The sequence below is a fragment of the Streptomyces sp. NPDC020742 genome, from assembly GCF_040641675.1.
GTDB lineage: Bacteria > Actinomycetota > Actinomycetes > Streptomycetales > Streptomycetaceae > Streptomyces.
Window position 1 is genome coordinate 1 of the sequence record NZ_JBFAEA010000030.1, and the last position, 54,608, is coordinate 54,608.

At 71.7% G+C, this 54,608-nt stretch carries 56 protein-coding genes, 1 tRNA gene, 1 pseudogene and 1 riboswitch (1 of these 59 running past the window's edge); of the genes and pseudogenes, 38 read left to right on the plus strand and 20 right to left on the minus strand.

Features of this window, described 5'->3' with window-relative positions; all coding sequences use genetic code 11:
• Window positions 1–137 precede the first annotated feature (137 nt).
• The 3 genes from AB0G84_RS31795 to AB0G84_RS31805 all read left to right on the plus strand — a co-directional run bounded on the left by AB0G84_RS31795 (window position 138) and on the right by AB0G84_RS31805 (window position 3,835).
• Window positions 138–1,934 carry a DEAD/DEAH box helicase gene (locus AB0G84_RS31795; protein ID WP_361328550.1) on the plus strand — a complete coding sequence of 599 codons (1,797 nt, stop codon included), beginning with the start codon at window positions 138–140 and terminating at the stop codon, window positions 1,932–1,934.
• A gap of 370 nt (window positions 1,935–2,304) precedes the next feature.
• Complete coding sequence (locus tag AB0G84_RS31800) at window positions 2,305–2,946, plus strand: helix-turn-helix domain-containing protein (protein WP_361328553.1); 642 nt, start codon at window positions 2,305–2,307, stop codon at window positions 2,944–2,946.
• A gap of 109 nt (window positions 2,947–3,055) precedes the next feature.
• Window positions 3,056–3,835, plus strand: coding sequence for a S16 family serine protease (locus AB0G84_RS31805; RefSeq protein WP_361328556.1), 780 nt, complete (start codon window positions 3,056–3,058; stop codon window positions 3,833–3,835).
• Between the two features lie 27 nt (window positions 3,836–3,862).
• Here the strand turns inward: AB0G84_RS31805 and AB0G84_RS31810 are convergent, their stop codons facing one another.
• From AB0G84_RS31810 to AB0G84_RS31830, 5 genes are all read right to left on the minus strand, one after another.
• Window positions 3,863–4,858: a glycine betaine ABC transporter substrate-binding protein gene (locus tag AB0G84_RS31810; protein ID WP_361328559.1), complete on the minus strand. Its 996-nt coding sequence runs from the start codon at window positions 4,856–4,858 to the stop codon at window positions 3,863–3,865.
• On the minus strand, window positions 4,855–5,652 hold the full coding sequence (locus tag AB0G84_RS31815) for an ABC transporter permease (protein WP_361328730.1): 798 nt from the start codon (window positions 5,650–5,652) through the stop codon (window positions 4,855–4,857). Before AB0G84_RS31815 ends, AB0G84_RS31810 begins: the two co-directional genes overlap by 4 nt.
• 122 nt (window positions 5,653–5,774) lie before the next feature.
• Complete coding sequence (locus AB0G84_RS31820; RefSeq protein WP_361328562.1) at window positions 5,775–7,046, minus strand: betaine/proline/choline family ABC transporter ATP-binding protein; 1,272 nt, start codon at window positions 7,044–7,046, stop codon at window positions 5,775–5,777.
• Window positions 7,039–7,686: an ABC transporter permease gene (locus tag AB0G84_RS31825; RefSeq protein WP_361328565.1), complete on the minus strand. Its 648-nt coding sequence runs from the start codon at window positions 7,684–7,686 to the stop codon at window positions 7,039–7,041. Before AB0G84_RS31825 ends, AB0G84_RS31820 begins: the two co-directional genes overlap by 8 nt.
• 20 nt (window positions 7,687–7,706) lie before the next feature.
• On the minus strand, window positions 7,707–8,174 hold the full coding sequence (locus AB0G84_RS31830; protein ID WP_361328568.1) for an Lrp/AsnC family transcriptional regulator: 468 nt from the start codon (window positions 8,172–8,174) through the stop codon (window positions 7,707–7,709).
• Window positions 8,175–8,303: 129 nt separating this feature from the next.
• Between AB0G84_RS31830 and hppD the strand changes: the two genes are divergently transcribed.
• The 5 genes from hppD (at window position 8,304) to AB0G84_RS31855 (ending at window position 13,422) form a co-directional block, all read left to right on the plus strand.
• Window positions 8,304–9,467: a 4-hydroxyphenylpyruvate dioxygenase gene (gene hppD / locus AB0G84_RS31835; protein ID WP_361328571.1), complete on the plus strand. Its 1,164-nt coding sequence runs from the start codon at window positions 8,304–8,306 to the stop codon at window positions 9,465–9,467.
• Between the two features lie 277 nt (window positions 9,468–9,744).
• Window positions 9,745–11,109, plus strand: a complete 1,365-nt coding sequence (locus AB0G84_RS31840; RefSeq protein WP_361328573.1) for an FAD-linked oxidase C-terminal domain-containing protein — start codon at window positions 9,745–9,747, stop codon at window positions 11,107–11,109.
• A 74-nt stretch (window positions 11,110–11,183) separates the two neighbouring features.
• Window positions 11,184–11,507 (plus strand): hypothetical protein, encoded by a 324-nt coding sequence (locus AB0G84_RS31845; RefSeq protein WP_361328575.1) that lies wholly within the window; start codon window positions 11,184–11,186, stop codon window positions 11,505–11,507.
• 9 nt (window positions 11,508–11,516) lie between these two features.
• Window positions 11,517–11,807, plus strand: a complete 291-nt coding sequence (locus AB0G84_RS31850; protein WP_361328577.1) for a ribosomal protein L7/L12 — start codon at window positions 11,517–11,519, stop codon at window positions 11,805–11,807.
• 148 nt (window positions 11,808–11,955) lie between these two features.
• Window positions 11,956–13,422, plus strand: a complete 1,467-nt coding sequence (locus AB0G84_RS31855; RefSeq protein WP_361328580.1) for an NAD(P)/FAD-dependent oxidoreductase — start codon at window positions 11,956–11,958, stop codon at window positions 13,420–13,422.
• 19 nt (window positions 13,423–13,441) lie between these two features.
• Here the strand turns inward: AB0G84_RS31855 and AB0G84_RS31860 are convergent, their stop codons facing one another.
• Both AB0G84_RS31860 and AB0G84_RS31865 read right to left on the minus strand, forming a co-directional pair.
• A complete protein-coding gene (locus tag AB0G84_RS31860; protein WP_361328583.1) occupies window positions 13,442–13,843 on the minus strand; it encodes a tetratricopeptide repeat protein in 402 nt (133 codons plus the stop codon).
• Window positions 13,844–14,081: 238 nt separating this feature from the next.
• Complete coding sequence (locus AB0G84_RS31865) at window positions 14,082–14,558, minus strand: SsgA family sporulation/cell division regulator (RefSeq protein WP_361328586.1); 477 nt, start codon at window positions 14,556–14,558, stop codon at window positions 14,082–14,084.
• A 237-nt stretch (window positions 14,559–14,795) separates the two neighbouring features.
• Here AB0G84_RS31865 and AB0G84_RS31870 point away from each other — a divergent pair, with 237 nt between their 5' ends.
• The gene (locus tag AB0G84_RS31870) at window positions 14,796–16,334 is read left to right on the plus strand and encodes an RDD family protein (protein WP_361328589.1); all 1,539 of its coding nucleotides are present in this window, start codon (window positions 14,796–14,798) and stop codon (window positions 16,332–16,334) included.
• Between the two features lie 402 nt (window positions 16,335–16,736).
• Window positions 16,737–17,192 (plus strand): RDD family protein, encoded by a 456-nt coding sequence (locus AB0G84_RS31875; RefSeq protein ID WP_361328591.1) that lies wholly within the window; start codon window positions 16,737–16,739, stop codon window positions 17,190–17,192.
• 57 nt (window positions 17,193–17,249) lie between these two features.
• Here the strand turns inward: AB0G84_RS31875 and AB0G84_RS31880 are convergent, their stop codons facing one another.
• Entirely contained in the window at window positions 17,250–17,606 is a 357-nt protein-coding gene (locus AB0G84_RS31880; protein ID WP_361328594.1) for a hypothetical protein, read from the minus strand.
• A 386-nt stretch (window positions 17,607–17,992) separates the two neighbouring features.
• On the opposite strand from AB0G84_RS31880, the gene AB0G84_RS31885 reads away from it, so the two are divergent.
• Window positions 17,993–20,383 carry an immune inhibitor A domain-containing protein gene (locus AB0G84_RS31885; protein ID WP_361328597.1) on the plus strand — a complete coding sequence of 797 codons (2,391 nt, stop codon included), beginning with the start codon at window positions 17,993–17,995 and terminating at the stop codon, window positions 20,381–20,383.
• A gap of 123 nt (window positions 20,384–20,506) precedes the next feature.
• Window positions 20,507–20,920, plus strand: a complete 414-nt coding sequence (locus AB0G84_RS31890) for a hypothetical protein (protein ID WP_361328733.1) — start codon at window positions 20,507–20,509, stop codon at window positions 20,918–20,920.
• A gap of 91 nt (window positions 20,921–21,011) precedes the next feature.
• Here AB0G84_RS31890 and AB0G84_RS31895 read toward each other — a convergent pair whose 3' ends face one another.
• Together AB0G84_RS31895 and AB0G84_RS31900 are read right to left on the minus strand one after the other, a co-directional pair.
• Entirely contained in the window at window positions 21,012–21,608 is a 597-nt protein-coding gene (locus tag AB0G84_RS31895) for an isochorismatase family protein (protein ID WP_361328600.1), read from the minus strand.
• A 172-nt stretch (window positions 21,609–21,780) separates the two neighbouring features.
• A complete protein-coding gene (locus AB0G84_RS31900) occupies window positions 21,781–23,109 on the minus strand; it encodes a nicotinate phosphoribosyltransferase (protein ID WP_361328603.1) in 1,329 nt (442 codons plus the stop codon).
• A 176-nt stretch (window positions 23,110–23,285) separates the two neighbouring features.
• Between AB0G84_RS31900 and clpS the strand changes: the two genes are divergently transcribed.
• The 8 genes from clpS to AB0G84_RS31940 all read left to right on the plus strand — a co-directional run bounded on the left by clpS (window position 23,286) and on the right by AB0G84_RS31940 (window position 29,430).
• Window positions 23,286–23,615: an ATP-dependent Clp protease adapter ClpS gene (gene clpS / locus AB0G84_RS31905; protein WP_361328736.1), complete on the plus strand. Its 330-nt coding sequence runs from the start codon at window positions 23,286–23,288 to the stop codon at window positions 23,613–23,615.
• On the plus strand, window positions 23,612–24,205 hold the full coding sequence (locus AB0G84_RS31910; protein WP_361328606.1) for a DUF2017 domain-containing protein: 594 nt from the start codon (window positions 23,612–23,614) through the stop codon (window positions 24,203–24,205). Before clpS ends, AB0G84_RS31910 begins: the two co-directional genes overlap by 4 nt.
• A 355-nt stretch (window positions 24,206–24,560) precedes the next feature.
• Window positions 24,561–25,994 (plus strand): amino acid permease, encoded by a 1,434-nt coding sequence (locus tag AB0G84_RS31915; protein ID WP_361328609.1) that lies wholly within the window; start codon window positions 24,561–24,563, stop codon window positions 25,992–25,994.
• A 76-nt stretch (window positions 25,995–26,070) separates the two neighbouring features.
• Window positions 26,071–26,496, plus strand: coding sequence for a M67 family metallopeptidase (locus tag AB0G84_RS31920; protein WP_361328612.1), 426 nt, complete (start codon window positions 26,071–26,073; stop codon window positions 26,494–26,496).
• A gap of 131 nt (window positions 26,497–26,627) precedes the next feature.
• The gene (locus tag AB0G84_RS31925; protein WP_361328615.1) at window positions 26,628–26,807 is read left to right on the plus strand and encodes a putative leader peptide; all 180 of its coding nucleotides are present in this window, start codon (window positions 26,628–26,630) and stop codon (window positions 26,805–26,807) included.
• Between the two features lie 140 nt (window positions 26,808–26,947).
• Window positions 26,948–27,256, plus strand: a complete 309-nt coding sequence (locus tag AB0G84_RS31930; protein ID WP_361328618.1) for a MoaD/ThiS family protein — start codon at window positions 26,948–26,950, stop codon at window positions 27,254–27,256.
• Window position 27,257: 1 nt separating this feature from the next.
• Entirely contained in the window at window positions 27,258–28,208 is a 951-nt protein-coding gene (locus AB0G84_RS31935; protein ID WP_361328621.1) for a cysteine synthase, read from the plus strand.
• Window positions 28,209–28,677: 469 nt separating this feature from the next.
• A complete protein-coding gene (locus AB0G84_RS31940) occupies window positions 28,678–29,430 on the plus strand; it encodes an MBL fold metallo-hydrolase (RefSeq protein WP_361328624.1) in 753 nt (250 codons plus the stop codon).
• 100 nt (window positions 29,431–29,530) lie between these two features.
• Here AB0G84_RS31940 and AB0G84_RS31945 read toward each other — a convergent pair whose 3' ends face one another.
• Window positions 29,531–30,784 (minus strand): PTS transporter subunit EIIC, encoded by a 1,254-nt coding sequence (locus AB0G84_RS31945; RefSeq protein ID WP_361328627.1) that lies wholly within the window; start codon window positions 30,782–30,784, stop codon window positions 29,531–29,533.
• Window positions 30,785–30,992: 208 nt separating this feature from the next.
• Complete coding sequence (locus tag AB0G84_RS31950; protein WP_361328630.1) at window positions 30,993–32,303, minus strand: PTS transporter subunit EIIC; 1,311 nt, start codon at window positions 32,301–32,303, stop codon at window positions 30,993–30,995.
• 207 nt (window positions 32,304–32,510) lie between these two features.
• Here AB0G84_RS31950 and AB0G84_RS31955 point away from each other — a divergent pair, with 207 nt between their 5' ends.
• The 5 genes from AB0G84_RS31955 (at window position 32,511) to rdgB (ending at window position 35,252) form a co-directional block, all read left to right on the plus strand.
• Window positions 32,511–32,744, plus strand: a complete 234-nt coding sequence (locus AB0G84_RS31955; RefSeq protein ID WP_018542266.1) for a PTS glucose/sucrose transporter subunit IIB — start codon at window positions 32,511–32,513, stop codon at window positions 32,742–32,744.
• Between the two features lie 111 nt (window positions 32,745–32,855).
• The gene (gene rph / locus AB0G84_RS31960; protein WP_361328633.1) at window positions 32,856–33,587 is read left to right on the plus strand and encodes a ribonuclease PH; all 732 of its coding nucleotides are present in this window, start codon (window positions 32,856–32,858) and stop codon (window positions 33,585–33,587) included.
• Between the two features lie 228 nt (window positions 33,588–33,815).
• Window positions 33,816–33,974, plus strand: coding sequence for an SCO1431 family membrane protein (locus AB0G84_RS31965; protein WP_361328636.1), 159 nt, complete (start codon window positions 33,816–33,818; stop codon window positions 33,972–33,974).
• Window positions 33,975–34,167: 193 nt separating this feature from the next.
• Window positions 34,168–34,575 carry a hypothetical protein gene (locus AB0G84_RS31970; protein ID WP_361328639.1) on the plus strand — a complete coding sequence of 136 codons (408 nt, stop codon included), beginning with the start codon at window positions 34,168–34,170 and terminating at the stop codon, window positions 34,573–34,575.
• Window positions 34,576–34,616: 41 nt separating this feature from the next.
• Window positions 34,617–35,252, plus strand: a complete 636-nt coding sequence (gene rdgB / locus AB0G84_RS31975; protein WP_361328642.1) for an RdgB/HAM1 family non-canonical purine NTP pyrophosphatase — start codon at window positions 34,617–34,619, stop codon at window positions 35,250–35,252.
• A 69-nt stretch (window positions 35,253–35,321) separates the two neighbouring features.
• Here rdgB and AB0G84_RS31980 read toward each other — a convergent pair.
• The 4 genes from AB0G84_RS31980 to AB0G84_RS31995 form a co-directional block, all read right to left on the minus strand.
• Window positions 35,322–35,408, minus strand: a tRNA-Leu gene (locus AB0G84_RS31980).
• A gap of 49 nt (window positions 35,409–35,457) precedes the next feature.
• A complete protein-coding gene (locus AB0G84_RS31985; protein WP_361328645.1) occupies window positions 35,458–36,141 on the minus strand; it encodes an HNH endonuclease in 684 nt (227 codons plus the stop codon).
• Window positions 36,138–36,791: an HNH endonuclease signature motif containing protein gene (locus tag AB0G84_RS31990; RefSeq protein ID WP_361328648.1), complete on the minus strand. Its 654-nt coding sequence runs from the start codon at window positions 36,789–36,791 to the stop codon at window positions 36,138–36,140. The genes AB0G84_RS31985 and AB0G84_RS31990 overlap by 4 nt, the downstream gene beginning before the upstream one ends.
• Before the next feature lie 162 nt (window positions 36,792–36,953).
• Window positions 36,954–38,492: an MFS transporter gene (locus tag AB0G84_RS31995; protein WP_361328651.1), complete on the minus strand. Its 1,539-nt coding sequence runs from the start codon at window positions 38,490–38,492 to the stop codon at window positions 36,954–36,956.
• A 346-nt stretch (window positions 38,493–38,838) separates the two neighbouring features.
• On the opposite strand from AB0G84_RS31995, the gene AB0G84_RS32000 reads away from it, so the two are divergent.
• Window positions 38,839–39,345 (plus strand): hypothetical protein, encoded by a 507-nt coding sequence (locus AB0G84_RS32000; protein WP_361328654.1) that lies wholly within the window; start codon window positions 38,839–38,841, stop codon window positions 39,343–39,345.
• On the plus strand, window positions 39,345–40,628 hold the full coding sequence (locus tag AB0G84_RS32005) for a HAMP domain-containing sensor histidine kinase (protein WP_361328657.1): 1,284 nt from the start codon (window positions 39,345–39,347) through the stop codon (window positions 40,626–40,628). The genes AB0G84_RS32000 and AB0G84_RS32005 overlap by 1 nt, the downstream gene beginning before the upstream one ends.
• Here the strand turns inward: AB0G84_RS32005 and bcp are convergent.
• A complete protein-coding gene (gene bcp, locus AB0G84_RS32010) occupies window positions 40,609–41,076 on the minus strand; it encodes a thioredoxin-dependent thiol peroxidase (protein ID WP_361328660.1) in 468 nt (155 codons plus the stop codon). The genes AB0G84_RS32005 and bcp overlap by 20 nt on opposite strands.
• Window positions 41,077–41,252: 176 nt before the next feature.
• Here bcp and AB0G84_RS32015 point away from each other — a divergent pair, with 176 nt between their 5' ends.
• The 3 genes from AB0G84_RS32015 to sugE all read left to right on the plus strand — a co-directional run bounded on the left by AB0G84_RS32015 (window position 41,253) and on the right by sugE (window position 42,528).
• Window positions 41,253–41,570 (plus strand): DUF3618 domain-containing protein, encoded by a 318-nt coding sequence (locus AB0G84_RS32015; RefSeq protein ID WP_361328739.1) that lies wholly within the window; start codon window positions 41,253–41,255, stop codon window positions 41,568–41,570.
• Between the two features lie 142 nt (window positions 41,571–41,712).
• Complete coding sequence (locus tag AB0G84_RS32020) at window positions 41,713–42,015, plus strand: co-chaperone GroES (protein ID WP_361328741.1); 303 nt, start codon at window positions 41,713–41,715, stop codon at window positions 42,013–42,015.
• Between the two features lie 82 nt (window positions 42,016–42,097).
• A riboswitch (guanidine-III (ykkC-III) riboswitch) is annotated at window positions 42,098–42,167 on the plus strand.
• Window positions 42,168–42,207: 40 nt separating this feature from the next.
• Window positions 42,208–42,528, plus strand: a complete 321-nt coding sequence (gene sugE, locus AB0G84_RS32025) for a quaternary ammonium compound efflux SMR transporter SugE (protein ID WP_361328663.1) — start codon at window positions 42,208–42,210, stop codon at window positions 42,526–42,528.
• 212 nt (window positions 42,529–42,740) lie between these two features.
• Here the strand turns inward: sugE and AB0G84_RS32030 are convergent.
• Window positions 42,741–43,604: pseudogene (locus tag AB0G84_RS32030) on the minus strand (winged helix-turn-helix transcriptional regulator); the annotation flags it as partial.
• A 90-nt stretch (window positions 43,605–43,694) separates the two neighbouring features.
• On the opposite strand from AB0G84_RS32030, the gene AB0G84_RS32035 reads away from it, so the two are divergent.
• The gene (locus AB0G84_RS32035) at window positions 43,695–43,823 is read left to right on the plus strand and encodes a hypothetical protein (protein WP_361328666.1); all 129 of its coding nucleotides are present in this window, start codon (window positions 43,695–43,697) and stop codon (window positions 43,821–43,823) included.
• A 19-nt stretch (window positions 43,824–43,842) separates the two neighbouring features.
• Window positions 43,843–44,697, plus strand: a complete 855-nt coding sequence (locus tag AB0G84_RS32040; RefSeq protein WP_361328669.1) for an MOSC N-terminal beta barrel domain-containing protein — start codon at window positions 43,843–43,845, stop codon at window positions 44,695–44,697.
• A gap of 110 nt (window positions 44,698–44,807) precedes the next feature.
• Here AB0G84_RS32040 and AB0G84_RS32045 read toward each other — a convergent pair whose 3' ends face one another.
• Window positions 44,808–47,009: a transglycosylase domain-containing protein gene (locus tag AB0G84_RS32045; RefSeq protein ID WP_361328672.1), complete on the minus strand. Its 2,202-nt coding sequence runs from the start codon at window positions 47,007–47,009 to the stop codon at window positions 44,808–44,810.
• A gap of 318 nt (window positions 47,010–47,327) precedes the next feature.
• Here AB0G84_RS32045 and AB0G84_RS32050 point away from each other — a divergent pair, with 318 nt between their 5' ends.
• From AB0G84_RS32050 to AB0G84_RS32065, 4 genes are all read left to right on the plus strand, one after another.
• Window positions 47,328–48,125, plus strand: a complete 798-nt coding sequence (locus tag AB0G84_RS32050; protein ID WP_361328744.1) for an ABC-2 family transporter protein — start codon at window positions 47,328–47,330, stop codon at window positions 48,123–48,125.
• Between the two features lie 61 nt (window positions 48,126–48,186).
• Entirely contained in the window at window positions 48,187–48,951 is a 765-nt protein-coding gene (locus tag AB0G84_RS32055) for an ABC transporter permease (protein WP_361328747.1), read from the plus strand.
• A 38-nt stretch (window positions 48,952–48,989) separates the two neighbouring features.
• Window positions 48,990–49,994: an ATP-binding cassette domain-containing protein gene (locus AB0G84_RS32060; RefSeq protein ID WP_361328675.1), complete on the plus strand. Its 1,005-nt coding sequence runs from the start codon at window positions 48,990–48,992 to the stop codon at window positions 49,992–49,994.
• Between the two features lie 39 nt (window positions 49,995–50,033).
• Window positions 50,034–50,732 (plus strand): DUF1707 domain-containing protein, encoded by a 699-nt coding sequence (locus AB0G84_RS32065; protein WP_361328678.1) that lies wholly within the window; start codon window positions 50,034–50,036, stop codon window positions 50,730–50,732.
• Between the two features lie 81 nt (window positions 50,733–50,813).
• On the opposite strand, the gene AB0G84_RS32070 is transcribed toward AB0G84_RS32065, so the two are convergent.
• Complete coding sequence (locus AB0G84_RS32070) at window positions 50,814–52,124, minus strand: SGNH/GDSL hydrolase family protein (protein WP_361328681.1); 1,311 nt, start codon at window positions 52,122–52,124, stop codon at window positions 50,814–50,816.
• 295 nt (window positions 52,125–52,419) lie between these two features.
• Here AB0G84_RS32070 and AB0G84_RS32075 point away from each other — a divergent pair, with 295 nt between their 5' ends.
• Window positions 52,420–53,814: a DUF445 domain-containing protein gene (locus tag AB0G84_RS32075; RefSeq protein ID WP_361328750.1), complete on the plus strand. Its 1,395-nt coding sequence runs from the start codon at window positions 52,420–52,422 to the stop codon at window positions 53,812–53,814.
• Between the two features lie 72 nt (window positions 53,815–53,886).
• Window positions 53,887–54,608 carry the 5' portion of a class E sortase gene (locus AB0G84_RS32080; protein ID WP_361328684.1) on the plus strand. Its footprint extends 58 nt past the window's final position, so the window shows 722 of its 780 coding nt (coding positions 1–722); its start codon is at window positions 53,887–53,889; its stop codon lies off the right edge, out of view.

A 54,608-nucleotide genomic window follows, 5' to 3' on the forward strand; every position in this document is an offset into this window, starting at 1 on the left:
CAGGCCGAACACGTACGGGCCCGCCGGCCGCGCGCAAGGCCAGGCCACGGTGGGAAAGCCGAACACGTGGGAAGCCGGCCAAGCGCAGCGGATAGGCTGACGCGGTTGCCGATCGCCGACCCCAGCCGACGGAGACCGTGACTACCACCACCAGCGCCACCAACAACCATCACCTGTCCCCGGCCTTTCCTGGGCGGGCCCCCTGGGGTACCGCGAACAAGCTGCGTGCCTGGCAGCAGGGGGCCATGGACCGCTACATCCAGGCCCAGCCCAGAGACTTCCTCGCCGTGGCGACGCCCGGAGCCGGTAAGACCACGTTCGCGCTCACGCTCGCCTCGTGGCTGCTGCACCACCACGTCGTACAGCAGGTCACGGTCGTCGCGCCGACCGAGCACCTGAAGAAGCAGTGGGCGGAGGCGGCGGCCCGGCTGGGCATCAAGCTCGACCCGGAGTACAGCGCGGGACCGCTCGGCCGTGAGTACCACGGTGTCGCGCTGACCTATGCGGGCGTGGGGGTGCGGCCGATGCTGCACCGCAACCGGATCGAGCAGCGCAAGACCCTGGTCATCCTCGACGAGATCCACCACGCCGGCGACTCCAAGTCGTGGGGCGAGGCGTGCCTGGAGGCGTTCGAGCCGGCCACCCGGCGGCTGGCGCTGACCGGCACGCCGTTCCGGTCCGACACCAACCCGATTCCGTTCGTGACCTACGAGGAGGGCAACGACGGGATCCGGCGCTCGGCCGCCGACTACACCTACGGCTACGGCAATGCGCTGGGCGACGGGGTCGTCCGGCCGGTGATCTTCCTCTCGTACAGCGGCAACATGCGCTGGCGGACCAAGGCCGGCGACGAGATCGCCGCCCGGCTCGGCGAGCCGATGACCAAGGACGCCGTCTCGCAGGCCTGGCGCACCGCGCTGGACCCGCGCGGTGAGTGGATGCCGAACGTGCTGCGGGCCGCCGACCAGCGGCTGACCGAGGTCAGGAAGGCGATCCCGGACGCGGGGGCGCTGGTGATCGCCACCGACCAGGAGCAGGCGCGGGCGTACGCCAAGCTGATCCGGGAGATCACCGGCGAGGGCGCCACGCTGGTGCTGTCCGACGACTCCGGTGCCTCACAGCGCATCGACGACTTCTCGGCTTCGCAGGACCGCTGGATGGTGGCGGTGCGGATGGTGTCCGAGGGGGTTGACGTGCCGCGGCTGGCGGTGGGGGTGTACGCCACCACGATCTCCACGCCGCTGTTCTTCGCGCAGGCCGTGGGGCGCTTCGTGCGGTCCCGCAAGCGCGGTGAGACCGCCTCGGTGTTCCTGCCGACCGTGCCGTCGCTGCTGGGCTTCGCCAATGAGATGGAGGTCGAGCGCGACCACGTCCTGGACAAGCCCAAGAAGGACGCGGAGGAGGATCCGTACGCCGAGTCCGAGAAGGAGATGGACGAGGCGAACAAGGAGCAGGACGAGGACACCGGCGAACAGGACCAACTCCCCTTCGAGGCGCTGGAGTCCGACGCGGTCTTCGACCGGGTGCTCTTCAACAGCGCCGAGTTCGGTATGCAGGCGCACCCGGGCAGCGAGGAGGAGCAGGACTACCTCGGCATCCCCGGGCTGCTGGAGCCCGACCAGGTGCAGCTGCTGCTGCAGAAGCGGCAGGCCCGGCAGATCGCCCACAGCAAGAAGAAGCCGGACGCCGAGGCGGACCTGCTGGAGATGCCGGCCGAGCGGCGCCCGGTGGTCACGCACAAGGAGCTGCTGGAGCTGCGCAAGCAGCTGAACACGCTGGTGGGGGCGTACGTCCACCAGAGCGGCAAACCGCACGGCGTGATCCACACCGAGCTGCGGCGGGTCTGCGGCGGGCCGCCGAGCGCGGAGGCCACCGCCGGTCAGCTGACCGAGCGGATCACCAAGGTGCGGGAGTGGGCCACGCGGATGCGCTGAGCCGTCCGGCCGTCGTGAGGGTGGTGTCCCGGTCCGGGGCGCCACCCTTGTGCGTGGCGCGGGGTGTTGCCTCTGGGGACCCCGGGGGGCGCGCCGGCGTACCGGGGGCGTGTTGTGGCTCTCTTGGAAACACCGCATGCCCAGTTGAGCGGGGCAAAAGCGGAAATTGCGGGCGGGGGAGACCGGATTCTGGACGGACTCTTCCGCTGACCGGACTGGCTCGCTACTGTCCCGGTCACGCACACGCCCCGTGGCAGCGCCGCCGCGGAGCGCAGCCGGTGCCACGCGGCCGGCGGCCTCTAGCGCGCGCTGCTCCGGGACCCGCAGCGCGTCGCGCCGGAGCGCCGCCACTCACACCAGGAGGGGCGTCGTGACCGCAGAGACCTCCCAGACACTCGACCGAGGACTGCGCGTCCTGAAGCTTCTCGCCGACACCGATCACGGGCTGACCGTCACCGAGTTGTCCCACAAGCTCGGCGTCAACCGCACCGTCGTCTACCGCCTGCTGGCCACCCTGGAGCAGCACGCCCTGGTACGCCGCGACATCGGGGGCCGGGCCCGGGTGGGCCTGGGCGTGCTGCGCCTGGGCCGTCAGGTGCATCCGCTGGTCCGGGAGGCGGCGCTGCCCGCGCTGCGGTCGCTCGCCGAGGACGTGGGGGCCACCGCGCACCTCACCCTGGTCGACGGTACGGAGGCGCTGGCCGTCGCCGTCGTCGAGCCGACCTGGACCGACTACCACGTCGCCTACCGGGCCGGATTCCGTCACCCGCTGGACCGCGGGGCGGCCGGCCGGGCGATCCTCAAGGCCCGCCAGGGCCGCATCCAGGACGCCGGACTCGCCCTGACGCACGGGGAGTTGGAGGCCGGCGCGAGCGGTGCGGCGGCCCCGCTGCTCGGGGTGAGCGGCATCGAGGGCAGCGTGGGGGTGGTCATGCTCACCGACAACGTCTCCGAGCGGGTCGGGCCGCGGGTGATCGACGCGGCCCGGGAGGTGTCCGAGGCGCTGCGCTGAGCGCCCCCGCGGGGGCGGGCGACCGCGGAGTGTGAAGGGGCGGTGGCCGTGTGGTGAGCTCGTAGCGCCTGACGGCCCTGGTGGGACGGGGGTCAATTAGGGTGGCGGGGTGTCCTCACGCGTTCGTGCCCTGGCGGCCTGCACCGCACTCGTCCTCGCCCTCCTCGTCACCGCGGCCCTCGCCCCGTTGCCGTACTCGGTGGCGTATCCGGGCATGACGGCGAACGTGCTGGGTCAGGACAAGGGCAAGCCGGTGATCACCCTCACCGGCGCCACGCCCCGGAAGACCAGCGGCCAGCTGCGGATGACCTCGATCGTCGCCACCGGCCCGGACGCCTCGGTGCACCTGTCGGACATCGTCAAGGGCTGGTTCCGCACCAACGAGGCCGTGATGCCCAAGGAGGCGGTCTACCCGGTGGGCAACAACACCGAGGAGATCGCCGAGCACAACGCCCAGGAAATGAAGCAGTCGCAGGACACCGCCACCGCCGCGGCCCTGAACCAGCTCGGCAAGTCGCCCAAGGACATCAAGGTCTCCCTGAGCCTCGCGGACGTCGGCGGGCCCAGCGCCGGGCTGATGTTCGCCCTCGGCATCGTCGACAAGCTGGACGGCGACGGCGCCGGGCACGACCTGACCGGCGGCCGGACCGTCGCCGGCACCGGCACGATCACCGCGCACGGCGCGGTCGGCGCGGTCGGCGGCGTCCCGCTGAAGACCCAGGCCGCGGCCCGCGACGGCGCCTCGGTCTTCCTGGTGCCCCGCAAGGAGTGTGCGGACGCGGCCGCGGAGCTGCCGAAGGGGCTGCGGCTGATCCCGGTGTCGACCCTGGACGGCGCGGTGGACGCGCTCAAGGCGCTCCGGTCCGGGGGGCCGGTCCCCAGCTGCTGAACCAGGGACCGGCCCGGCGGACGGCGGCTACCCCGTCTTGATGAAGCCCTCCTGCAGCAGCCAGTTCTTGGCGACCTCGTGCGGGTCCTGGCCCTCCACGTCGACCTTGCGGTTGAGGTCCTGGGCGACGGTGTTGTTCAGCGCCCGGGTCACCGGGGCCAGCACCTCGGCCATGGCGGGGTACTTCTTCAGCGACGCGGCGTTGATCTCGGGGGCCGCGTTGTAGTTGGGGAAGAAGTGCTTGTCGTCGGCGAGCACCTTCAGGTTCATCGCCTTGATCCGGCCGTCGGTGGTGAACACCTCACCCAGGGCGCAGGTGCCCTTCTTGGTCTCGGTGTAGACGACGCCGCCGGTCATCTTGCGGATGTTGGACGACGGGATCTGCATGCCGTACGCCCGGGCCATGCCCGGCAGGCCGTCGTTGCGGGTGGCGAACTCGTTCTCCACGCACAGCGTGACCGCGCCGGGGTTCTTGTGGGACAGCGCCGCGACGTCGGAGAGGGTGTGCACGCCCAGCTTCTTCTGGTTGGCGGGGTTCAGAGCGAGCGCGTAGGTGTTGTTGAGCTTCGATGGCGGCAGCCAGACGATGCCGTTCTTGCGGTCCTCGTCGCGGACCACCCGCCACTGCTCCTGCGGGTCGATGACCGGTTTGGTGTGGCCGAGGTAGGTGATCCAGCCGGTGCCGGTGTACTCGTACGCGGCGTCCGCGGTGCCGGACTTCACCGCCTCCCGGGCACCGATCGACCCCTGGATGCTGGTCTTGTCGATGACGTGGGCGCCGGCCGCCTTGAAGACCAGGCCCATGATCTGGCCGAGGACGATCTGCTCGGTGAACTCCTTCGAGGTCACGGTCAGCTGCGCCCCGGTGAGCGGCCGGCCCGGATAGCCCGCGTGCGGTCCCGGCAGGACGTTGTCGGTCATCTCACTGCCGCTGACCAGGCCGCAGCCGCCGAGGGTGAGCAGCACCAGCAGGGCGAGCGCGGTGACCGGGCGGCGGGCGCGCGTACGGCGGCGGATGCTCATGTGGCCACCTCCAGTCCGCGCGGGCGCAGCAGCAGCTCGGCGAGCGAGGCCAGCCACTCCACCAGCAGCGCCAGCGCCACGGTCAGCACGGAGCCCAGGATCAGCACCGGCATCCGCTGGGTGACGATGCCCGCGGAGATCAGGTCGCCCAGGCCGCCGCCCCCGCCGAAGGTGGCCAGCGTCGCGGTGCCGACGTTCAGCACCAGCGCGGTGCGGACGCCCGCCAGGATCAGCGGGACCGCCAGCGGCAGCTCGACCCGGGTCAGCACGCCGATGGGGGACATGCCGATCCCGCGGGCGGCCTCGGTCAGCGTCGGGTCGATCCCGCGCAGGCCGGCGATGGTGTTGGCCAGGACCGGCAGCACGGCGTACAGGACCATGCCGACGATCGCCGAACGGGGGCCGATGCCCAGCCAGATGACCAGCAGGATCAGCAGACCCAGGGCCGGCACCGCCTGGCCGAGGTTGGCGATGGCCATCGCCAACGGCGTCGCCCGGCGCAGCTTGGCCCGGGTCAGCGCGATGCCCAGCGGGATCGCGATGATCAGCACGAAGAAGGTGGAGATCGCGGTGAGCTGGATCTGCTGGCGCAGCGCCAGCCACACCTTGCCGTTGTCCACCGCCTGCCGGGCGATGGAGTCCAGCTGCAGACTGTTGAACCACACCCAGGTGGCCAGCAGCGCCAGTACCAGGAAGGCCGGCATGAAGGTCCACTTCTGCCAGCTGATCCGGCGCCGCCCGGGTGGTGCGGACGGCACGGGCGCCTCACCGGACGCCAGCTCCCGCTGCTCCATCTCCACGCCGTCGCGGAAGGCGAGCGCCTCGTGGTCGCTGGGGCGCTGCCCGCCGCCCCATGGGGTCTTCTCCCCGGGCCGGCCGGCCTCCTCCGGCTGGGGGCCGTGCTCGTCGCCGGCGCTCATGCCGTGACCCCGCCGGCGTCGGGCCCGCCCACGGTGTCCACGCCCTCCTGCTCCAGGTGGGTGCGGCGGGCGCGCTGCTCCTGGAGCTGGTGCTGGTGCTCCAGGGCCTCCAGCCGGTCCTCCTCCAGCAGTTCGTGGACGTTGTTCATCAGCGTCTCCATGTCGACCACGCCGGTGTACTCGCCGCGCCGCCCGGTGACCGCCACCCGGCCCGCGCTGTCGGTGAGCACCGCCTCCAGCGCGTCGCGCAGCGTCGCGTCCCGGGTCACGGTGTGCTGCACCAGCGCCCCGGCCCGCGCCAGCGTCCCGGTGGCGCGGGAGAGGTCGCCCCGGCGCAGCCACTTGTACGGGCGGCGGTTGCGGTCCAGCAGCAGCAGTTCGTTGTGGCCGCCGGAGCGCAGCTGGTCGACGATGGACTCCAGCGGGTCGTCGAGGGTGGCGGTGGGGAAGTCGACCACCCCGACGTCCCGTACGCGGGTGAGGTTGAGCCGCTTGAGGGCCGCGCCCGCGCCGACGAAGCCGGAGACGAAGTCGTCGGTGGGGTTGGTGAGGATCGCCTCGGGGGTGTCGAACTGGGCGATGTGGCTGCGCTCGCGGAGCACCGCGATGCGGTCGCCGAGCTTGATCGCCTCGTCGAAGTCGTGGGTGACGAAGCAGATGGTCTTGTGCAGCTCGTGCTGGAGCCGGATCAGCTCGTCCTGGAGGTGGTCGCGGGTGATCGGGTCGACCGCACCGAACGGCTCGTCCATCAGCAGCACCGGCGGGTCCGCGGCGAGCGCCCGGGCCACCCCGACGCGCTGCTGCTGGCCGCCGGAGAGCTGGCGCGGATAGCGGTCGTGGAACTCGGCCGGATCCAGGCCCACCAGGTCGAGCATCTCCTCGACCCGGTTCTTGGTCTTGCTCCGGGACCAGCCGATCATCTTGGGGACCAGGGCGATGTTCTGTGCGACCGTCATGTGCGGGAAGAGGCCGGAGGCCTGGATGGCGTAGCCGACCTTGCGGCGCAGCCGGACCGGGTCGATGCCGGTGACGTCCTCGTCGCCGATCCGGATCCGCCCGGAGGACGGCTCGATCAGCCGGTTGATCATCTTCAGGGTGGTGGACTTCCCGCACCCCGAAGGCCCCACGAAGATCACCGTCTCGCCGGCCTTGATCTCCATGCTGACGTTGTCCACCGCCGGGGTGGGGTTCCCCGGATAGATCTTCGTCAGGTTCTCCAGCTCGATGTTCGCGCCGGAGGGGGCGGCGTTCTCGGGCGTCTCAGGCACGGATCCCCCTGGAGATGGTCAGGCGTCCGATCAGGACGTAGGCGGCGTCGAAGAGCAGGGCGAGGACGGCGATGCCGAGGGTGCCGGAGAGCACCTGGTTGAGGGAGTTGGCGCTGCCCAGCGAGGCGATCCCGCGGAAGATCTCGTTGCCCAGGCCGGGGCCGGAGGCGAAGGCGGCGATCGCGGCGATGCCCATCAGCATCTGGGTGGCGACCCGGATGCCGGTGAGGATCGGCGGCCAGGCCAGCGGCAGTTCGACTTTGAAGAGTCGGGCAGTGCGCGACATCCCGATGCCCTTGGCCGCGTCGACCAGCGCCGGATCCACCCCGCGCAACCCCACGATGGCGTTCCGCACCACCGGCAGCAGTCCGTACAGGGTCAGGGCGATCACCGTCGGGGCGACGCCGAGGCCGACGATCGGGATCAGCAGACCGATCAGGGCCAGCGACGGGATGGTGAGGACGGTGGCGGTCGCGGTGGTGGCGAGGCCGCCGGCCCACTCGCTCTGATAAGTGACCACGCCGATGAAGACCCCCAGCAGGGTGGCGATCACCATGCACTGGAAGACCGCGCTGGCGTGTTGATACGTGTCCGTCAGCAGCTGGGCGTGCCGGGTGCTGACGTACTCCCAGAAGCTCACCGTCACTCTCCTCGGTTCGGTCAGTCTCCTGACGCCTGCTGCACCAGCGGGATGATCCGCAACGGAACCGGATTTTCCATGACAATCGCCGTTGAGGCCCGCACGATGCCATCAAAGCCCACAACCCGGTCGATCACCCGCTGTAGATCGGCGTTCGAACGGGCCACGAGCCTGCAGAGCATGTCCCCGTGTCCCGTCGTTGTATGCAGCTCCAGCACCTCGGGAACGGTGGTCAAGTGGGCCCGTACGTCATTCCCTTGGCCCTGTTTGATCTCCAGGGTCGCGAAGGCGGTGACGGGGTAGCCGAGCGCCGCGGGGTCCACCTCGGGCCCGAAGCCCCTGATCACTCCATTCGACTGAAGCCGGTCGAGCCGGGCCTGGACCGTGCCGCGCGCCACGCCCAGCCGCCGGGAGGCCTCCAGGACGCCGATCCGCGGCTCCTGTGCGAGCAGCTCCAGCAGCGCCCCGTCCAAATGATCGATCGCCATCGCTCGCTCCCTCGATTGGGATGGTCATCATGTACAGATAGCTCGGTGTGGTCCGTCGCTTGCTATGCATATTGCCCAGTCGATTCACAAACTATTGCGCACCTTGTGGATCGGAGGGACTCTGCGGCCATGGCAGACACCACGATGCACACCCAGCCCACCACCCCCGGCCCGGCTCGGCAGCGGCAGGCGGACCCCTTCCCGGTCAAGGGGATGGACGCGGTCGTCTTCGCCGTCGGCAACGCCAAGCAGGCCGCGCACTACTACTCCACCGCCTTCGGCATGAAGCGGGTCGCCTACTCCGGGCCGGAGAACGGCAGCCGGGAGACCGCGAGTTATGTGCTCGAATCCGGTGGCGCCCGGTTCGTCTTCACCTCCGTCGTCAAGCCCACCACCGAGTGGGGCCGCTTCCTGGCCGACCACGTCGCCGCGCACGGCGACGGCGTCATCGACCTCGCCATCGAGGTCCCCGACGCCCGTGCCGCCTACGAGTACGCCGTCGCGCACGGCGCCACCGGCCTCCAGGAGCCCTACGACCTCAAGGACGAGCACGGCACCGTGGTGCTGGCTGCCATCGCCACCTACGGCGAGACCCGGCACACCCTCGTCGAGCGGTCCGGCTACGACGGCCCCTACCTGCCCGGATACGTCGCCGCCGGGCCGGTCGTCGAGCCGCCGGCGAAGCGCTTCTTCCAGGCCGTCGACCACTGCGTCGGCAATGTCGAGCTCGGCCGGATGAACGAGTGGGTCGGCTTCTACAACAAGGTCATGGGCTTCACCAACATGAAGGAGTTCGTCGGCGACGACATCGCCACCGAGTACTCCGCCCTGATGTCCAAGGTCGTCGCGGACGGCACCAAGAAGGTCAAGTTCCCGATCAACGAGCCGGCGATCGCCAAGAAGAAGTCGCAGATCGACGAGTACCTGGAGTTCTACGGTGGCCCCGGCGTCCAGCACATCGCGCTGGCCACCAACGACATCGTGTCGACGGTCCGTCAGATGCGGGCCGCCGGCGTGGAGTTCCTCGATGTGCCCGGCTCCTACTACGACACCCTCGGAGAGTGGGTGGGCGACACCCGCGTCCCCATTGAGGAGCTGCGCGAGCTGAAGATCCTGGCCGACCGCGACGAGGACGGCTACCTGCTGCAGATCTTCACCAAGCCGGTCCAGGACCGCCCGACCGTCTTCTTCGAGATGATCGAACGGCACGGCTCCCTGGGCTTCGGCAAGGGCAACTTCAAGGCGCTCTTCGAGGCGATCGAGCGCGAGCAGGAGCGCCGCGGCAACCTCTGACGCCTTCGGCGTCGCTTCGGGTGTCGCTCGCTCCCGGTGGTCGGTGCCGGGTGCGGGCCGCCGGTCGGCCGGGTGCGGTACTGCTCCGCTCGGCGCTCCGCTTTTGCTCCTTGACCGAGCCTTCGGAAGCAGAGCTCCCGCACCCGGCCCCTCCGGTCCGCGCCCTCCGGCCGGTCGGCGGGCGCCCGTCTCGTCGCGGTGCTGCTTCCGGCGTCGGTCCGAGGCGTCCCGTTCGGTGATCTTCCGTGTACGACCCATGGATGCGAGGCTGGGTGTTATGGACCTCATCGCACGGCTGCGTGCCGGCCTCCCGGATGGAGCGATCCTCACCGACCCGGACGTCACCGGCTCCTACGCCAACGACATGGCGAGCTTCTGCGAGGCGGGCGCCCCCGCCGTCGTCGTGCTGCCCCACACCGTCGAACAGGTCCAGCACGTCATGCGGACCGCCACCGAACTCCGCGTCCCGGTTGTCCCCCAGGGGGCCCGTACGGGGCTGTCCGGCGCGGCCAACGCCTCCGACGGCTGCATCGTGCTCTCGCTGGTCAAGATGGACCGGATCCTCGAGATCAACCCCGTCGACCGGATCGCGGTGGTCGAGCCCGGCGTCATCAACGCCGTGCTCTCCCGCGCCGTCAACGAGCACGGCCTCTACTACCCGCCGGACCCCTCCAGTTGGGAGCAGTGTTCCATCGGCGGCAACATCGGCACCGCCTCCGGCGGCCTGTGCTGCGTCAAGTACGGCGTGACCGCCGAGTACGTCCTCGGCCTCGACGTCGTCCTCGCCGACGGCCGGCTGCTGACCTGCGGCCGCCGCACCGCCAAGGGCGTGGCCGGCTACGACCTCACCCGCCTGTTCGTCGGCTCCGAGGGGAGCCTGGGCATCGTCGTCCGCGCCGTCCTCGCGCTCCGGCCGGAGCCGCCCCAACAGCTCGCGCTGGCCGCCGAGTTCCCCTCCACCGCCGCCGCCTGCGAGGCGGTCTGCGAGATCATGGCCCGCGGCCACGCCCCGTCCCTGCTGGAGCTGATGGACAACACCAGCATCCGCGCGGTCAACGACATGGCGCAGATGGGCCTCCCCGACACCACCGAGGCCCTGCTCCTGGCTGCCTTCGACACCCCCGACCCGGCCGCCGACCTCGCCGCCGTTGGCGCGCTGTGCACCGCAGCGGGCGCCACCGAGGTCGTCCCCGCGGAGACCGCCGCCGAGTCCGACCTGCTGCTCCAGGCCCGCCGGCTGACCCTGACCGCACTCGAACGGGTCAAGTCCGCGACGATGATCGACGACGTCTGCGTCCCGCGGTCCCGGCTCGCCGAGCTGCTCGACGGCACCGCCGCCATCGCCGAGAAGTACGGACTGACCATCGGCGTCTGCGCACACGCCGGCGACGGCAACACCCACCCCACCGTCTGCTTCGACGCCGCCGACCCCGACGAGTCCCGGCGCGCCCGCGAGTCCTTCGACGCCATCATGGCGCTCGGCCTGCAGCTGGGCGGCACCATCACCGGCGAACACGGCGTCGGTGTGCTGAAGAAGGAGTGGCTCGCGCGCGAACTCGGCCCGGTGGGAGTGGAGTTGCAGCGCGGCATCAAGCAGGTCTTCGACCCCCTGGGGATCCTCAACCCCGGCAAGCTGTTCTGACCCCGGTCGCGCGGAACGTCCCTGATCAGGGGGGCGGATGCACACGCGCGGGGGAGGGAAGGTTGACTTCCCCCATGACGATCAACGATCCGCACCGACCGGGCGAGGGCATGGTCACCTTCCGGGTGACCGGCCGGGGCGTCGACGAGCTCACCTATGCCGTCCAGGCGCCCGGCGACTCCGGGGCCGAACACCAGGTCAGCCGGCCCGAGTTGCCGTGGTTCGTGGTGACCGACGCCCGTGGGGTGGGCGCCATGCCGCTGCTCACCCTCACCCTGGAAGGGCCCGACGCCTACGCCGAGTGCGAGATCCTCACCGACGGCGCCCCGGCGCTCCGCGGCACCGTCCAAGGCCCCGCCGCAACCGCGGTGTTCATGGCACGGGCCGCCGCCTCATAGGGTGAGATCATGGAATCCCTGCTTCCCGTCATAGGCCTGCTCGTGCTCGCCGTCGGCATGATCGCCTCGGCCACCGACCGCCGCGCCAAGACCCTCGACCGCCGGCTCCGCCGACTGGAGGGCAAGATCGACCTGCTGCTGGCCGACGCGGGCATCGAGAACCCCGACGAACCCGGGATGGCCCGGATCGACGACCTGCTGGCGCAGGACAAGAAGATCGAGGCGATCAAGGCGCACCGCGAGCTGACCGGCTCCGGGCTCGCCGAGGCCAAGGAAGCAGTCGAGCGCCGGATGCGCTGACGGCCCCATGGGCAGAGGATGGCCACAAGGACCCGCCGGGACCCGGCGGGGCCCCGCCACCGCGGGCGCCGTTCCGCGGCCCGCCCGCGGTCCCTCCTGTTCTACGGCCCACCGTGGCCGCCCGTGTGCACCCAGGGAGCGAGAGCCGATGGCAGCGACCGAAGCGACCGGAGACACCGACGAGGCGTATGACGTCATCGTGCTGGGAGCCGGCCCCACCGGCGAGAACGTCGCCGACCGGGCGCACGCCGCCGGCCTGAGCGCGGTCATCGTGGAGAGCGAGCTGGTCGGCGGCGAGTGCTCCTACTGGGCCTGTATGCCCAGCAAGGCGCTGCTGCGCCCGGTCACCGCCCGGTCCGAGGCCCGCACGGTGCCCGGCCTGAAGGACGCGGTGGCCGGCCCGCTGGACGCCCCGGCCGTGCTCGACCACCGCGACGCCTTCGCCTCCTACTGGAAGGACGACGGCCAGGTCCGCTGGCTGGACTCGGCCGGGATCGACCTCGTCCGCGGCGAGGGCCGGCTGGCCGGGCCCCGCCGGGTCGTCGTCGACGGCGGCCGGGTGCTCACCGCACGGCACGCGGTCGCGGTGTGCACCGGCAGCCGCGCGGTGCTGCCGCCCGTTCCCGGCCTCGCCCAGGCCCAGCCCTGGACCAGCCGCGATGCGACCAGCGCCAAGGCCGTACCCGGCCGGCTGGTGGTGGTCGGCGGCGGCGTGGTGGGCGTCGAGATGGCCACCGCCTGGCGGGCCCTGGGCGCCTCCGTGACGCTGCTGGTGCGTGGCGACGGACTGCTGCCCCGGATGGAGCCGTTCGCCGGCCGCCTGGTCGCCGAATCGCTCGCCGAGGCGGGCGCCTTCCTGCGCACCGGCGTGGAGGTGCGCGAGGTGCGCCGGGAGGCCCCCGGCGGCCCGGTCACCGTCGTCCTGGACTCCGCTCCCGGAGGAGGCGCCCCCGGCGACGAGATCGTCGCCGACGAGCTGTTGATCGCCACCGGACGGGCCCCGCGCACCGAGAACATCGGCCTGGAGACGGTCGGCCTGGAACCCGGCTCCTGGCTGGAGGTCGACGACAGCTGCCGGGTGACCGGGGTCCCCGGCGGCTGGCTCTACGGCGTCGGCGACGTCAACCACCGCGCCCTCCTCACCCACCAGGGCAAGTACCAGGCCCGGATCGCCGGGGCGGCGATCGCCGCGCGCGCCCGGGGCGTGCCGATCCTGGAGTCCGACCCCTGGGGCGCACACGCCGCCACCGCGGACCTGCGGGCCGTCCCGCAGGTCGTCTTCAGCGACCCCGAGGCCGCCTCGGTGGGGCTGACCGCCGCGGCGGCCGAGCGGGCCGGCTACCGGACCCGGGTGGTGGACCAGGACCTGGCGGCGGTGGCCGGGGCGTCCCTGTACGGGGACGGCTACCGCGGCCGCGCCCGGATGGTCGTCGACCTGGACCGCGAGGTGCTGCTCGGTGCGACCTTCGTCGGCCACGGGGTCGGCGAACTGCTGCACTCCGCGACCGTCGCGGTGGCCGGCGAGGTCCCCGTCGAGCGGCTGTGGCACGCGGTGCCGGCCTATCCGACGATCAGCGAGGTCTGGCTGCGGCTGCTGGAGGCCTACCGCGGCTGAAGCCGGCGGGCTCTCGCGGTCAGGCGCCGTCCGCGCCCAGCGCCGCGGCCATCCGCAGCTCCCCGGCGGCCTCGGCGGCGCGGCCCTGGCGCTGGAGGGTGCGGCCCAGCATCAGCCGGGCATACGCCTCGACCGGGTCGCGCTCCAGCACGGCCCGCAGCTCGGCCTCCGCGCGCCCCAGTTGGGCGGAGTGGTAGTAGGCGCGGGCGAGCAGCAGCCGCGGTGCGACCGGGCGCGGGTCCTCGTCCACCAGACCACGCAGGATCCGGGCCGCCGCGGTGTAGTCCTTCGCCTCGAAGAACAGCCCGGCCCGCGCCCAGCGGTCGGCGGCGGTGCCGTGCGCGTAGTACGCGGAGTCCGCGTCGTACGCCGTGGAGGCGGGAAGGTGCGGTGCGGTGCGGGGGCGCTGGGTCTCGGTCATGCCGGACCCAACACCCCACGCCGACGGCACATTCCACGGGGCCCCTGGGAGCTGCGGGTCGCGTGGGGCCCGTAGGCCCCAAAGGCCCCACGGGCCCCATGGCTTGCACGGGTTACACGGGTTGTACGAGGTGTGCGGGGTGTGCGGGTCCGGCCGGCGGCGGCGCGGCGACCTGCCGCGCCGGCCGCCGGGTCCACGCCCCGCGGCCACCCCTCGGCGTTCTCCTCGGGGGGCACCCCTACGCCCCGGGCTCCGGGGCGTCGTCCGACGGCCAGGCGTCGCCCGCCCCCAGATCGTCCCGGGAAGCCAGGGCGAGCAGCGCGCTCAGCCCTGTGTCCAGGCCCAGGTGCCGGTGTTCCGTGCCCGGCGGCACCACCCGCAGGGTGCGCTCCAGCCACGCCGAGACCGCCGCCGCCGGCGCCTCCACCAGGGCCTCGCCCTCCGGGGAGTCCAGCGCCAGGCAGACCAGGCTCCGGCCGTCCACCTTGGTCGGCCACACCCGCACATCGCCCTCACCGCACGGCCGGAACACCCCCTCGACCAGCAGTTCCCGCGCGAAGGTCCACTCCACGGGCGTGTCGGACCCGATGTGGAAGGTGACATGGACGGCGTAGGGGTCGTCCGACCGGTACGTCAGCCGGGCCGGCACCGGGATGCTCCGGTCCGGCGCCAGCACCAGACACAGCTCCAGCTCTCGTTCCACCACGGTGTGCATGAAGTCCGCCTCTCGTCATCGTCCGCGCGGACCTGGGACCGGTCCCGCACGAACTGGAGAGTCGCCGGACGCCGGACTCTTACACGACTTCGTACAACTTTTTTCCCGGGCCTCTTCCAGGTGGTCGTCCGCGGGCAGGGCACCGATGTGCCCCGGGGTCTGATAGATGTGGACGCCGCCTTGCGGCAGACTGCACCCCACACCCACCAGGCCGAGTACAGATACGGGACTTCGGACATGAGCGCCCCTACCTCAGGATCCGCCGGCGGTAGCCCCACGCCAGGCTTCTACCCGGACCCGTCCATCCCCGGCTACATCCGGTACTGGAACGGCGCCGCATGGGTGCCGGGCACCAGCCGGCCCGCCCCGCCCGAGGGCGAGGCGATGCCCGCAGCCCCGCCCGGTGCGGCCGCGTCGCCTGCCCCCGCCACGCCCGCCGTGGAGGAGACCGGGCCGGTCTTCCTCGACGAGGAGCCGGCCGCCGGCGGGGGACTCCCCGCGGTGCGCGGCAGCGCCGAGGTCGAGGCCCGGCAGGCACCGGCGAGCTGGGACGACCCGGCCCGGCTGCACGGCGGCAGCCCGGAACCGGCCTCCGCCTGGCAGGCCGACGCCTCCCGGCAGAGCGGGTTCGAGGGCGCCGACCACCGGGTCTCCTGGGGCTCTCCCGACCAGGCGCCGCCGGGCACCCCGGGCGGCGCCGCCTCGTGGGGCGCGGTACCGCCGCAGCGCGAGCAGCAGCCCGGTGCGGTGCCCGCAACGCCCTCGCAGGCCACGCCGCACCCGCACGCGCCCGGGGCGCCCGGCGGCGACGGGACGGTCACCATCCGCGCGGTCAACCCGGCCCGCCGCGGCCCGAACTCCGGCGACCAGGGCACGACCGCGATCCGTGCGGTACGGCCGGACTCCGGGGGCGCGGCCCCGGCCACGCCCGCCAAGGGCGGCGAGACGATGGCGATCCGGGTCGCCGGCGGCGCGAAGCCCGCCCCGTCCGGCGGCGCCGCCCCGCAGTCCCTGCCGTCCACCGGCGACCGGCAGGCTCCGCAAGCCCCGTCCCCGCAGGCCCAGGCGCCGCAGAGCCCCGCCCCCGCCGAGCGGCCGGCCCCGCAGTCCCCGGCGCCACAGGCCCCGCAGGCCTCCGGCCGCCCCGCCGCCGCGCCCGCGGCGCCCTTCCCCGCACAGGGCGGTGCCGCCCCGGCCGCGTCCGGAGCGCAGGGCGCCGGCTCCGAGGGCGTCATCCCCTGGAAGCCGCCGAGCGCCGCCGACCCCTTCTTCGCTGCTGCGCAGGCCGCCCAGGGCACCCCGGCCGGGCTCGGCCGCCGGCTGGCGGCCCGGCTGATCGACACCCTGGTGCTGGGCGCGGTCACCGCCGCGGCGGCCCTGCCCCTGTGGAGCACCGTCACCGACCACCTCGACGCCAAGGTCGAGGCGGCCAAGCAGTCCGGCCGTCAGGTGACCGTCTATCTGATCGACGGCACCACCGCCCCGGTGTTCGGCGCGATCCTGGCCGTCCTGCTGATCGGCGGGGCGCTCTACGAGGCGCTGCCGACCGTCAAGTGGGGCCGCACCCTGGGCAAGAAGCTGTGCGGGGTACGGGTCCTGGACATCGAGAGCCATGACACCCCCACGCTGGCCGCCGCGCTCAAGCGCTGGTTCCTCTACGGCGTGCTCGGTGTGCTGGTCGTCGGTGTGGTCAATGCGCTCTGGTGCGTCTTCGACAAGCCGTGGCGGCAGTGCTGGCACGACAAGCTGGCGCGCACCTTCGTGGCGTCCGGCTGAGCGGTTTCCGGTCGGCCGGCGTCCGGCCGACCGGGCGGCGGCCGGTCCCCCGAACGGCCTTCGCCGGATGCGCCCGGCCGCGAGTGGCGGTCGACTCGGGCCATGAGCACCGAGCAGCCCGGCAATGGCTCCCCTCGTAACAACGCACCGCAGGGCGGCGCCGCGGGCGGTGGCGAAGGCACGCCGCCGCCGGGAGGCACACCGCCGCCGCCCCCGGGCGGAACCCCGCCGCCGGGAGGCACACCGCCACCGCCCCCGGGCGGAACCCCGCCTCCCGGAGACGGGACCCCGCCCCCCGGAGGCGGAGCCCCACCGCCCCCCTCAGGAGAGCCGTACGGCGCCGGCCCGTACGCCGGGGACCCCTACGGCGGGCAGTATGGGGCGGCCGATCCGTTGGCCGGAATGCCGCCGCTGGCGAACCGCGGCCGGCGCCTGGTGGCGCGGATCATCGACGCGATCATCATCGGGGTGCCGGTTTCCGTGATCATGACCCTGATCGTCGGCGGAGTGGACTACTTCAGCACCAGCAACGTCGAGGCCGGCAAGCAGTCGACGGTCTCCGGCGTCACGATGCTGGCGTACCTCATCTACGAGGGGCTGATGCTCGCCAACCGTGGCCAGACCCTCGGCAAGATGGCCATGAAGATCCGGGTGGCGATGCTCGCGAACGGCTCGATCCCCACCGCACAGGCGGCCTGGATCAGGGCCGCGGTCTATACGCTGCCGGAGATCGTGCCGTGCTGCGGGTTCATCTTCTGGCTGGTCAACGTCCTGTGGTGCACCTGGGACCAGCCGTATCACCAGTGTCTGCACGACAAGGCCGCGAAGACCGTGGTGGTGTCCACGGAGACCCCCTAGTGAGGCCGTGAACGGGGACCCGCTACGGGCGCTGTCCCGAGCCGGCCGGTGCCCCGCTCAGCGGGAGTGCTCGCCTACCCGGGCCTCGGTGGCGCCGGCCGCCTCGGTGAGCCGGCGCCGCGGCACGCCGTCACAGGCGCCGGGCGGGGGCACCGGTGCGGTGGGGGAGGGTACGGCCTGGAGTGGCGCCGGCCCGGCGGGCGGCGCGGACCGTACGACGTGCCGGCGGACCACCCGCGACACCCCGGGGATCGAGGCCGTCATGGCGACCAGCAGCCCGAGCCCGAGCCCGGCGATGGCGATGACCGCGACCCCGATCCCCGTCTGCGTCTGCGAGAGCAACAGCATCGCGAGGGTGGCGAGAAAGACGGTGGCCGAACCGTAGACGAGCTGGGTGGCAGTCGGACGAGGCATGGCGGAATCCGTCCTCAAAGGGTCGGGCAGGGGGAGTCGGTCAGGGTCGCGCCATCACACGAGCCTACGGTCCTTGGTGCCCGGGCGGAACGCCAGGTAAGCGTGACCTAACCCACGGGGCGGAAGCATAAGGGGCGCACAACGCCCGCGCATGCGAACTGACGCTGGTGTCATGGCTGTTCGGGCGGGGGCGCATGCGCGTGGGGCATATACGCCCGGGGTCTGCGGGGCGTGGGGAGGCCGCCGCTCGGTGTCCGATAGCCGCGACAAGCGGACCGAGTAACGTACTGGCCTGTCGTGAGCAAGTCAAGATCTGTCTTTTTCCCCGTACTTCCGGTCGAATGCCCTCGAACAGTGACCGCGTTCGAAGGGGAGGACAGCGCCAAGTGAGAGACCACAGACGGGTGTTCAGATCGGCCGCCCTGGCCACGGCAATCGCCGCGATCGGGGCGGCCGCTTTGTCTTCGGGGGTGGCCACGGCCGACCCGCAGGGGTCGTCGCAGGCGGCCCGGCGCCATGACCCGGCGCCCGAGCGGAGCGTGAACCACGACCTCAAGGGCCCGTTCACCGACCGGGAGACCGCCGAGCGCAAGGAAGCGCTCCAGCAGGTCATCTCCGGCAAGGCGGCGGCGACCGAGCGCGGTGGTTCGAAGGTCGTCAAGCTGGGCCGTAGCAAGTACGTCGAGCTGGCCCGGCAGAAGACCGACAAGATCTTCACCATCCTGGTGGACTTCGGCGACAAGGTCGACAACACCACGATGTTCGACCCCGACGGCGACGGCCCCAAGCCCCCGGTCAAGAAGTACGGCGGCGACCCGGGACCGGCGCACAACCAGATAGCCCAGCCGGACCGTGCCAAGGACAACAGCACGGCCTGGCAGAAGGACTTCAACCAGCAGCACTTCCAGGACCTCTACTTCTCGCACGACAAGAAGAAGCAGTCGCTGGCCAAGTACTACGAGAAGCAGTCCTCGGGCCGCTACTCGGTCCAGGGCGAGGTCTCCGACTGGGTCAAGGTCGACTGGAACGAGGCCCGTTACGGCTCCAACTACTGCGGCCAGACCAACTGCGCCAACGCCTGGGACCTGATCCGCGACGGCGTCAACCAGTGGGCCAAGGACCAGAAGGCCAAGGGCCGCACCGACGCCCAGATCAAGGCCGACCTCGCCAAGTACGACCAGTGGGACCGCTACGACCACGACGGCGACGGCAACTTCAACGAGCCCGACGGCTACATCGACCACTTCCAGATCGTGCACGCCGGTGAGGACGAGTCCGCCGGCGGCGGCGTCCAGAAGACCAACGCCATCTGGGCGCACCGCTGGTACGCGTACGGCTCCGACGCCGGCAAGACCGGCCCCGCGGCCAACAAGGCGGGCGGCACCCAGATCGGCGACACCGGCATCTGGGTCGGTGACTACACCATGCAGCCGGAGAACGGCGGCCTCGGTGTCTTCGCCCACGAGTACGGCCACGACCTGGGCCTGCCGGACGAGTACGACACCACCGGCACCGGCGAGTCCTCGGTGGACTTCTGGTCGCTGATGTCGGGCGGCTCCTGGCTGGGCCGGGGCAAGGACTCCATCGGTGACCTGCCCGGCGACATGAGCGCCTGGGACAAGCTGCAGCTGGGCTGGCTCAACTACGGCAAGGCCAAGGCCGCGACGAAGTCCACCCACAAGCTGGGGGTGGCCGAGTACAACACCAAGGACAAGCAGGCGGTGGTCGTCACGCTGCCGTCCAAGGCCGTCAAGACCGAGGTCGTCCAGCCCGCGCAGGGCTCCCACCAGTGGTGGAGCGGCATGGGTGACGACCTCAAGAACACCCTGTCCCGGCCCGTCGACCTCACCGGCAAGTCCAAGGCGGCGCTGACGCTCAAGGGCTGGTGGGACATCGAGAAGGACTACGACTTCCTCTACGCCGAGGTCTCCACCGACGGTGGGAAGGACTGGACGCCGCTGGACGGCACCGCGGGCGGCAAGGCCATCCCGCGCGACGGCAGCGACAAGCCGGCGCTGACCGGCACCGTCGCCGCCTACCAGGACCTCGTCTACCCGCTGGACGCCTACGCGGGCAAGAAGATCGACCTGCGCTTCCGCTACCAGACCGACGGCGGCGCCGCCCAGAAGGGCTTCGCGGCCGACACCCTGAGCGTGGTCGCCGACGGCAAGCCGCTGTTCAGCGATGACGCCGAGGGCGACGACAACGGCTGGACCAGCAAGGGCTTCTCGCGCATCGGCGGGTCCTTCACCAAGGACTACCCGCAGTACTACATCGCCGAGAACCGCCAGTACGTGTCGTACGACAAGACCCTCAAGGTCGGCCCGTACAACTTCGGCTGGACCACGGACAAGCCGGGCTGGGTGGAGCACTTCCCGTACCAGAACGGCGTGCTGATCTGGCTGTGGGACACCTCGCAGCCGGACAACAACGTCGGCAAGCACCCCGGCTACGGGCAGATCCTCCCGGTCGACGCGCACCCCAAGGCCGAGCACTGGGCGGACGGCAAGCTGATGCGCAACCGCTTCCAGAGCTACGACTCGACCTTCACCCGCTTCCGGACGGACGCGCTCACGCTGCACCGGGACGGCAAGCCGGTCACCATCGCCGCGAAGAAGGGCGTGACGCTCTTCGACGACCGGCACGGGGTCTACTACGACAAGACGAACCCGACCGGTGGTGTGATCGTCCCTGACACCAACACCCAGATCAAGATCACCAAGGAGGCCGGGGACGGCTCCACGGTGACCCTGAAGATCGGCCCCGCCGGTAAATAAAAGATAAAAGTCGCAGGTCAAGAGCGAATCGGCCGTTGCCCACTAGCGGGCGGCGGCCGATTGGCGTTTAGATGCGACCGACAGATCCTTGTTGACGCCAAGTCTCACGGGGGAGATATGACGATGACCCGTGGCGGCTTCATCAGGCTTCCGGACGGAAGCGTGGTGGTCGCCCTCTCGCTGCCCAGGCCGCCCCACGGCCCGCGGTCCGGACCGTACGAGTGCGGCTGCCGGGTCCGGATCCTGGTGCACGCCGTGAACCGCCAGCGCGCCCTGACCAGGCTGCGCAACCTCGGCCTGCGCTCGGTGTACCTCCGCGGCAACAGCGAGCCGCCCACGCCGGACGAGGTCACGGCGGTGCTGCACCATCCCGACGGCCTGGTCTGGCGGGAGGCACCGGACGACGACACCGAGTCCTGGCACCCGATACGGGCGCTGTGGCGGGTCGGTCCGGCCGGCGGTCGTACGGCGTCCGCCCGGGCGGAGTACCCGGGCGGGCCGGACGACGGCCGCGAACGCCCCGCGTCGGCGGCCTGAGGGCCCTGGCGGCACCCTGGGCCCTTCGGCGCCCGGGGTCCGGGCCCGCCCCTCCGGGGGCGGGCCCGAGCCGCCCCTCCGGAGGGGCGGCTCAGCCGCCCCCGACCACCGCCTTGCCGGTCAGCTCGGCCCCGGCGGCCCGCAGCTCCTCGACCGCCCGCTCGGTGGTCCCGGCGGCCACCCCGGCCGTCAGATCCAGCAGGACATGGGTGCGCAGCCCCGCGGCGAGCGCGTCCAGAGCGGTGGCCCGTACGCAGTGGTCGGTGGCGATGCCGACCACATCGACCTCGGTGACGCCGTGGTCGCGCAGCCAGTCCGCGAGCCCGGTGCCGTTCTCGTCCGTGCCCTCGAAGCCGCTGTAGGCGGCGGTGTGGGCGCCCTTGTCGAAGACCGCGTCCACCGCCCCCGAGGCGAGCGCCGGGGCGAAGTTGGGGTGGAACCCGCTGCCCTCCGTGCCGGCCACGCAGTGCACCGGCCAGGAGTGCGCGTAGTCGGGCGTGTCGGAGAAGTGGTCGCCCGGGTCGATGTGGTGGTCCCGGGTGGCCACGACATGGCGGTAGCAGCCGCCGGCCGCCTGGCCGATCAGGTCGGTGATGGCCGCCGCGACATCCGCACCCCCCGCCACCGCGAGGCTGCCGCCCTCGCAGAAGTCGTTCTGCACATCAACGACGATCAATGCCCGGTGCATGGTGCGTGCCTTCCGGCTGGGAATCGGGGAGGGGCGCGGGAGTGGTGGTGTGACCGAGGGTAGCCACTGGCGGGGGATTGCGGGAGTGGTCCGGACCCGGTCCGCCCCTCCCCGTCCTCCTCAGCGGTCCGCCCGCACCGCCCGGTGCCCGGCGAGCGCGGGGCGGGGCGGCTCAGACGTACTCGGTGGGCAGCACCGGCTCGCCGCGCGAGAGCTGGGTCGCCGACAGCGGCAGCCCGGCGCGCGCCGAGAGGTGCCGGTCGCGGGCGGCCTCCAGCGGCTCACGGGCCACCACCGTGCCGTCCTTCACCAGCGGCACCTGGAGCAGATGGTCGGCCAGCTCCGCCGGCACCGGCCCGGTGCCGATGACCTCGGCCTCCGCCACGCCGTGCGCGTCCGGCCTGCGGGCCGCCCACTTGCGGCCGCCGACCGAGGACTTGGCGCCCATCGACCTCTTCGCGACCGACCGCAGCGGGGCGCCCGGCTCGTCGCCGTCGGCGCGGGCGACCAGCTTGTAGACCATCGAGCAGGTCGGGTGCCCGCTGCCGGTCACCAGGCGGGTGCCCACCCCGTACGCGTCCACCGGCGCGGCGGCCAGCGAGGCGATGGCGTACTCGTCGAGGTCGCTGGTCACCACGATCCGGGTCTTGGTCGCGCCCAGCGCGTCGAGCTGCTGGCGCACCCGGTGGGCGATCAGCAGCAGGTCGCCGGAGTCGATCCGTACGGCGCCCAGGTCCGGGCCGGCCACCTCCACCGCGGCGCGCACCGCCTCGGTGACGTCGAAGGTGTCCACCAGCAGGGTCGTACCGCTGCCGAGGGTCTCGACCTGGGCGGTGAAGGCCTCCCGCTCGGAGTCGTGGAGCAGGGTGAAGGCGTGCGCGCTGGTGCCGACGGTGGGGATGTTGTAGCGGAAGCCGGCCGCCAGGTCGGAGGTGGTGTGGAAGCCGCCGACGTACGCGGCGCGGGACGCGGCCACCGCCGCCAGCTCGTGGGTGCGGCGGGCGCCCATCTCCATCAGCGGGCGGTCGCCGGCGGCCACCGCCATCCGGGAGGCCGCCGCGGCCACCGCCGAGTCGTGGTTGAGGATGGAGAGGATCACCGTCTCCAGCAGGACCGCCTCGGCGAAGGTGCCCTCGACCCGCATCACCGGCGAGCCGGGGAAGTAGACCTCGCCCTCCGGGTAGCCCCAGATGTCGCCGCGGAAACGGAAGTCGGCCAGCCACTGGAGCGTGGGCTCGTCGAGGATGCCGCGCTCGCGCAGGAAACCCAGGATCGTCGCGTCGAACCGGAAGTTCTCCACCGCGTCCAGCACCCGTCCGGTGCCGCCCACCACGCCGTAGCGGCGGCCCTCGGGCAGCCGGCGGGTGAAGACCTCGAAGACCGAGCGCCGGTCCGCGGTGCCGGACCGCAACGCGGCCTGCAGCATGGTGAGTTCGTACTGGTCGGTGAAGAGCGCAGTCGACGGCACGGCCACCGGCAGCCCCAGGTCTGCTGTGTTCATGGAGGAGATGCTACCCCCATTACTCGTCACTTTGACGATAGTGGGTGGGGTGGCTCCGCGGGCCCCGTCCGGACCGGGTGTGCGGCGCGCCGACGCGGCCTGCCCGAGGGGCATTTGTGCACCACGGGGCCCCGGGTGGCAGCATGGGGCCTGTGAGCGCCCACCCGACACCCACGATCACGCTCCGACCGCACCACTGCACGCTCAGTGTCCCGGTCGAGATCGAGCGTCCCGAGTCGAGCGAGGCACCCTTCGCGGTCCCCGAACCCGACCTCCCGTGGGTCACGATCGTTCACAACGACCCCGTCAATCTCATGAGCTACGTCTCGTATGTCTTCCAGACGTACTTCGGCTACTCCAGGGACAAGGCACACCAACTGATGCTCGACGTCCACCACAAGGGCCGCGCGGTGGTCTCCAGCGGTAGCCGCGAGGAAATGGAGCGGGACGTACAGGCCATGCACGGCTACGGCCTGTGGGCGACCCTCCAGCAGGACCGCCGATGACCGGTCACTTCGAGCCACTGCCGGAGGGCGGCGCCGCGGTACCGCTCGACGAGGTCGAGATCTCCATCCTGCGCAGCCTCGCCGTCCAGCTGATGGAGCTGATCGGGCCGGGCGACGAGCCCGCCGACGACGAGGGGGAGGACCTGCTGGCGTCGGTCTTCAGCGACGGCCCCAGCGAGCCGCCCGCCGACCCGGTCCTGGCCCGGCTCTTCCCCGACGCCTACGGCGGCCCCGACCTCGTCCCCGATGACGACGTACGCGCCGCCTCCGCCGAGTTCCGCCGCTACACCGAGAACGACCTGCGCGCCCGCAAGCGCGCGGACGCGCTGGCGTTGATCCGCGCGCTGGACACCCTCGCACCGACCGGCGGGGACGCCGTGCTGCGGCTGCGGCCCGAGGAGTGCCACCAGTGGCTGGGGGCCCTCAATGACCTCCGGCTGGCCATCGGCACGCGCCTGGAGGTCACCGACGAGGACGACGGCGGGGAGTTGCTGCGGCTGCCGGACAGTGATCCGCGCAAGCCGATGGTGATGGCCTACCTCTGGCTGGGCGGGCTCCAGGAGACCCTGGTCGAGTCGCTGATGTCCTGACATCCCGCCCGGCGGCGGCCCGGCCGGGGCCGTGCGTCGGGGGTGTCGGCGCGAATGCGGAGGTAGCGTCCGCTCAGCGGATGTTCAAATCCGGATAACGATCGCGTCACATGCGGCCATGCGTCTTGCTGCTCTTTGCGCCTTTCGTCCCGTTTTGGCGCCGGTGTGACACAGATCATCTCTAGGCGATCAAGGAAGGGCCGTGATACATCTTCACGACCTGCCGTGAGCGACACCACCCCTGTCGCTCGCGGGAGCGCTTAGCCGGCCGACCGTCGGCGTGCAGGACTCCATCCGGGGGGATCGGGACCCGATCCGGACAGACCGGATCGGTATGGAGAAAGGCGCACCACACATGACCTCTGTGCAGGTCGACAAGCAGCACGACGGCAACGAGGCAGCTGATCAGGCCCCCGAAGAGGGCTATCAGCGTGGTCTGGGAAACCGTCAGATCCAGATGATCGCCATCGGTGGCGCCATCGGTACCGGCCTTTTCCTCGGAGCCGGTAAGGCGATCTCGATGGCCGGGCCGAGCATCATCCTCGCCTACGCCATCGTCGGTCTGGTCATCTTCTTCATCATGCGGGCGCTGGGCGAACTGCTCATGTACCGGCCCGTCTCCGGCTCCTTCTCGGAGTACGGCCGGGAGTTCCTCGGCCCGTTCATCGGCTTTGTGACCGGCTGGACGTACTGGCTCTTCTGGGTCGTCACCGGGATCACCGAAGTGACCGCCGCCGCCACCTACGTCCAGTACTGGAACAAGGGCATACCGCAATGGGTGTCGGCCCTGGTCTTCACCGTCGCGCTCTTCGGCATCAACCTGATCTCCGTGAAGATCTTCGGTGAGCTGGAATTCTGGTTCTCGATGGTCAAGGTCACCGCGATCGTCGGCATGATCCTGATCGGCCTCGGCGTGATCACCCTCGGCTTCTCCAACGCCGGTGACACCGCCTCCTTCTCCCTCCTGTGGTCCCACGGCGGCTTCTTCCCCAAGGGCATCGGCGGGACGCTGATGACGCTGCAGATCGTGATGTTCGCCTTCCTCGCCGTCGAACTCGTCGGCGTCACCGCGGGCGAGGCGGACAACCCCAAGAAGGTCCTGCCCAAGGCGATCAACACCGTGCCGTGGCGGATCGGCCTCTTCTACATCGGTGCGCTGATCATCATCCTGTCCGTCGTCAGCTGGACGGCCTTCAAGCCGGGCGTCAGCCCCTTCGTCGCCGCCTTCCAGCAGATCGGCCTGCCGGCCGGCGCGGGCATCGTCAACTTCGTCGTGCTGACGGCCGCGCTCTCCTCGGCCAACTCCGGCATGTACTCCACCGGCCGGATGCTGCGCGACCTCGCGCTCAACGGCCAGGGCCCGAAGTTCTTCACCAAGCTCAGCAAGAACGGCCTGCCCACCTGGGGCACCGGCGTCTCGGTCGCGATGATGCTGTTCGGCGTCTACATCAACTACCAGTGGCCCGGTGAGGCGTTCAACTACGTCGTCTCCTTCGCCACCATCTCCGGTATGTGGGCCTGGATCGTCATCCTGCTCTCGCAGCTGCGCTACCGCGCCAAGGCCAACCGCGGTGAGCTGCCGCAGTCCGAGTTCAAGGCCCCCGGCAGCCCCTACACCTCGGGCTTCGCGCTGGCCTTCATCGGCATGGTGATCGTGATGATGGGGGTCGACCCGGACGCCCGGATCTCGCTCTACGCCGCTCCCGTCTGGGCGCTCATCCTGGGCGTCGGCTACCTGTGCATCAAGCGCAAGGATGCGGCGCAGGCCGCCCTGGCGAAGCAGGACTGAGGACACCTCGTCCAGCATGCGGGCCCGCCCGTACCACTCTTCGGTACGGGCGGGCCCGCTGTCTATTCTTGGCGCCATGCTGACCCTCACCAAGGCCCTGTTCGACCAGATCGTCGAGCACGCCCGCCAGGACCACCCCGACGAGGCCTGCGGCGTGGTCGCGGGCCCGGCCGGCAGCGGCCGCCCCGAGCGGTTCATCCCGATGCTCAACGCCGCCCGGTCGCCCACGTTCTACGAGTTCGACTCCTCGGACCTGCTCCGGCTCTACCGCGAGATGGACGACCGGGACGAGGAGCCGGTGATCATCTACCACTCGCACACCGCCACCGAGGCCTACCCCTCGCGCACCGACATCTCCTACGCGAACGAGCCCGGCGCCCACTACGTCCTGGTCTCCACCGCGGACACCGACGACGCCGGGCCCTTTGAGTTCCGCTCCTTCCGTATCGTCGAGGGCGCGGTCACCGAGGAAGAGGTCGAGATCGTGGCGGAGTACTCCTGACCGGCCCCCGACCGCGGTTTCCCTGGTCGCGGGGGACCCGCCGAAGAGCGCGTCCCACCTGGTGTGCAGAGACCGTCCGCATCATGGGACGAGGTTCCAATACCCGGACCGGGAATCGCTACGATGACCGCATGGTTGACCACGACGTGAGCGAGAGCAAGAAGGGACCGGGCATGCTGCTGCTCGCTCCGCTCGCCACGCGTCGCTCCGCATCCGCCCTGCTGGGCGCGTTCGGCTGCGGAGCCGCACGGCTGCACGTGGATCTGTGCCGCCTCTCCAGCGCCATCTGTCCGCGCTGCGCCGCCGCCTGACCCAGGCCGCACTCGGCGCGCGGCGCCGCCGCCGGCACCGCACCCTTCCGCGTCACCCGACGCCCGCCCGGCACGCGCCTGCGCCGTGCCACGGGACGCACCGCCCCGCCACCGTTCTCACTCCCACAGGAGCACTCCCCATGGCCATCGAGGTCCGAATCCCGACCATCCTGCGCACCTACACCGACGGTCAGAAGGCCGTCGAGGGCAGCGGAGAGACCCTCGCCGACCTCTTCGCCGACCTCGAGCGCCGGCACACCGGCATCCGCGAGCGCCTGGTCGACGGCGAGCAGCTGCGCCGCTTCGTGAACGTCTACCTCAACGACGAGGACGTGCGCTTCCTGGAGGGCATCTCCACCAAGCTGGCCGACGGCGACAGCGTGACCATCCTTCCGGCCGTGGCCGGTGGCTCCGGTGCCACCGCCGGGCGAATGGCCCGGGCGGCCTGACGTGCGGTACGACTCCCCGCTGGCGGCGGTCGGGAACACCCCTCTCGTCCGCCTCCCGCGCCTCTCGCCCTCCGAGGACGTCCGCATCTGGGCGAAGCTGGAGGACCGCAACCCCACGGGCTCCGTCAAGGACCGGCCGGCGCTGCACATGATCGAGCAGGCCGAGAAGGACGGCCGGCTCACCCCCGGCTGCACCATCCTGGAGCCGACCAGCGGCAACACCGGTATCTCGCTGGCCATGGCGGCCAAGCTCAAGGGCTACCGCATGGTGTGCGTGATGCCGGAGAACACCTCCTCCGAGCGGCGCGAGCTGCTGGCCATGTGGGGTGCCGAGATCATCTCCTCGCCGGCGGCCGGCGGCTCCAACACGGCCGTCAAGGTCGCCAAGGAGCTGTCCGCCGAGCACCCCGACTGGGTGATGCTCTACCAGTACGGCAACCCCGACAACGCCGGTGCGCACTACGCCACCACCGGCCCGGAGATCCTCGCCGACCTGCCCTCGATCACCCACTTCGTGGCCGGCCTGGGCACCACCGGCACGCTGATGGGCGTCGGCCGCTACCTGCGCGAGCAGGTCCCCGGCGTCCAGATCGTCGCCGCCGAACCGCGCTACGACGACGTGGTCTACGGCCTGCGGAACCTCGACGAGGGCTTCATCCCCGAGCTCTACGACGCGTCCCAGCTCACCGCCCGCTTCTCGGTCGGCTCCGAGGACGCCGTCCGCCGCACCCGCGAACTCCTCGCCGAGGAAGGCATCTTCGCGGGCATCTCGACCGGCGCGGCGCTGCACGCGGCCCTCGGCGTGGGCCGGAAGGCGGTCAAGGCGGGGGAGCGCGCCGACATCGTCTTCATCGTCGCCGACGGCGGCTGGAAGTACCTGTCCACCGGCGTCTACACCGCCGAGTCGACCGAGGCCGCGATCGCCACGCTGCAGGGCCAGCTCTGGGCGTAGCCACCGGCGGCTGAGCGGGCCCGCGGGGCCGGCCGGTCGACGGTCTCTCCGCCGCCGTGGCCGGTCGCCGCGGCGGCGGGGGCGGGCCGGCACCGGGGCCGCGGCGGCCCCGCCGGCTGGGCCCGGTCCCGGCGGCGGCGCCCCGGGACGGCCACCACCTGCCCGTGGCCACGGCGACCGGCCACAATGGGAAGGATCCGGCGGGAAGGCCGGGCGCGGCGGCTCCTGCGTACGGGCGTACGGGGCGTCAGCCCGGACTGGTGATTCCGCCCACAGCTCGCCCCGCGAGAGGCGCGACGCGACCTTTTGCGCCTTACGCTCATGGGCACCGCACAGACCGCCCAGGACCCGGCACCACCCGGCAACGCCCCGCCGGGACAACCCGCATGGACCCTTCCCCCGCTCTCCACCGTGTTCGAGCAGGGGAGGCCCCCGACCGCCGCCCCCGCCCACGGAGGTTCACGCCCGTATGAAGCTCACTGTCGTCGGATGCTCGGGGTCGTTCCCTTCCGTGGAATCGGCCTGTTCGAGCTACCTCCTGGAGGCCGACGGCTTCAGGCTGCTGATCGACATGGGCAATGGCGCCCTCGGCGAGCTGCAGCGCCACTCCGGTCTCTACGACCTCGACGCCGTACTCCTGTCGCACCTGCACGCCGATCACTGCATCGACCTGTGCGGCTACTTCGTGGTGCGCTACTACCGCCCCGACGGCGGGCGCTGCGGACCGATGCCGGTCTACGGCCCGGCCGGCACCGAGCGGCGGCTGACCGCCGCGCACGCCGACCTGCCGCACGACGGCGCGATGAGCGAGGTCTTCGACTTCCGGACGCTGGAGCCGGGCACCTTCACCATCGGGCCGTTCACCCTCCGCACCGAGCGGGTCAGGCACCCCGTCGAGGCCTTCGGCTTCCGCATCGAGCACAACGGCCGCTCCCTGACGTACTCCGGCGACACCGGCCCCTGCGAGGCGCTGGACACCCTTGCGGCGGGCGCCGACGTCTTCCTGTGCGAGGCCTCCTTCACCTACGGCAAGGAAGACATCCCGGACCTGCACCTCAACGGCCGGGAGGCCGGCGAGCACGCCCAGCGGGCGGGCGTCGGCCGGCTGGTGCTGACCCACATCCCGCCGTGGACCGACCCGGGCATCAGCATCCGCGACGCGCAGAAGGCCTACGACGGGCCGGTCGAGGTCGCCAAGGCCGGCGCGGTCTACGAGATCTGACCCGCCCGCCGCACGCACGACCAGGGCCCCGGAACCGATGAACGGTTCCGGGGCCCTCGGCGTGCGGGGCGCGCCCTCTGTGGGGTGGGGGCGGTGCGGCCTACGCCTTGGTGAGGTCCTCGATCTCCTCCTCGGGCTCGCGGCCCGGGGTGGTGAGGTTGAACTTGGTGATCGCGAAGCGGAAGAGGACGTAGTAGACGACCGCGAAGACCAGGCCGATGGGGATGATCATCCAGGGCTTGGTGGCGAGGTTCCAGTTCAGCACGTAGTCGATGGCGCCGGCCGAGAAGGTGAAGCCGTCGTGCACGCCCAGGGCCCAGGTCAGGGCCATGGACAGGGCGGTCAGCACGGCGTGGATGGCGTAGAGCACCGGCGCGATGAACATGAACGAGAACTCGATCGGCTCGGTGATACCGCAGACGAAGGAGGTCAGCGCCAGGGAGATCATCATGCCCAGGACGGCCTTGCGGCGCTCGGGGCGGGCGGCGTGCGCGATGGCCAGGGCGGCGGCGGGCAGGCCGAACATCATGATCGGGAAGAAGCCGGACATGAACTGGCCGGCGGTGGGGTCGCCGGCGAAGAAGCGGCCGATGTCGCCGTGCGCGACCTTGCCGGCGGCGTCGGTGAAGTCGCCGAGCTGGAACCAGGAGACCGTGTTGACGAACTGGTGCATGCCGATGGGCAGCAGGGCGCGGTTGATCAGGCCGAAGAGGCCGGAGCCGGCGGCGCCCAGGCCGGTCATCCACTCGCCGAAGCTGGAGATGGCGCTGCCTACGGGCTCCCAGATCAGCAGGAACAGGACGCCGACGGCGGTGCCGACGAAGGCCATGATGATCGGGACCAGTCGGCGGCCGTTGAAGAAGCCGAGCCAGTCGACGAGCTTCTTGCGGTGGTAGCGCTGCCACAGGACGGCGGCGAGCAGGCCCATGATGATGCCGCCCAGGACGCCGGGGTTGTTGAGGACGGGCTCGACCCACTTGCCGTCCTCGATGTGGCCTTCGGTGACGGGGAAGGCCTTGAGGACGTTGCTGTAGACCAGGAAACCGACCAGGGCGGCCAGGGCGGTGGAGCCGTCGGCCTTCTTGGCGAAGCCGATGGCGACGCCGATGCAGAACAGCAGGGGGAGGTTGTCGAAGACGGCGCCGCCGGCCGCGGCGAAGACCTTGCTGACGTCGGTCCAGCCCAGGCCCTTGTTGCCGAAGACGTCGTCCTGGCCGAGGCGGTTGAGGATGCCCGCGGCGGGCAGGACGGCGATCGGCAGCTGGAGGCTGCGGCCGATCTTCTGCAGGCCCTGGAACAGGCCGGAGCCCCGCTTCTTTGCGGGGGCCGCCTTCGCGGCGGTGGCCGTACTCATCGGATTCCTCCTGGTGAGGCGGGCACTCGGGGAAGGGGGACGGCCCGCTGGTTGGTCTGCACCTTGGTCTACACCACTGGTGGTTTAGACCATTCTTAGCACGGGGCCTGGGCACAAAGGAATCCATTCTTCCAAGTGGTGTGGACCACATGGCGGCCGGCCCCCGGATCACCTGATCCGAGGGCCGGAAAACCGGGCGCCGCCTTCCCTACTTCACGTTGTCCCGCTCCATCGCGTCCCCCACCTCATCCGGCTCCCGGCCCGGAGTCTGCAGATGGAAAGCGGTGATGGCGAAACGGAAGACCACGTAGTAGACGACCGCGAAACACAGCCCGATGGGAATGATCAACCAGGACTTGGTCGCCAGCCCCCAGTTGATGACGTAGTCGATCAGCCCGGCCGAGAAGCTGAAACTGTCGTGCACGCCCAGGGCCCAGCTCACCGCCATCGAGACACCCGTCAGCACCGCGTGGATCACGAACAGCACCGGCGCGACGAACAGGAAGGAATACTCGATCGGCTCGGTCACCCCGGTCACGAACGAGGTCAGCGCGACCGACAGCATCATGCCCGCGATCTCCTTGCGGCGGTGCGGCTTGGCGCAGTGCGCGATCGCCAGCGCCGCGGCCGGCAGCGCGAACATCATGATCGGGAAGAACCCGGTGGTGAACTGCCCGGCATCCGGATCGCCCGCCAGGAATCGGTTGATGTCGCCGTGCACCACCGTGCCGTCCGGCTTGGTGAAACTGCCGAACTGGAACCACACAAAGGTGTTCAGGAACTGATGCAGGCCCACCACCAGCAAGGCACGGTTCGCCACCCCGAAAATTCCCGAACCCCCCGAACCCAGTGCCGACAGCCACTCACTGAAGCTGGTCAGCGCATTACCGATCGGCTGCCAGACGAACAGGCACGCCACCGCGAAGACCAGCCCGACAAAGGCCATGACGATCGGGACCAGTCGGCGCCCGTTGAAGAATCCCAACCAGTCCACCAGCTTCACCCGGTGGAAGCGCTGCCAGAGCCAGGCGGAGAGAAACCCCATCACGATGCCGCCGAAAACCCCCGGATTCTGGAACGCGGCCGGGGTGACCTTCGCGGTGGTGTCCACGCACACCCCGCTCCACAGCCCCGCCTGGGTATACGTCTGCCCCGCGGCGCAGCCCGCGGGAAAGGCGTGCAGCACCGAGAAATAGACCAGAAAGCCGGCCACCGCGGCCAGCGCCGTCGAACCGTCCGCCTTCCGCGCCATCCCGATCGCCACCCCCACGCAGAACAGCAGCGGCAGCCCCAGCCCCGAATCCAGCAATGCCCCGCCCGCCGCGGCGAACACCGTGCCCACCGCGTCCCAGCCCAGCCCGTCCTTGCCGAACACATCCGGCTGGCCGAGGCGGTTGAGGATCCCTGCAGCGGGCAGGACCGCGATGGGCAGTTGCAGACTGCGCCCCATCTTCTGCAGGCCCTGGAAGAAGTTCGCCCCCCAGCTCTTCCTCGGCGCCGCCGCTGCGTCCGAACTCATCTGCGTCCTCCCGGCAGTCGGCCCGCCGCCGGCCGACGTGAGGCGTGCCGCATACTGGTGGTGTAGACCACTTGGTGGTGGCCGTCCTGGTGCTCGCCATCCTTCGCCAGGCAGCGGACAAACGCCCCCATAGTTGGGCTGAACGTGCGTTACGGTGTGAAAACCGCACGGCTGAACGGCCGGCGGCCGAGACAAGCAGGAGTGGACATGGCCAGCAAGGCTGAGAAGATCGTCGCCGGGCTCGGCGGACTCGACAACATCGAAGAGGTCGAGGGCTGCATCACCCGCCTCCGCACCGAAGTCAACGACGCCTCCCTGGTCGACGAGGCCGCCCTCAAGGCCGCCGGCGCCCACGGCGTGGTCAAGATGGGCACCGCCATCCAGGTCGTCATCGGCACCGACGCCGACCCCATCGCCGCCGAGATCGAAGACATGATGTGAGCAGCTGAGCCCACGGGCCGGCCCCGGCCGCTCCCCGCTCACCGAAGGCCCCGCCCCGGACCCCTACCGCCCGGAGCGGGGCCTTCACCGTTCCCCGATAGGGTCAGGGCCATGTCTCGCATCGACGGCCGCACCCCCGAACAGCTCCGCCCCGTCACCATCGAACGCGGCTGGAGCAAGCACGCCGAAGGCTCCGTCCTCGTCTCCTTCGGCGACACCAAGGTCTTCTGCACCGCATCGGTCACCGAAGGCGTACCGCGCTGGCGCAAGGGCACCGGCGAGGGCTGGGTCACCGCCGAGTACTCGATGCTGCCCCGCTCCACCAACACCCGCGGCGACCGCGAATCCGTCCGCGGCAAGATCGGCGGCCGCACCCACGAGATCAGCCGCCTGATCGGCCGCTCGCTGCGCGCCGTCATCGACTACAAGGCGCTCGGCGAGAACACCATCGTCCTGGACTGCGACGTCCTCCAGGCCGACGGCGGCACCCGCACCGCCGCCATTACCGGCGCCTACGTCGCCCTCGCCGACGCCATCACCTGGGCCAAGGACAAGAAGCTCATCCGCCACGGCCGCCAGCCGCTCACCGGCACCGTCTCCGCCGTCAGCGTCGGCATCGTCGACGGCACCCCCCTCCTCGACCTCTGCTACGAGGAGGACGTCCGCGCCGAGACCGACATGAACGTCGTCTGCACCGGCGACGGCCGCTTCGTCGAGGTCCAGGGCACCGCCGAGGCCGAGCCCTTCGCCCGCGAAGAGCTCAACGCGCTCCTCGACCTCGCCGTCGCCGGCTGCGCCGACCTCGACGCCGCCCAGCGCGCCGCCCTGGCCGCCTCGCTCTGACACCGCAACGGCAACCACGGGAGGGGCGGGCCGGCCCGCCCCTCCCGTGACCGGTTCCTGGTGCCCCATTCACCGGCCCCGTCCCGCGTGCTCGCTCGATCCGCTTGCTCGATCCGCGTGCCCGGTCCGTGCGCCCGGTCCGTGCGCCGCGCGTCCCGTCCCTGTGAGCCTTTTCTCATGGGACGTCCGTCTCTAGGAAACCCGCGCTCGGCCGCGCACCGTGGACCCATGCCCACCCACGCCGCCACCGTCGCCGCAACCGCTCCGGCCGCCTCCCGCGCCCGCACCGGCGGGCCCCGGGACGACTCCCGCCTCCTGGAGCACCTCGCCGGCTGGACCCTCGTCGTCGCCCTGGCCATGCTCCTCACCCAGACCGGCCTGGTCTGACCGCCCTTCCCCGACCGGCCGCGCCGCCGCCCCGGTGGCGTGGGTGAGGTGTCACGGGTGAGGTGCCACGGCCCTCGCCGCGCTGCCTCTTGCCCCTCCGCCGGAGGCCACGGCCGCGCCCGCGGGCAACCAAAGGCCCCCGCCCCGCGTTTCTTCCTTTGCCCCGCCATGACCCAAGGGAAGGAACCGCTCCATGGCCCCCCGCACCAGCCGTACGCGCCGCCCCGCCGTCCCCGCACTCGCCGCGTTAGCCGCCGCGACCCTCGTCATACCCCTGCTCTCCGGATGCGGAGCGGTCCAGAAGGCCGTCGACTGCGCCAAGACCGCCACCTCCGTCGTCAACGCCGCCGACAAGCTCCAGCAGGCCGCGGACAACGCCCTCACCGACCCGCAGAAGACCGAGCAGGCGCTCGACAACATCGACGCCAACCTCAAGAAGCTCAGCAACGAGGCCAACGACCCCGACCTCTCCAAGGCCATCGACAAGACGAACCAGGGGATCCGGGACGCCCGCAAGGCCCTCGACGCCAACAAGGCCCCCGACATCCAGCCGATCGTCGACGGGGCGAGCGAGATGACCAAGATCTGCACCCCGGGGTAGCCCTGCCGGCGGCGGCGCGTCGGCCGGGATAATCAGGTGCCATGCAGTCACATACTGGCGGACACCCCGCGCCCACCCGCCGCCTCATCCTCGCCACCCGCAACGCGGGCAAGGTCACCGAGCTCCGCGCCGTCCTCGAAGCGGCCGGTCTCGACGTCGAACTCGTCGGCGCCGACGCCTACCCCGAGGTCCCCGACGTCAAGGAGACCGGCGTCACCTTCGCGGAGAACGCCCTCCTCAAGGCGCACGCCCTGGCCCGGGCCACCGGGCACCCCGCCGTCGCCGACGACTCCGGCCTCTGTGTCGACGTCCTCGGCGGCGCGCCGGGCATCTTCTCCGCCCGCTGGGCCGGCACCCACGGCGACGACCGGGCCAACCTCGACCTCCTGCTGGCCCAGCTCGCGGACATCGCCGACGAACACCGTGCCGCCCACTTCGCCTGCGCCGCGGCCCTCGCCCTCCCCGACGGCACCGAACGCGTCGTCGAGGGGGCCCTGGAGGGCACCCTCCGCCGCACCCCCGCCGGCAGCGGCGGCTTCGGCTACGACCCCGTCCTCCAGCCCCTCGGCGAGACCCGCACCTGCGCCGAACTCACCCCCGACGAGAAGAACGCGATCAGCCACCGCGGCAAGGCGTTCCGGGCCCTGGCGCCGGTGGTGCGGGAGCTGCTGGGCTGAGGGCGCGGCGGCACCGTACGCATACGGCAATGGCCTGCGCATCGAACCTTCGATGCGCAGGCCATGTGCTGGTGCGGCCGGAGGGACTCGAACCCTCACGGGTGTTACCCCACTGGCACCTAAAGCCAGCATGACTGCCAATTCCATCACGGCCGCTTGCCCCGCCCATCGTACCGGCCCGGCGCTCGGCGCGGGCGGGTGTGGGCTACCGGCCTCGCCGTCCTCGTCCGTCCGGTCGGCCGCCGCGGCACCAAGTGGTGGTCACGGCGTGGCAGTTGGGGCAGAGGAGCCGGAGGTTCGTGGTGCGGTCATCGGCCCAGTCGCCATTGATGTGGTCGACCTCCAACGTCATGGGCTTCCCGTGCCATTCAGGGCCGAGACCACACTCGGCGCACTCCTCAGGTACGCCGATTTCACGGAGCGCACGACGTAACAGAGGGGTTCGCGTCCGGTGTCTCCCCTCGTGCTCGACCAAGATGTCCTCCGGGCGCTTGGTAGGAGTCACCCCCGGCTTTCCGCGCTGATGCGCCTGCCCCAGGAAGTGAGAGATGTCGAGACCGTCCTGAGCCACCCACCTGTGGAACAGGGCGCGGGACTGGCCGCTGTACGGTTCCTTCCCGAGCGCGCGGAGCGCGCCGGCGATGGACGTCGCCTCCTCGACCGCGCGGCAGAGCTCGCCGGCGGCCGGTTTGGCGGGCGCCTCCTTGATCCGCCGCCGACGCGGCATGTGGGAGACGTCGATCCCGAAGTGGTCGAAGCGCCGGAAGAGATGACGGCGGAGATTGCCGTACGGCGGGGTGCCGAAGAACGCGATGACCTCGTCGATGTCGGAACACTGCGCGGCTGCTTGGGTCAGTCGCTCGCGGGTGTACTGCACACCGCGGCTCATACGGCGTCGCCCCTGGTGCGGGCCTTGCCTCGACCGCGGTAATTGTCGGTCGTCGAGTGGCAGTTGGGGCAGAGGAGCCGCAGGTTTTCCAGGCGGTTGTCTCGCCAATTACCGTCGATGTGGTCGACCTCAAGCGGCAGTGGATGTCCTCGCCAGACCGCTTCCGTTCCGCAGCATGCACATCGCTCAGGGACGCCCAAGGTCGTCATGGCCCACCGCAGACGGTCGCCCGGGATGCGTCGCGCCTGTGTGGTCGACTGCTCGACGAGTAGAGCCTCAGGTGTCCGGCGACGCCAGGGCTTGCCACGCTGGGCGGGCAGCTGAAAGTGCGAGGTGTCGATGCCGTACGCCTTGATCCGACGGCTGATGTGCGTGTGATGGCCGCCCACGGGATCGAGCCCGAGATGGCGCAGCACCTCGCACATGTTTGTCGAGACGGCCACCGCCCCTTCGAGGACCTCCTTCGTCCAGCGCACTCCCTCCCGTTCAAAGTGCGACGTATCTACGCCCATGGACCGCATCCGGTCATGGAGGTACCGCCTCGATGAACCCTTCGGAGCCACCCCCAGCTTCCCCAACGCCTCCGACAGTGTCCGCGACGACGATGCCGCGGCCTCAAGCCGCTCCCGGGTGTACGGACTTGCCGGCATGCCTCCCCCTCCTGCGCAGCGGGCCCACCCGCGCGCCCTCTCGAACGGAACAACGATCGAACGCGGAGGCGGTCACGGTGGGGAGGGGCAGGGGAGCGGAGGGGCGAGGAAAGGGCCTCGGGGAAGATGCCCCGAGGCCCCAGGTGTGACAGGGAGCGCAGGTCAGAAGCGCGGTTCCGGTGTCTGGGCGGTGATGAGTTCGACGGCCTCTTCCGGGGTGGCCACCGAGGGCGGGGAGCCTTCCAGGGGCTGCTGGGCGGTCTCCTTCATGCAGGCGACGGCGATGACGCCGACCAGGGCGGCGCCCATCGTGTAGTAGGCGGGCACCATGACGTTCTCGTCGAAGACGTCCATCAGGGCGGTGATCACCAGGGGGGTGGTGCCGCCGAAGAGGGAGACGGCCAGGTTGTAGCCGATGGAGAGGGAGCCGTAGCGGACGCTGGTGGGGAAGAGGGCCGGGAGGGCGGCGGACATGGTGCCCAGGAGGCAGACCAGGGAGAGGCCGAGGAGGGCCATACCGGCGCAGACGGCGGCCAGGGAGCCCTGCTTGACGAGGAGGAAGGACGGGACCGCCAGCAGGAAGAAGCCGAGCATGCCGGCCATCAGTAGCGGCTTGCGGCCGTAGCGGTCGTTGAGCCGTCCGACGCTGCTGATGACGCACATCAGCACGATCATGGTGCCGAGGAGGATCAGCAGCCCGTGGGACTCCTCGTAGTGGAGGGTGTCCGTGAGGTACGTCGGCATGTACGACAGCAGCATGTAGTCGGTGATGTTGTACGCGCCGACCAGGGCGATGCACAGGATCAGGGTGGGCCACTGCTGGGCGAAGATCTCGCTCAGCTTCTTCTTCGGGGCGTTCTCGGAGAGGTGGGAGAACTCCGCCTCGGTCTCCACGACGGAGCCGGCGGCGCCGTGGGTGTGCGCGGCCTCGAGCTTCTGGAACGCGGGCGTCTCGTCGAGCTTGATCCGCAGGTAGAGACCGACCAGGCCGAGGGGGCCGGCGATCAGGAACGGCAGCCGCCAGCCCCAGGCGAGCATGGCGTCGGAGTCGACGGTGGTGTTGAGGAGCAGGACGATGCCGGCCGCGCCCGTGTAGCCGATGAGGGTGCCCATCTCCAGGAAGCTGCCGAAGAATCCGCGCTTCTTGTCCGGGGCGTACTCGGCGATGAAGGTCGAGGCGCCGCCGTACTCGCCGCCGGTGGAGAAGCCCTGGACGAGGCGGAAGGCGATCAGCAGGACCGGTGACCAGAATCCGATGGTGGCGTAGGAGGGGATCAGGCCGATGCAGAAGGTGCCCAGTGCCATCATGATCATGGTGAGGGCGAGGACCTTCTTGCGGCCGATGCGGTCGCCGAGGGGGCCGAAGTAGGCGCCGCCCAGGGGCCGTACGAGGAAGGCCACGGCGAAGGTGGCGAAGGACGACAGCAGGCTGGTGGTGTCGCTGCCGCCGGGGAAGAAGACCTTGCCGATGGTGACCGCGAGGTAGCTGTAGATCCCGAAGTCGAACCACTCCATGGCGTTGCCGAGGGCGGCGGCCTTCACCGCGCGCTTGACGACGCGTTCGTCGGTCACGGTGATGTCGGTGCGCCGGAGTTTGGGGTTCTTGCGCCGGGCGACCGCACGGAAGAGCACCCGGTGGCGCTTGAGCGCGTCCCGGTCCTGGTCAGGAGCGAGGTGGGTGGGGGTGCTGCCGTTCGACACCAGGCGGTCCTCTCGGTCGGCGCGGGCGGTGCGCGTCGCGTGGGGGGATGACGGATACGACAGGTACGCCTGCGCGTTCGCGCGGGAGTCAAACCACGTTCGGCCACACCAATCTGGCCGGATTCGGAGAAGTGCGTCACCTGGGGCTGCGCCGTATGGAGCAGGGTGGCGGGCGGGAAACCAGAGGCGCTACCGGCCTTGTTACAGGACTGGTACAAATCCGCGCGGTCACTGCAGTATTCGGGCAATCAGCCTGTGTGGCGGGGACGGGAGAGTGGCAACGCCGGGCGCGGCATTCGTGTTTGCTGGTGGGGGTACGGGGCCCGGTCCCCGGGAGGAGATCGTGATGACGGACCGCGAAGGGTTCCGCTGGCCGCGGGGGCGTACCGTGCTGGTGGCCTTTGTCGTGGTGACGGTGCTGGCGGCGGGCGGGGTGTGGTTCGGTCAGGCAGCCGACCGCGCGTCGGCGGTGGACGCGGCGCCGAAGACCTCCGCAGTGCAGGACGTCAAGGAGGACGCCCAGCACGTCGACGGCCTGCCGGGGGTGCGGGACTGCGGGAAGGGCAAGCCCGAGATCAAGCCCCAGGTGATCACGCTGACCTGCGCCGACGCGGGGATGGTGGCGACCGCCCTCACATGGCAGAAGTACGGGACGCGGGACGCCCTGGGGGTGGGTGTGGTGCAGGTGGAGAAGAGCGGGGCCGGCGCGGGGACGGATACGGGCTTCCCGGCGACGTTCCGGCTCTACGGGCCGAAGCCGGTCGACGGCGGGCTGACGTTCACGGGCCTGGAGGTGACGTACAAGGGCTCGACGCCGCTCGGGGACACGACGGAGATGTACAGCCTCGCGTGATGGGTATTCGAGGCCGGATCGCCCTGGCCATTTCGTGTATGACGGCGCTGGCCGTGGTGGTGCTCGGGTTCGCCGTGCACCACATAGCCGATGCGGAACGGGAGCGCTCGGCGCGGGCGTACCAGGACGACCGGCTGAGTTCGGCGCTGCAGATCTACGAGCGGGACGGCACGCTGGCGCTGGGCGCCAAGCTGGACGATGCGACGCTGCCGTCGCCGCTGCGCGAGGCGGTGTTCAAGAACCGCTCGGGGACGTATGTGAGCGGTGGTGAGGACCCGCGGGTGTGGGCGGCGACCGGGGTCGGGGACGGCGGGGAGAGCCGTCCGGCGCGGTCACTGTCGGTGTCGGCGGCGTATCCGGACGACGATCCGGCGCAGGTCGCGCTGGACCGGGCGCTGCTGATCGCCGGGTGCGGCACGGTGGCGCTGATGGCCGTGGTGTCGTGGTTCGTCTCGCAGCGGCTCTCGCGGCGGCTGCGGCTGAGCGCGGCGGCGGCGCGGCGGATCGCGGCGGGGGACCCGCCGGACGCCGAGGCGCTGGCCAGCAACGGGCGGGACGAGGTGGCCGAGCTGGGCCGCAGTGTGTTCCACATGGCGACGTCGCTGGCGGCGCGGGTGCAGGCGGAGCGGGAGTTCACCGCGGACGTGGCGCACGAGCTGCGGACGCCGGTGGCCGGTCTGGTGGCGGCGGCCGAACTGCTGCCGCAGCCGCGGGCGGTGGAGCTGGTGCGGGACCGGGCGCAGGCGATGCGGCGGTTGGTGGAGGACCTGCTGGAGGTGTCGCGGCTGGACGCGGGGGTGGAGCGGGCGGACCTGGACGCCTGTGAGCTGCCGTCGCTGGTGCGCGGGATCGTGCAGCGGGCGGCGCGGCAGCGGGGGGTCGACGAGGCCGACGAGGTGTCGGTGACCGTGGAGGGCGAGCCGCGGATCGTGGAGACCGACCGGCGCCGGGTGGAGCGGGTGCTGGTGAACCTGCTGGCGAACGCGGCCAAGCACGGCCGGCCGCCGATCGAGGTGGTGGTGGCCGGGTCGCGGATCGTGGTGCGGGACCACGGGCCGGGCTATCCGGCGGAGCTGTGTGCGGAGGGCCCGCGGAGGTTCCGTACGGCGGCGCCGGAGCGGGGTACCGGGCACGGGCTGGGGCTGACGATCGCGGCGGGGCAGGCGGAGGTGCTGGGGGCCCGGCTGGACTTCGGCGCCGCCGCGGAGGGCGGCGCCGAGGCCGTGCTGGAGCTGCCGGACGTGGCGTTGCCCGAGCTGGTGGCTACAGCCCCAGGTCCTTGATGATCTTGGCGACATGGCCGGTGGCCTTGACGTTGTAGAGGGCGCGCTCGACCTTGCCGTCCTCGTCGACGATGACGGTGGAGCGGATGACGCCGGTGACGGTCTTGCCGTAGAGCTTCTTCTCGCCGAAGGCGCCGTAGGCCGCAAGGACGGCCTTGTCGGGGTCGGCGAGCAGGGTGACCTTGAGGTCCTCCTTCTCCCGGAACTTGTCGAGCTTCTCCGGCTTGTCGGGGGAGATGCCGATGACGTCGTAGCCGTGGCCGGCCAGGAAGTCGAGGTTGTCGGTGAAGTCGCAGGCCTGCTTGGTGCAGCCGGGGGTCAGGGCGGCCGGGTAGAAGTAGACGATGACCTTGCGGCCCCGGTGGTCGGCGAGCGAGACCTGCTTGCCGTCCGCGTCGGACAGGGTGAAGGCGGGGGCGGTCTCGCCGGGCTGCAGTCGCTCGCTCATGGCTCTCCTCTGGTGGATCGGTACGCCCCCGACACTAGCCAGCCGGGGCGGACGGCGGCGCCGGGGGAGCCGGCGGGGCGCCTCGGGCGCGCGAAACGGGGGTGCTGTGGGGCGCTGGCGCGGGTGAGCTGACAGACTGTCCATCACGAATGGCGCGAGACGACGGAGGCAGCGCGGTGGCGGAGGCCAGGACCCCGGCGCAGATCGAGGCGGACATCGTCCGCAGGCGGCAGGAGCTCGCCGTCACGCTCGACGAGATCGGTGTGCGGCTGCACCCGCAGACGATCATCGGTGAGGCGAAGGCGAAGGCGGCACAGGCCGTGGACCGGACGGCGGGGCGGGCCTATGTGACCGTCAACCGCGCCGTGTCGGACGTGCGGGCGCAGCTGGTGTCGGAGGACGGCACCCCGCGGCTGGAGCGGATCGTTCCGGTGGCCATGATCGGTGTGGCGGTGGTCGGTCTGCTGACGCTGCGGGCCCGGCGCCGGAGCTGACCGGAGGGCGCGGGCCGGCTGTGGGACGGATGCGGTGCGGCCCGGCCGGGCCCGTGGTGCGTGGTGTGCGCGCCCGGGCAGGTACGGTCATGCCGTGAGCCCGAATAACACCAAGGACACCCACGACAAGCTGCCGATCCGGATGCTGCACGACCGCGTGCTGGTCCGGACGGACATCCCCGAGGGCGAGCGGCGCTCGTCCGGGGGCATCGTCATCCCTGCGACCGCGGCCGTCGGCCGCCGCCTGGCCTGGGCCGAGGTGGTCGCGATCGGGCAGAACGTGCGCACCGTCGAGGTGGGGGACCGGGTGCTGTACGACCCCGAGGACCGGGCCGAGGTCGAGGTGCGCGGGGTGGCTTACGTCCTGATGCGGGAGCGGGATCTGCACGCGGTGGCCGCGGAGCGGCTGGAGGGCGCGGAGGACTCGACCGGCCTGTACCTGTAGCGGGGCGCGTCTCCCCGGCCGGGTCCGCGGGGCCCGGAGGTTCCTCCTGTGGCGGGTGGTGACTGCGGTCACCGCCCGCCACGCTGCGTTTTGCTAGCCTCGGACCCACCCGACGAGACGCGCCGTACCGGGTCAGGACAAGACGACGCACCCCTGTCGAAGCTCGTGGAGCGCTTGCGTGGAGGTGCCGTCATGGCGTGGGTGTTGCTGGTGATCGCCGGCCTGCTGGAGGTCGGCTGGTCGATCGGGATGAAGTACACCGAGGGGTTCACCCGGCTGTGGCCCAGTGTGTTCACCGGCGCGGGCATCGTCGTCAGCATGCTGCTGCTCTCGTACGCGGCCCGGAGCCTGCCGATCGGTACCGCTTACGGGGTGTGGGTCGGCATCGGTGCGGCCGGTGCCGCGGTGGTCGGGATGGTGGTGCTGGGCGAGCCGGCCACGGCGGCCCGGATCTTCTTCGTCTGTCTGCTGCTGGTGGCGGTGGTGGGGCTGAAGGCGACCTCCGGTCACTGACGCGGGCCCCGGCCCGCCGTGCCGTGCGCCGTCCGGTCGCCCGTCGTCCCGCTGCCCGCCGTCCCGTCGCCTGTCGTCCCGCCGTCCGTCGTCCCGCTGTCCGCCGTCCCGTCGCCTGTCGTCCCGCCATCCGTCGTCCCGCCATCCGTCGTCCCGCCGTCCGTCGTCCCGCCGTCCGTCGTCCCGCCGTCCGCCGGCCGGTCGGCGGTGTCGGCGAGGGCGAGGGTGTGTGCGACGGCGGCGGGGATGTCGGTGAGGGGGAAGAGGGTGTGGCGCACGGTGCGGTCCGGTCCGACGACGAGGATCAGCCGTTTGATGCGCAGGTTCTGCCCGGCGCGGAAGGTGGGCAGGCGCAGTGCGGCGGTCAGTTGGAGCTGCGCGTCCGACAGCAGGGGGAAGGGCAAATCCTCGGCCCGGGCGAAGGCTGCTTGCTCCTGAGGCGACTGGGTGCTGACGCCGTGGACGGCGATGCCCGCGGCACGGAACGCCGGCCACGCCTCCCGGAATTGGCGGTTCTCCAGTGTGCACCCCGGGCCTCCCGGAACCTGCGGTCCGGTGAGGCCGGCCGGGATGCCGGGCACGCCGGTGGCGGGGAAGGCGAAGAGGACGGTCGCCCGGGCCCCGTCGGCGACGGGGTCGTGCTCCCGGCCGTCGGTACCCGGCAGCCGCAGGTCGGCGGGGACGGGTTCGCCGGTGAGCGCCGCGACCCGACGCGACTCGGCTCCGTTGTCGGGGGCGTGGCCGGTGAGCGTGCCGTCGCCCAGCAGCCAGCGGTCGGCCCAGTCCTGGAGCGACACCAAGACGGGTACCAGTCCGCGGCCCTGGTCGGTCAGCACGTACTCGTAGCGGGGCGGGCGCTCCTGGTAGAGGCGGCGCTCCAGGACGTGGTGCTCGGTCAGGTCGCGCAGCCGTTGGGCGAGGACCTTGCGGGAGACGGCCAGTTCCGCGGCGAGCCGGTCGAAGCGCACGTGCCCGCGCGCGATCTCGCGGAGCACCAGCAGGCTCCACCAGTCGCCCACCACCGCGGCGGCCTGCGCGATGCCGCAGGCGTCGTCCGCGGTACGCCGTGGACTCATCGTCACTCTCCAGAAACCGGTTGACAGGCCGTCACGCGACCCTAGTAGGTTTCCTTTCGGAACTGAATGAGTATCGAAAGGGAACCCACCATGCCGTTAGGGACCTGGAAGGCCGTCGAGGACTACGTCAGCTGCCTCGTCGTGGAGGAGGTCAGCACCCTGCAGACCGTCGGCGCCAAGAGCTCCGACGGTTTACCCCTCGCCCTTGTCACGGCTTGATCGCACAGGAAGGCACGCCATGGCCCGCGTCGCCGCACTGACCTGCTACCCCATCAAGGGCTGCGCCGGGACTCCGATGGAGCAGGCGCGGCTGACGCCCGCCGGCATCGCCCACGACCGCAGCTTCATGGTCGTCAGCCGGGAGGGCGTCTTCCGCACCCAGCGCCGGGACCCCCGGCTGGCCCTGATCCGCCCCGCCGTTAGTCCCGACGGCCGACGGCTCACGCTCCGCGCCCCGGGAGCGGACGCACTCGCCGTGCGGGTGGACACCGCGGGCCGCCGGCGGACCGTGGACCTGTTCGGCGCCGCCTACCAGGGCATCGACCAGGGCGATCCGGCAGCCGCCTGGCTCTCGGAGGTACTGGGCGCCCCCAGTCGCCTGGTGCGGGTGCCGCCCGAGCACGACCGGGTCACCGACGGCCGGACACCGGGCACCTCCGGCTACGCCGACAGCTGCGCCCTGCACGTCCTTTCGCACTCCACCCTCCGCCTGCTCGATCAGAAGCTGGCCGAGCAGGGCGCGCCGCCGGTGCCGATGAACCGCTTCCGCCCGAACATCGTGGTCGACGGCTGGGACGAGCCGCACACCGAGGACCGCACCCACCGCCTCACGATCGGCGACGCCGATCTGGGATACGCGAAACTCGCCATCCGCTGCGCCGTCACCCTGGTCGACCAGGAGACCGCGGAACGCGCCGGACGGGAACCGCTGCGCACCCTGGCCACCTACCGGCGGGCGGCCGAGGGCGGGGTCGCCTTCGGCACCAAGCTCGCCGTGCTCCGCCCCGGCACCGTGTCCGTCGGCGACGAGGTGACCGTCACCGCATGGGGCGCCTCCGAGCTGCGCGCCGCCCCGGAGCCGCAGGCCCGCTGAAGGAAGGCGCCCCCGGAGTCCCTGGAGTGCCCGGAGTCCCTGGAGTCCCTGGAGTCCCCAGCGCCCCGACGCCCCCGCGGGCTCGCCGCCCTGTTCCCGGACGAAGCGGTCTAGAACCACCACCGGGAGCGCAGCCCCCGGTCCAGGCCATCGCCTCCCGGGCCGGTGGTGGGGAAGTCCGGGGTGGGCGCGGTGGTCGGCGGGGTCCAGGTCGGGAAGGTGGGGGAGGGCGGCGTGGGGGCCGGCGGGGTCGGTGCGCCGGTGGTCGGCGCGGGCCGGGTGGCGGAGCCGGAGGGGCCGGGGGTCGGCGAGTCGGAGTCGTCGGGCGAGGCCGAGGTGCTGTCGGAGGGGTCCGGGGACGGCGAGGCCTCGGCGCCCGCCTGGAGGTGCAGGCTGAAGTCGCGCACCGGGCGTCCGCTCAGCGCCGCCGCCGTGTAGTCGGCCCAGATCTCGGCGGGGAAGTCACCGCCGTTAACCCGGGACAGGCCCGCCGCGCCGTACAGCGGCTCCTGTGCGGCGCTGTCGGGGTTCTGGCCCAGTACGGCGACGACGGTGGCGAGGTCGGGCGTGTAGCCGGCGAACCAGGCGGCCTTGTCGTCCTCGGCGGTGCCGGTCTTGCCGGCCGCGGGCCGGCCGGCGCCCTGGGCGGCGGTGCCGGTGCCGCCCTCGACGACGCCGCGCAGGATCGAGGTGGTGGTGTCGGCGGCCTCCCGCGTCAGGGCGGCGGTCCGCTCCCGCTCGGGGAGTTCGACCTCCTCGTCGCTGTGGGTGACCTTGTCGACCAGGGTGTACGGCCGCAGGCTGCCGTGCTGGGCGAGGGTGGCGTAGGCCTGTGCCATGTCCAGCACGCTGGGGGTGGCGGTGCCCAGCGAGATCGCGCCTTGGGAGGAGGCCAGGCCCGGGGTGTCGGCGGGGATGCCCAGCGCCACGGCGGTGGCCTTGACCTTGGCGGGGCCCACGTCGATGCCCATCTGGGCGTAGACGGCGTTGACGGACTTGTCGGTGGCCTCGGTGACGGTGATCGGCCCGTAGGAGCGGTCGTCCTCGTTGGCGGGGGCGAAGCCGGTGGAGTGGCCGTGACTGACCGTCATCCGTTTGTTGGTGCCGTCGTAGACGGTCTGCGGGGTGATGTCGGCGCCGTCCTGGGTGGTGGAGCGGTGCTCGACCGCGGAGGCGAAGACGATCGGCTTGAAGGTGGAGCCGACCTGGTAGTCGCTGCGGGTGGCGCCGTTGACGTACTGCTTGGCGTAGTCGATGCCGCCGTAGAGGGCGACGACCCGGCCGTTGCGGGGGTCGATGGAGGCGCCGCCGGCCCGGACGTTGCGGTCGACGGGGCGGGAGTCGTCGAGGCGGTCCATCAGGCGGGTGTGGACGGCCTTGACGAAGGCGTTCTGCCGCCGCTTGCTGATCGTCGTGGTGATGCGGTAGCCGCCGGTCCGCAGGGTGTCCTCGTCGAGGATCCGGTGGTCGCGCAGGTAGTCCTTGACCGCCTCGACGAGGTAGCCGCGCTGGCCGGACAGGCCGGGGGAGGCCTTGGCGGCCCGCGGCACCGGGAAGCGCATGGCGGCCCGTTCGGCGGGGGTGAGCCACTTCTGCTTGACCATGCCGTCCAGGACGTAGTTCCAGCGGCCCAGCACCCGCGCCTTGTTGGCGGGGTGGGCGGCGACGTCGTAGGCGCTGGGGGCGTTGAGGAGGGCGGCGAGGTAGGCGCCCTGGGCGGTCGTCAGCTGCTCGGAGTTGCGGCCGTAGTAGGCCTGGGCGGCGGCCTGGATGCCGTAGGCGTTGCGGCCGTAGTAGCTGGAGTTGAGGTAGCCCAGCAGGATGTTGTCCTTGCTGACCTCGCGGTCCAGCTTGATGGCGATGAAGAACTCCTTGGCCTTGCGGGTGAGGGTCTGTTCCTGGCCGAGGTAGTAGTTCTTGACGTACTGCTGGGTGATGGTGGAGCCGGACTGCTTGCCCTTGCCGGTGACGGTGTTCCAGGCGGCGCGGACCATCGCTGCGGGGTCCACCGCGGACTCGGTGTAGAAGTCGCGGTCCTCCGCGGCGAGCACCGCCTGTTGGACCTTCTTGGGGATCTGGCTGAGCCGGACGTTCTGCCGGTTGACCTCGCCGTCGCGGGCCAGCTCCGAGCCGTCGGAGTAGAGGTAGACGTTGCTCTGGGCCTTGGCGGCGCTGTTGGCGGGCGGGATGTCCACGAGGAGGTAGCCGGCGCACAGCGCGCCGATGACGAGCAGCAGGAACAGCAGCACGGTGCCGAGCATCGTGCGCCAGCTGGGGAGGGCCCGGCGCCAGCCAGTGCGTGGTCCGCTCATGTCGGTATGGACTCCTCGACCGCCGCCGAAGGTTGTACTCCGGCGGAGGATTGGTGCCGTCTTGGGGGGTTCGCGCCGTACGCCGGAAAAGCAACCGTCGCCCGTTGGGAAACTTTCGCATCATCTGCCCCGTCCGGCCGCGTCGGCGCGCACCCGGTGCCGCCTCGCGCGCGGCTGAATGGCGCCCCGGCTCACCCGAAGCGGTGATAAATCGATGGTGCCCGCCGCGCCTGCGACTTAGGCTCCGGTTCTTTGCCGTACGGCACGGCAACACACAGACCGGGCAGGGCAGGACAGGACGGGGCGGGGGTGCGTGGCATGTGGTGTGTGGCGGTGGCGGTCGGCAGCTTCCGGCGGTACGCCACCTATCGGGTGGCCACCGCGGCCGGGGTGTTCACCAACACCGTCTTCGGCTTCATCATCGCGTACACCTACCTCGCCCTGTGGGCCGAGCGGCCGCACCTGGGCGGCTACGACCAGGCGCAGGCGCTGACCTACGCCTGGACCGGGCAGGCGCTGCTGGCGGCCTCGGCGCTGATGGCCGGCGGGGGCCTGGACGAGCTGCAGGAGCGGATCCGCACCGGCGACGTCGTGGTGGACCTCTACCGCCCCGCGGACCTGCAACTGTGGTGGCTCTCCGCCGAGCTGGGGCGGGCCGGCCTGCAGCTGATCGGCCGCGGGGTGGTGCCGCTGGCGGTGGGCGCGCTGTGCTTCCCGCTGGCGCTGCCGGGCAACGCGGCGACCTGGGGCTTCTTCCTGCTCTCGGTGCTGCTGGGGGTGGTGGTCAGCTTCGCCCTGCGGTACCTGGTGGCGCTGGCCGCGTTCTGGCTGCTGGACGGCTCGGGGCTGGCCCTGATCGCCGGTCTGGCCGCCATGTTCCTGTCGGGGATGCTGCTGCCGCTGCGGGTCTTCCCCGGCGGCCTCGGCGAGGTCGTCCAGCTGCTGCCGTGGGCCGCGGTCCTGCAGGTGCCGGCCGATGTGCTGTTGGGGGCGCGCAGCGGCGGGGGGCTGGTGCGGGGGCTGCTGTTCCAGGCGGGGTGGGGCGTGGCGCTGCTGGCGCTGGGCCGGGTGGTGCAGTCCGCGGCGACCCGCAAGGTGGTGGTGCACGGTGGCTAGGGCCCTGGCCGGCGAGGGCCGGGCGGCAAGGGGGCTCGTCGCGTACGGGCTGATCGTGCGGATGTGGATCCGGTCGACACTGGCCTACCGGGCGTCGTTCGTGATGCTGACGGTCGGCAACTTCGCGGCCAGCGCCCTGGACTTCGTCGCGATCATGCTGATGTTCTCCCAGATCGACGTCCTCGGCGGGTTCACGCTGCCCGAAGTGGCCTTCCTGTACGGCACGTCCGGGGCGGCGCTGGGCCTGGCGGACCTGCTGCTGGGCAGCGTGGAGCGGCTGGGCCGGCGGGTGCGCGACGGCACCTTGGACACCCTGCTGGTGCGGCCCGTCCCGGTCTACGTGCAGCTCGCCGCGGACCGCTTCGCGCTGCGTCGGACCGGCCGGATCCTCCAGGCGCTGCTGGTCCTGGCCTGGTGCCTGCCCCAGCTGGACGTGGTGTGGACGCCGGGTCGGGTGCTGATGGTGCCGCTGATGGTGCTGTGCGGTGCGGCCATCTTCGGGGCGGTGTTCACCGTCGGTGCCGCCTTCCAGTTCTGGGCGCAGGACGCGGCCGAGGTGCAGAACTCCTTCACCTACGGCGGCAATGCGCTGTTGCAGTACCCGCCCACGGTGTTCGCCAGGGACCTGGTGCGCGGGGTGACCTTCCTCGTCCCGCTGGCCTTCGTCAACTGGCTGCCCGCGCTGCGGCTGCTGGGCCGGCCGGACCCGTTGGGGCTGCCGGGATGGGTGGACTTCCTGGGGCCGGCGGTGGCGGCGCTGATGTGCACGGGGGCCGCGCTGGCCTGGCGGGCCGGGCTGCGGGCCTACCGCAGCACCGGGAGTTGACGGAGTGCCCCGAGTGGGACGACGGACGGAGGCGTGCGGTGGGTGGTGACGGGGCCGCGGCGGAGCGGCTGATCGAGGTGGACGGCGTCGAGAAGGTCTTCACGGTGCGCCGCAAGGCGGGCCGGCTGCGGCGGGTCCGTACGGAGGTCCGGGCGGTGGACGGCATCAGCTTCCAGGTGCCGCGCGGGGAGATGGTGGGCTACATCGGGCCGAACGGTGCCGGGAAGTCCACCACCATCAAGATGCTGACCGGCATCCTCACGCCCAGCGGCGGCCGGCTGCGGGTGGCCGGCACCGACCCCGCGCGGGAGCGGACCCGGCTCGCCCGCCGGATCGGGGTGGTCTTCGGGCAGCGCACCACGCTGTGGTGGGACCTGCCGCTGCGGGACTCCTACGAGCTGGTGCGCCGGATGTACCGGATCCCCGACGCCGTCTTCCGTGCCAACCTCGACCGCTGTGTGGAACTGCTGGGCCTGGCGCCGCTGTTGGCCGTCCCGGTGCGCCAGCTCTCCCTGGGGCAGCGGATGCGCGGCGACATCGCGGCGGCGCTGCTGCACGACCCCGAGGTGCTCTACCTGGACGAGCCCACCATCGGGCTCGATGTGATCAGCAAGGCGAAGGTCCGGGAGTTCCTGCGCGAGGTGAACGCCGAGCGGGGCACCACGGTCCTGCTGACCACGCACGACCTGACCGACATCGAGCAGCTGTGCCGCCGGGTGATGGTCATCGACCACGGCCGCCTGGTCTACGACGGCGGCCTCGACGGTCTGCGGGCGGCCGGCGACGGTGAGCGGACGCTGGTGGTGGACCTGGAGCGCGCACTGCCGCCGATCGAGGGCGTTCCGGGCGCCCGGACGGTGAAGGTCGAGGGCCCGCGCCAGTGGCTGGCCTTCCCCGCCGGCCGGAGCGCGGCGCCGCTGGTCGCCGCGGTCGCCGCGCGCTATCCGCTGGTGGACCTGTCGGTGCGGGAGCCGGACATCGAGGACGTCATCGCCCGGCTGTACGCCGGCGGCGACCGTCAACACCCGCCCGTACGGGGCTGATTCGGCGGCAGCGCGGACTTCAGGCCCTAATCTGTTGGTATGACTGAAGACCTCCCCGACTTGCGGGCCTCCGACACCGATCGCGAGCGGGTCGCCGAGATCCTCCGGGACGCCCTGGCGGAGGGCCGGCTGGCGATGGAGGAGTTCGACGAGCGCCTCGAAGCGGCCTACACGGCGCGTACGTACCGGGAGTTGGAGCCGCTGACCGCGGATCTGCCGGCGGCCGCGTCGGGTGCCCCGGCCGCGGCGCCGGTGTCGCTGCGCAAGGACGGTGCGCCGGCCACGGCGTGGTCCGAGCGGATCGTCACCGGCGCCGAGGGCTCCTCGGTGGGCATCGGCATCATGGGCGGCTTCCAGCGCAAGGGCCGCTGGACGATCGGGCGCCGCTTCACCGCCGTCGGCATCATGGGCGGCGGCGAACTCGACCTGCGTGAGGCCGCCTTCGCCGGGCCGGAGATCGTCATCACCTGCTGGGCGGTGATGGGCGGGGTGGGCATCGTGGTGCCGCCGGGCGTGGAGGTCGACGTCCGCGGGGTGGGCATCATGGGCGGCTTCGACTCCCGTGAGGAGGGGGTCCCCGGCGAGCCCGGTGCGCCCCGGGTGATCGTCCGGGGCCTGGCTTTGATGGGCGGCGTCGGCGTCGAGCGGAAGCTCCCCAGGGAGGAGCAGCGCCGCCTGAAGGAGGAGCAGCGCCGCCTGAAGCGCGAACGGCGCGAAGCGCGCCGGGAACTGGACTGAGCGGGCTTCGTGCCGGGGGCCGGGGCTTGGCCCGGCGTCCCCGTCAGCCGCCGCCTCCCCGGGCCGGCGGCGGTGACGGCGTTACAGGGCCGCCGGCGCGGACTGCCGCAGGTGGTCGAGGTTGAGTGCGTTGGCCATGGCCAGGTAGCCCTCGTCGCTGGGGTGGAGGTGGTCGCCGGAGTCGTAGGCGGGGCGCAGCCGGACCGGGGCGGCGGGGTCGCGCAGCGCCTTGTCGAAGTCGACGACCTCGTCGTAGACCGAGCCGGAGCGGATGATGCGGTTGACCTTCTCCCGGACCGCGTTCATCTGGTCGGAGTAGCCGCGGTGGCCCCCGAACGGCGTAAGGGTGGAGCCGGTGACCCGCAGCCCGCGGGCGTGCGCCTCCTGGACGATCTGCCGCATCCCGGCGACGATCTTCTCCGGGTCCCACTGCCGCGGCGTCTTGAACAGGTCGTTGAGGCCGATCTCCACGACCACCGCCTTCACGCCCGTACGGGACAGCGCGTCGCGGTCGAGCCGGGACAGCACGCTGGGGCCGTTGTTCGGGGAGAACCGGCTGCCGTTGACCAGCAGGCGGTTGCCGCTGATGCCCTGGTTGAGGACGCCGTAGCGGGGCGCACCGGGTTCGTTGCGCAGCCGCGCCGCGAGGAAGTCCGTCCAGCGGTGGTTGGCGCCGGCGGTGGAGGTGATGCCGTCGGTGATCGAGTCGCCGATTGCCACGACCGAGCCCTGTGCCTCGGTGCTCCAGACGTCCACGCCGGTCAGGTAGCGCCAGTACGGGCTCTGCTCGGTGTAGGCGGCCCCGGTGGCGTCCTCGGCGCGGTCGCCGCGCGCCAGGTACGAGGTCTGCCGGGCGTAGGGGTGGTAGGTGGCCGGGCCCGAGGGGGACGGGGAGTACATGGTGACCAGGAGGTCCGCGTCGCCGGGGACCTTCAGCCGGGCCGGGTCGCTGGTGACCGCGCCGCCCGCGGGGATGGTCACCGCGGGCTTGCCGCCGAAGGTCAGCCGGCGCATAGTGCCGTCCGCCGCGGTGGGGTTGCTGGGGGCCGCGGCCAGGGCCAGTGTGGCGTGGCTGACCACCAGGGGGCGGGTGCCGTAGAGGTTGGAGAGCTGGATGCGGGCCCCGGAGCCGCCGACGCTGGTGTGCACGACGTTGCGTATCGACATCCCGGTGTACCCGTCCAGGGTGCCGGGCTCGGCCGCCGCGGCGGCGGCCGACCAGGTGCCGACCCACTGTCCGGAGACCGCGGGCGCCGCGGGGTCGCGCGGTTTGTGCGGGGAACTGCCGAGCCCGCCGCCCTCGCCGCCGAAGCCGACGAATATCGCGGTCGAGATCAGCACCACCACTGCCGCCAGACCGGCGAGCAGGGTGTAGCCCACACTTTTCTTCATGCGGGAGGGGTCTCCTGGGTGAAGTGGAGCGCCAGGCTCCGGGCGGGCAAGGGCAGCGGATGATCAGCGGCACCGTTGCGGTCCGATCGGTCCTCCATGATCCCACGGACCTCCGGAGGGCCGCCCGGCGCCCCGTTCGATACCACCATGGCAGGGACGTGGGGAACTCCTAACGGGTTCCGGGAGTAGGTCACAGTGGGACATGGGGACATACAGCCGGACGGACCGGTGTCCGTACGTACGGCGCACGATAGGCCGTACGGCTGACGGGGGCACGCTGGGAGCGGTGGAGCGGATGGAACGTACGGAGCGCAGGGACGGCACGGGAGCGGGCGGCCCGGGAGCGGACGGGGCGCCGGAGCGCGGGCGGCGTCCCGCGTCGGGCGGTGCCCCGGGGGCGGTCCTGGAGCAGGCGGCGCCCGGTGGCGGGGTGTCCTACGGCGCGGCCGACGCGGAGCGGCGGCGCGCGGTACGCCGGATGAAGGCGCTGGCCACCGGCATGCTGCTGGCCGTGGCGCTGGTCTACGCGCTGGCGAAGTGGGCCGGCAACGTCGGGGCGGGCGGCTGGACCGGGTTCGTCGCGGCGGCGGCGGAGGCCGGGATGGTCGGTGCGCTGGCCGACTGGTTCGCGGTCACCGCGCTGTTCAAGCGGCCGATGGGCCTCCCGATCCCGCACACCGCCATCATTCCCACCAAAAAGGACCAATTGGGGCAGAGTCTGGGAGAATTCGTCGGGGAGAACTTCCTCTCCGCCGAGGTGGTGCGCCGCCGGCTGCGCTCGGTCGGCATCGGCCGGCGGCTGGGCGGCTGGCTCGCCGAGCCCAGGAACGCCGACCGGGTCACCGCCGAGCTGTCCACCGCCCTGCGCGGCGCGCTGACCGTGCTGCGCGACTCCGACGTTCAGGCGGTGGTCGGCGAGGCGATCACCCGCCGCGCACACGCCCAGGAGATCGCGCCCGGGATCGGCGCGATGCTGCAGAAGGTCGTGGCCGAGGGCGGCCACCGGCGGATGGTCGACCTGGTCGTCGCCCGCGCCCACGACTGGCTGGTCGAGCACGGCGACTCCGTGATGGCGGCGGTCTCCGGCGGCGCCCCCGGCTGGACCCCGCGGTTCGTCGACCGCAAGGTGGGCGACCGGGTCTACAAGGAGCTGCTGCGCTTCGTCACCGAGATGCGGGACATGCCCGAGCACCCGGCGCGCGGCGCCGTCGACCGCTTCCTGCGGGACTTCGCCACCGACCTGCAGTCCGACCCGGACACCCGGGCCCGCGTCGAGCACCTGAAGACCGAGGTGCTGGACCGCGGTGAGGTGCAGGACCTGATCGCCTCCGCCTGGGGCGCGGTCCGCGCGATGATCGTCGCCGCCGCCGAGGACGAGCGCAGCGAACTGCGGCTGCGGGTACGGGCGGCGCTGCTGTCCCTGGGCCGGCGGCTGTCGGACGAGGAGCGGCTCCAGGGCAAGGTCGACCGCTGGCTGGAGGGCGCGGCCGTCTATGTGGTGACGACCTATCAGAGCGAGATCACCTCGCTGATCACCGACACCGTCGCCGGCTGGGACGCCGAGCAGACCTCGCGGAAGATCGAGGCGCACATCGGCCGTGACCTGCAGTTCATCCGCATCAACGGCACGGTCGTCGGCGCACTGGCCGGCCTTGCCATCTACACCGTCTCGCAGGCCCTCGGCGGCTGACCCGGCGCCGGTGGCGGTGCTGGCCCGGTACCGCCTCTGGCGGTCCTCGCCCCCAGGGCCTACGGTGCGCCCGTGCGGGAGCGGATACCGGTAGTCGTACAGCGGCGGCGCACCCGCCGCCCGTCCGCCGCGCGGGCGCTGTGGACGGTCGCGGAGCTGGCCGTGACGCTCGGCGCGGTCCTGCTGCTGCTCGTGGTGCACCAGCTGTGGTGGACCAACCGTCAGGCGCAGCACGCGGCACGGGACGAGGTGGCGCAGATGGAGCGGCAGTGGCGGGACACCGGGCCGCCCGGCGGCGCCGCCTCCCCCGGGCCCGACGATCCGGCCGTCCGGCCCGGCACCGGCCGCTCCCCGTCCGGCTCCGGGCGGGCAGCGCCCCACCGGGCCGCACCGCCCGCACCGGACCGGGCGTACGCCGTCCTGCGCATCCCCCGGCTCGGCGTGGCCGCCCCGATCGCCGAGGGCACCGGCAAGGCCGCGGTCCTCAACAAGGGCTATGTGGGCCACTATCCGCACACCGCACAGCCCGGCCGGGCGGGCAACGTGGGGCTGGCCGGGCACCGCAACACCCACGGGGAGCCGTTCCGCCACCTCGACCGGCTGCGGCCCGGCGACACCGTCCTGATCGACACCGCCGACGCCCGGTACACCTACGCCGTCCTGCGCACCCTGCCGGGGACCACCCCGGGCGACGGCACCGTCCTGGCCGCCCTCCCTTACAGCACCGTGCACCCCGCCTACCGCTTCACCGCGCCCGCCGCCTATCTGACGCTGACGACCTGTACGCCCGCCTA

Coding starts and splice junctions, on each gene's coding strand:
- AB0G84_RS31915 (WP_361328609.1), top strand. CDS start 24,561: ATGACCTCTGTGCAGGTCGACAAGCAGCACGACGGCAACGAGGCAGCT.
- AB0G84_RS31965 (WP_361328636.1), top strand. CDS start 33,816: ATGCCCACCCACGCCGCCACCGTCGCCGCAACCGCTCCGGCCGCCTCC.
- AB0G84_RS31880 (WP_361328594.1), bottom strand. CDS start 17,606: ATGCCTCGTCCGACTGCCACCCAGCTCGTCTACGGTTCGGCCACCGTC.
- AB0G84_RS32040 (WP_361328669.1), top strand. CDS start 43,843: ATGGCCCGCGTCGCCGCACTGACCTGCTACCCCATCAAGGGCTGCGCC.
- AB0G84_RS32020 (WP_361328741.1), top strand. CDS start 41,713: ATGCTGCACGACCGCGTGCTGGTCCGGACGGACATCCCCGAGGGCGAG.
- AB0G84_RS31950 (WP_361328630.1), bottom strand. CDS start 32,303: ATGAGTTCGGACGCAGCGGCGGCGCCGAGGAAGAGCTGGGGGGCGAAC.
- AB0G84_RS32045 (WP_361328672.1), bottom strand. CDS start 47,009: ATGAGCGGACCACGCACTGGCTGGCGCCGGGCCCTCCCCAGCTGGCGC.
- AB0G84_RS31985 (WP_361328645.1), bottom strand. CDS start 36,141: ATGAGCCGCGGTGTGCAGTACACCCGCGAGCGACTGACCCAAGCAGCC.
- AB0G84_RS32055 (WP_361328747.1), top strand. CDS start 48,187: ATGTGGATCCGGTCGACACTGGCCTACCGGGCGTCGTTCGTGATGCTG.
- AB0G84_RS31990 (WP_361328648.1), bottom strand. CDS start 36,791: ATGCCGGCAAGTCCGTACACCCGGGAGCGGCTTGAGGCCGCGGCATCG.
- AB0G84_RS31925 (WP_361328615.1), top strand. CDS start 26,628: ATGGTTGACCACGACGTGAGCGAGAGCAAGAAGGGACCGGGCATGCTG.
- AB0G84_RS32005 (WP_361328657.1), top strand. CDS start 39,345: ATGGGTATTCGAGGCCGGATCGCCCTGGCCATTTCGTGTATGACGGCG.
- AB0G84_RS31930 (WP_361328618.1), top strand. CDS start 26,948: ATGGCCATCGAGGTCCGAATCCCGACCATCCTGCGCACCTACACCGAC.
- AB0G84_RS31865 (WP_361328586.1), bottom strand. CDS start 14,558: ATGCACACCGTGGTGGAACGAGAGCTGGAGCTGTGTCTGGTGCTGGCG.
- AB0G84_RS32000 (WP_361328654.1), top strand. CDS start 38,839: ATGACGGACCGCGAAGGGTTCCGCTGGCCGCGGGGGCGTACCGTGCTG.
- AB0G84_RS31855 (WP_361328580.1), top strand. CDS start 11,956: ATGGCAGCGACCGAAGCGACCGGAGACACCGACGAGGCGTATGACGTC.
- AB0G84_RS32070 (WP_361328681.1), bottom strand. CDS start 52,124: ATGAAGAAAAGTGTGGGCTACACCCTGCTCGCCGGTCTGGCGGCAGTG.
- bcp (WP_361328660.1), bottom strand. CDS start 41,076: ATGAGCGAGCGACTGCAGCCCGGCGAGACCGCCCCCGCCTTCACCCTG.
- AB0G84_RS31970 (WP_361328639.1), top strand. CDS start 34,168: ATGGCCCCCCGCACCAGCCGTACGCGCCGCCCCGCCGTCCCCGCACTC.
- hppD (WP_361328571.1), top strand. CDS start 8,304: ATGGCAGACACCACGATGCACACCCAGCCCACCACCCCCGGCCCGGCT.
- AB0G84_RS32035 (WP_361328666.1), top strand. CDS start 43,695: ATGCCGTTAGGGACCTGGAAGGCCGTCGAGGACTACGTCAGCTGCCTC.
- AB0G84_RS32050 (WP_361328744.1), top strand. CDS start 47,328: ATGTGGTGTGTGGCGGTGGCGGTCGGCAGCTTCCGGCGGTACGCCACC.
- AB0G84_RS31945 (WP_361328627.1), bottom strand. CDS start 30,784: ATGAGTACGGCCACCGCCGCGAAGGCGGCCCCCGCAAAGAAGCGGGGC.
- AB0G84_RS31910 (WP_361328606.1), top strand. CDS start 23,612: ATGACCGGTCACTTCGAGCCACTGCCGGAGGGCGGCGCCGCGGTACCG.
- AB0G84_RS31895 (WP_361328600.1), bottom strand. CDS start 21,608: ATGCACCGGGCATTGATCGTCGTTGATGTGCAGAACGACTTCTGCGAG.
- sugE (WP_361328663.1), top strand. CDS start 42,208: ATGGCGTGGGTGTTGCTGGTGATCGCCGGCCTGCTGGAGGTCGGCTGG.
- AB0G84_RS31860 (WP_361328583.1), bottom strand. CDS start 13,843: ATGACCGAGACCCAGCGCCCCCGCACCGCACCGCACCTTCCCGCCTCC.
- AB0G84_RS32075 (WP_361328750.1), top strand. CDS start 52,420: ATGGAACGTACGGAGCGCAGGGACGGCACGGGAGCGGGCGGCCCGGGA.
- AB0G84_RS31815 (WP_361328730.1), bottom strand. CDS start 5,652: ATGGAGCAGCGGGAGCTGGCGTCCGGTGAGGCGCCCGTGCCGTCCGCA.
- AB0G84_RS31870 (WP_361328589.1), top strand. CDS start 14,796: ATGAGCGCCCCTACCTCAGGATCCGCCGGCGGTAGCCCCACGCCAGGC.
- AB0G84_RS32065 (WP_361328678.1), top strand. CDS start 50,034: ATGACTGAAGACCTCCCCGACTTGCGGGCCTCCGACACCGATCGCGAG.
- AB0G84_RS31845 (WP_361328575.1), top strand. CDS start 11,184: ATGACGATCAACGATCCGCACCGACCGGGCGAGGGCATGGTCACCTTC.
- AB0G84_RS31955 (WP_018542266.1), top strand. CDS start 32,511: ATGGCCAGCAAGGCTGAGAAGATCGTCGCCGGGCTCGGCGGACTCGAC.
- AB0G84_RS31850 (WP_361328577.1), top strand. CDS start 11,517: ATGGAATCCCTGCTTCCCGTCATAGGCCTGCTCGTGCTCGCCGTCGGC.
- AB0G84_RS31875 (WP_361328591.1), top strand. CDS start 16,737: ATGCCGCCGCTGGCGAACCGCGGCCGGCGCCTGGTGGCGCGGATCATC.
- AB0G84_RS31840 (WP_361328573.1), top strand. CDS start 9,745: ATGGACCTCATCGCACGGCTGCGTGCCGGCCTCCCGGATGGAGCGATC.
- AB0G84_RS31810 (WP_361328559.1), bottom strand. CDS start 4,858: ATGAGCATCCGCCGCCGTACGCGCGCCCGCCGCCCGGTCACCGCGCTC.
- rdgB (WP_361328642.1), top strand. CDS start 34,617: ATGCAGTCACATACTGGCGGACACCCCGCGCCCACCCGCCGCCTCATC.
- AB0G84_RS31830 (WP_361328568.1), bottom strand. CDS start 8,174: ATGGCGATCGATCATTTGGACGGGGCGCTGCTGGAGCTGCTCGCACAG.
- AB0G84_RS31900 (WP_361328603.1), bottom strand. CDS start 23,109: ATGAACACAGCAGACCTGGGGCTGCCGGTGGCCGTGCCGTCGACTGCG.
- AB0G84_RS31890 (WP_361328733.1), top strand. CDS start 20,507: ATGACCCGTGGCGGCTTCATCAGGCTTCCGGACGGAAGCGTGGTGGTC.
- AB0G84_RS31920 (WP_361328612.1), top strand. CDS start 26,071: ATGCTGACCCTCACCAAGGCCCTGTTCGACCAGATCGTCGAGCACGCC.
- AB0G84_RS31940 (WP_361328624.1), top strand. CDS start 28,678: ATGAAGCTCACTGTCGTCGGATGCTCGGGGTCGTTCCCTTCCGTGGAA.
- rph (WP_361328633.1), top strand. CDS start 32,856: ATGTCTCGCATCGACGGCCGCACCCCCGAACAGCTCCGCCCCGTCACC.